Genomic DNA, 54,695 nt, shown 5'->3' with positions numbered 1-54,695 from the left:
CGCGCTCGTGGTCGCCGCCGTTGGCGGCGAGCTCGCCCGCCAGCACGTACGCTCCCACGACCGCCAGGCTGGTGCTGCCGCCGACGGCGGGCCCCGGGCAGTAGGCGGCGTCGCCGACGAGCGTGACCCTGCCGCGCGACCAGGTGTCCATGCGCAGCTGCGAGATCTCGTCGAAGTAGAAGACCTCCGCCCGCGCGGCCGCATCGACCAGCTTCGGCACATTCCCGCCCATCCCGGCGAACGCCTCGCGCAGCAGCTCCCGCTGGCGGTCCACGTCGCGGTAGTGGTAGTCGAGCGGCTCGTCGGTCGAGAACAGGAACAACGCGCGGGCGTCGGGCAGCGTGCGCGAGGAGTAGATCCCCGCCATCCGGCCCGGCCTGATCGTGGTGTCCATCTCGCCGTCGAGGCCCAGGTGGTCGGGCACGGAGGCGACGGCCAGATAGGCGCCGATCCACTCCTCCCGCACCTGGCCGAAGGTCAGGCGCCGGGTGTTGGAGTGCAGGCCGTCCGCGCCGACCACCAGGTCGAAACGACGGGCGGAGCCGCTGTCGAAGCGCACCTCGCCGTCGCCCGTGATCTCCGCGATGGAATCGCCGAAGACGTACTCGACGTCGTGGCGGGTGTGCTCGTAGAGGATCTCGCTGAGGTCGTCCCGCATGATCTCGACGTGCCTGTCCGAGACCGCGGCGAAGACCCGGCTCATTTCCACCCTGACCGGGCGGCGGCCTTCGCGACGGTAGACGAGGGAACTGGTCCCGGTCTCGGCCGCCTTCACCCGCTCGGCCAGGCCCATCCGGTCCATGATCTCCATCGCCGGGCTGAACAGGTCCACCCCGTGGCCCCCGGTCTTGCGCAGGCTGGGCGCCCGCTCGACCACGGTGACGTCGAACCCGTACCTGTTCAGCCAGTACGCCAGCAGCGGGCCGGAGACGCTGGCCCCTGAGATGAGTACACGCATGTTTTTACCTAACGGTAGGTAAGTTCGCTTACTTAACGGAAGGTAAGCCATAATCGAGAGCATGGCAAGAGCCGGTGACACCAAGACCCGCATCCAGGAGACGGCGCTCAGGCTGTTCCTGACCAAGGGGATCCAGAGAACGAGCCTGCAGGACATCGCCGACCAGCTCGGCATCACCAAGCCTGCGCTCTACTACCACTTCGCCTCGCGCGAGGTCCTCGTGCGCAGCATCGTGCAACCACTGATCGACGACGCCGAGGACCGGATCGCCGCGATGGAGTCAGCCGGGAACCGGGGCGCGCGCGAGATCCTGGCGGACTACTTCGACTTCCACCACCGGCACCGCCACGCCTACCTGCTCCTGGTGAAGGAACTGGCCGCGCTCGCCGAGTTCGGTACCGTCGACAGGGTCTTCGCCTGGCGCCAGCGGGTCGCCGCCCTCCTTCTCGGCGCCGAACCGCCGCCGGAGCAGGTCATCCGCTCGACGGTCGCACTCGGCGGGCTCGCCGACTGCGCGCTCGTCCACGGCGACGTCCCCGCCGCCGACCTGCGCCGCGTCGGAGTCGACGCGGCCATGGACGCCCTCGGCTACACCGCCACGTAGAGGTCGGCGCCGTCGCCGTGGTGAACCTCCAGGTCGGTCGTGAACGCGCGCTGCGGCGTGCCGCCGGACTCGGTGTGCTTCCACACCCGCTGCCACGCCTCAAGGAGCGCCTGCGGCATCTGACCGCGCGCCTCGACGCGCAGCGAGCGGGCCGCCGGGACCCGGACCGCCACCATGCCCTCCGGCAGTCTTGGCACGGTCCTTACCGCGATGCCGATGATCTGCGTGTAGGCCCCGTGGTGGTCGCTCTCGTAGTCGGTCAGCACCGCGTACAGGTTCTCGTCGGCCCGGCCCGGCACGTGCGCGAACGCCCCCGGGGCCCCCGCCCGCTGCCACAGCGTCCCCAGGCGGGCGCGCGACGGGTCCGTCTCGTCGGCGTTCGTGGTCCGTACGGCATAGCCGACCACCAGCAGCTCACCGCGCTCGGCGAGGTCCAATGCTCCTCCTACCCCCATAAGCATCCAGGCAGATCATATGGCCGGTCTTGACCGGCAACCGCATAGGATGAACGAACGTGAAGTTCCTCAACGGCCTTACGCCGGTCCACGACCTGACCTACAGCGACGTGTTCATGGTCCCGTCGCGCTCCGCGGTCGGATCCCGGCTCGCCGTCGATCTCTCGACCGGCGACGGCACCGGCACCACCATCCCCCTCGTCGTCGCCAACATGACGGCGGTCGCGGGCCGCCGCATGGCAGAGACCGTGGCCAGGCGCGGCGGCATCGCCGCGATCCCGCAGGACATCCCCATCGACGTCGTCGCCGACGTCGTCGAGTGGGTGAAGAAGCGCGACCTCGTCCACGACACCCCGCTCACGCTCACGCCGCACGACACCGTCGGCGAGGCCCTCACGCTGCTGCCCAAGCGCGCGCACGGCGCCGTCATCGTCGTCGACTGGGAGAACCGGCCCATCGGCGTCGTCACCGAGGCCGACTGCCAGGGCGTCGACATGTACACCCAGCTCGACCAGGTCATGTCGGCCGAACTGCTCACCCTGCCCGCCGGGCTCGACCCGCGCGCCGCCTTCGACCGCCTCCACGAGGGCCGCCACCGGCTGGCCCCCATCGTGGACGGCGACGGCCGCCTCGTCGGCATCCTCACCCGCACCGGCGCACTGCGCGCCACCCTCTACCAGCCCGCGCTCGACGGCTCAGGACGGCTCAGGATCGCCGCCGCCGTCGGCGTCAACGGCGACGTCGCCGCGAAGGCCAAGGAACTCCTCGAAGCCGGGGCGGACGTCCTCGTCGTCGACACCGCCCACGGGCACCAGGACAAGATGATCTCCGCGCTGCGGGCCGTACGGGCGCTCGACCCCGGCGTGCCCGTCGCGGCGGGCAACGTCGTGACCGCCGAGGGCGTGCGCGACCTCGTCGCTGCCGGAGCCGACATCGTCAAGGTCGGCGTCGGGCCCGGCGCCATGTGCACCACCCGCATGATGACCGGCGTCGGACGCCCCCAGTTCTCCGCCGTCCTCGAATGCTCCCTCGAAGCCCGCTCGCTCGGCAGGCACGTCTGGGCGGACGGCGGCGTCCGCCACCCGCGCGACGTGGCCCTCGCCCTGGCCGCCGGGGCGTCCAACGTGATGATCGGCTCCTGGTTCGCCGGGACGTACGAGTCTCCCGGCGACACCCGCACCGCCGCCGACGGACGCAAGTACAAGGAGAACTTCGGCATGGCCTCCGCGCGGGCCGTACGGTTGCGCACCGCCGAGGACAGCCCCTTCGACCGGGCCCGCAAGGCGCTGTTCGAGGAGGGGATCTCCACCTCCCGCATGTACCTCGACCCGCAGCGGCCCAGTGTCGAGGACCAGATCGACGCCATCGTCGCCGGGCTCAGGTCGGCCTGCACCTACGCCGGGGCCACCACGCTCGATGAGTTCTACGAGCGGGCGGTCGTCGGCGTGCAGTCGTCGTCCGGCTACACCGAGGGCATGCCGCTCCATCAAAGCTGGTGACCGCCGATATCCTCGACAGGTTCAACCACTGTCAACCATCAGGAGCGCATTCGTGGCACTCGAGAAGCCGGAGATCGACTTCCCTGGGGGCAACCCGCCCGCCGAGCTTGAGATCGTCGACCTCGTCGTGGGCACCGGCGACGAGGCCAAGCCCGGACACGAGGTCACCGTCCACTACGTCGGCGTCTCCTTCTCCACGGGCGAGGAGTTCGACGCGTCGTGGAATCGGGGCGACACCTTCTCCTTCCCGCTGGGCGGGGGACGCGTGATCGCGGGCTGGGACCAGGGCGTGGCCGGGATGAAGGTCGGCGGACGCCGCAAGCTCGTCATCCCGCCGCACCTCGGCTACGGCAACCGGGGTGCCGGGCCGCGCATCAAGCCCGGCGAGACCCTCATCTTCGTCGTCGACCTGATCGGGGTCCGCTGACGTCGGGACGGGCTCAGGAGCTCCGCCTCCGAGAGCCCGTCCACCCTGCTCATGACCGGCGTTCGCTCGTACGGCGTCGGCGCACGGGCCTCGTGGGCACGCACCACTGAACCCGGCTCCCGCGCGCGCTCGGCGTCCCCCCTGCCGCGATCCGAAGGGCTTCGCGTCCGTGCGTCATAGCCGCGTGCAGACCCACGGTCCTCATGAACGGCACTGCGGGGCATCGCGTCCATACGACGTAGGTGCCCGCTGACCCGGCCGACCAGGCCCGTGCACGCTGTACTGCCGTACCCCTCAGGCGACGCCGGACCGGCTCGACGAGATTTCCACTTCCTCTCAACCCGCTCGGATCGGCGATCGGCCCCAGGTTGGCTAGCATGCCGGTCATGCGAGTTGTGCGGGACTTCTTCGGCGGCGCGGGTTTCTTCTTCCAGGGACTGGGGTGGGCCGCGCGCAACGGACGCTGGTGGGCGTTCGGTCTCATACCCGCGCTGATCGCCTTCGTCGTCTACGCGGCCGCGCTGGTCTTCCTCGGCACCAACGCCATGGACCTCGCCGAGTGGATGACCCCGTTCGCCGACACCTGGAGCTGGCGCGACGCGTTCCGGGTGATGATCGGCGTCGTCCTGTTCGCGGGCGGCCTGGCCCTCGCCGTGGTCACCTTCGCCGCCGTAACCCTCACGATCGGCGAGCCCTTCTACGAGAAGCTCTCCGCCGCCGCCGACCCCCTCGACGACGAGGACGAGCAGCCCTGGTGGCGGACCCTCCCCCGGTCGATCAAGGACAGCCTGGTCACGCTCGGCTGGGTCGTCCTGTTCAGCCTGCCGCTGTTCTTCCTCGGCTTCATCCCGGTGTTCGGCCAGACGGTGGTCCCGGTGCTCGGCGCGGCGGTGTCCGGGTTCTTCCTCGCGGTGGAGCTGACCACGCTGTCGCTGGAACGCCGGGGACTTCGGCGTAAGGAGCGCTTCGCCCTCCTCCGGGCGAACAAGCCGGCCACGCTGGGCTTCGGTGTCGTGGCATTCCTGCTGTTCCTGCTGCCGTTCATCGCGGTGATCGCCATGCCCGTCGCGGTGGCGGGGGCCGCGCTGCTGGTCCGCGACCGGCTGGCGCCGGTCGCCGCGTCCGCCGACTGAGACTGTCGTACCGTACGGGCGCGCGGTGTCTTGAGGTCGTACCCTGAACGATCACCCACGGCCGCCGGAGGGAGGCCGCCGGTGTGGCGGTGAACGTGCTCTACCTCGTCATCGCGGCCTTCATCGCGTGGGGCCGGTTCGGGCCTGGAGCCTTCACCTCATGAGTGTGAGCCCTCGGCCCCTCGACCCCTCGACCCCTCGACCCCTCGACCCCAGCATGAGCCCCTGGCGTCCTGCCGTGAGCCCCCAACCTCCCACCATGAGCCGCCAACCCCCCGGCGTCCTGCCGTGAGTCTCCGACCTGCACCCTCAACCTACGTGGCCGGCCCACCACCGAATCCTCGCCCGGACGTCCGGCCAGTCGTCCACAACCCACGAGACACCCACAGGACATCGTCCACAGACCCCGCCCTCCCTCCTCCGCACCCCGCCCATCCAGGGCACCCTCATGCCCATGAGCGTCAACACCTCCGCCGCCCGACTCACCCTCGCCTCCCCCGCCGACGTCCTGGCCGCAGTGCCCTACCTCGTCGGCTTCCACCCGTCGGCCAGCCTCATCGTGCTCGGCATCGTGCAGAACCAGGTGCAACTGGCCGCCCGCTGGAATCTCCCCCTCCCGTCCCAGGCCCTGCTCCCGCTGGAGCCCGCCCTCACCCGTGAGCGCATCGAAGAGGTCATCCTCATCGGGTACGGCGACGGCCCCCAGGTCACCCCCGCCATCGACCAGGCCGGGCAACTGGCGGCCCGACTCGGCGTCCAGGTCGGCGAAGCGCTGCGCTGCCACGGCGGACGCTACTGGTCCTACGTCTGCGACCTGGCCCAGTGCTGCCCGCCCGAGGGCACACCGTACGATCCGGCCACCAGCCGTGTGGCCGCCGAGGCCACCGTCCACGGCATGGTCGCGCTCCCCGACCGGGCCGCGCTCGAAGGCACCCTGTCCCCTCTGACGGGCCCGGTCCGCCTGTCCATGCGCAACGCGACCGCGACCGCCGTCGCCGCCGTCCGCTCCCGGTTCGCGAAGGCCGCCGACCCGGACCGCTTCGCCCGCGAGTTCGTCACCCAGGGTCTGGTACGCGTCCGCGCCGCGCTGGCCGTCCATGCCGCAGGGGGCCGCCTCGACGACGCGGAAGCCGCCAGGCTCGGCCTCGACCTGGCGGTGATCAGGGTCCGCGACGAGGCGTGGACCCTGATGGACGACTCCCACGCCGGCCTGTGGAGAGACCTCACCCGCCGCCTCGAGCCCCCGTTCGTCCCTGCCGTGGCCTCACTGCTGGCGATGTCGAGCTGGCGCACCGGAGACAGCGTCCTGGCCGTCATCGCCCTCGAACGCGCCCTGGCCATCGACCCCTCCTACTCGATGGCCAACCTGCTCATGCACGCCCTGCAGAACCTCCTGGCCCCCACCCTCCTCGCTGACCGCCTCCCCACCCCGGCCGACCTCGAACGCACGATGGGCATCCCGCGCGCCTCGTGGCTCCTGCCTCTGTTCCCCCTGCTCGACGACCCGCCCGACATCCCCGCGCCGCGAACCCCCGCCCTTTGACCGCCCAGGGCCCGACCCGGGCACCCCACACCCGGCCCACACACGAACCAGCACCCCTGCGGCGACCTCAGGCGGTTGGGGGCGTTCACGAGTCGGCTCACCCTCCACCTCGCCAAGCCCGAGGGCACTCACGAGCCGACTCACCCTCCGCCTGGCCAAGGTCGCCGACCTGCCACCGGCCTGCCCGCGCCGGGTAAAGGGGTGGGGGCGGCCGGGACGGTCATCGAGGTGACCGGCCGCCGCACGATCCTCACGTGCCTGTCCGAGCCCGGTGAGCCGGCGCAGCGGGCCATCCGTCGTGCAGCGGGCTCGCCGACCTCCGAGACCGGTATGCCAACGCACACCCCCGGAGGTGCCGACGCACGGGGCTACGGGTGCCCACGCACGACACCCGGAGGTGCGAAACGCACGGAGTTGGGGGTGCCAGCACACGGCACCCGCAGGTGCGTACCAACACGGGGCGGAAGGTGCCCACGCACAACACCCGCACATGCCAACGCACGGAGCTGCGGGTGCCAGCGCACGACACCCGCAGGTGCGTGCCAACACGGGGCGGAGCTGCGGGTGCCAATGCAGGGTACTGGGGGTGCCGCCCCAGAGGACCCGGGGCGAGGTACGACACGACGGGCCGTGCCCAGGCGCGGGGTGAGGGCGCGGTGGATCAGGCCGCCGACGGTCGGTGCCCGCCGTCGACCGGCGCCGGCCGGTAGCCGGACGCTCGGCAGGAGCAACCAGCGGCCAGATGCAGGGCAGGAACGACCGGTAGCCGGACGCTCGGTAAGAACGACCAGCGGCCAGATCCCGGGCAGGAGCGGCCAGGGGCCGGATCCCGGGCAGGAGCGGCCAGGGGCCGGATCCCGGGCAGGAGCGGCCAGGGGCCGGATGCTCGGCAGGAGTGACCGGTAGCCAGATGCCGGGCAGGAACTACGGGTGGCCGGATGCTCGGTGGGAGCGATCCTCCTGGGGTGTCCGATGGATTCGACGGTTGACGGTCGAGTGGTTCGATGGAATCAGAGGCTGCCGCCCGGTTCCTGGCGGCGGCGTTCGTTGTAGGCGCGCATGCGCGGCGGATACCCGGTCAGTTGGACGTCGTACACGGGAAGCGCCAGATTCCGTGCGACCTTGTGGATGACCGCGGGCGAACCCACCCGCCGTCGGGTCCACTCGCCGTCGTCGGCCACGGCCACGGCCGTCGTGTCCGTCGCGAACGTCTCGGGCTCGACGTAGAACTCGACCCCGCGCCGGGATTTGGCGAAGTCGATGAGTGCTTCAATATCGGCGTCCGTGGCTTCCCGGTCGAATTTCGCGACCTTCGGGCCACGCAAACGCCGAAGCCCATAGCGGTCTCGCCATCTCATAACTCCTTTTTATATCCGCTCGGCCCCTGTTGCGTCGGACGTCTTCTCAGGGAGACATCGGGGTTTCTCCCGATGCCCATGTTCCGGCGGGAGGAGGCAGCATGGATGCAGACCGTACGAGATGAGGGAGAGGCATGACTGCGATGGCAGGGGCATCCACACCCCCGGGCAGGGCTGGGGAGATGCCCCAGTCCCATGTGCGTGTGAGCAATCAGGACCGTGAGCATGTCGTCGAGCACGTCAAAGCCGCCTACGCGGAGGGGCGTTTCGACAAGATCGAGTTCGACGATCGCCTGGATCGGGCGATGACCGCGCGCACGCACGCCGACCTCATGCCGATCATGACAGAGCTGTACGGTTCCCGCCCGGCCGCCAATCTTCACGGCATGGCCCCGCAGGGCGTTTCCCAGGCCCGGCTCGGCCCGACCGAGAGCGGCGAACGACTGGGCGCCTCCGCCGCCCACTTGCTGCCATTGATCGGCTTGCCGATCATCGGGCCGTTGATCCTGTTGGTCACCGGCGCGAAGACCTCGCCCTACATCCGGCGCCACGCGCTCGAATCCCTGAACTTCCAGTTGACCGTACTCGGCGCGACCGTCCTGCTGCCCATCACCATCGTGGGCCTCGTGCTGGTGCCGATCGTCCTGGTCGGTGCCTTCGTACTCGCGATCGCGGGCGGGCTCGCGGCGCTGACCGAACGCGACTTCCGATACCCGCTGACCGTCCGCCTCCTCAAGTAGCCGCGCAACCGAACCAGGTCACCGCTTCGAGATCTCACATGGAGCCCGACAGTCGTCACGGTGGCGCCTGGCAACCGTCACCGTGGAGCTCCAACCGTCACCGTGGAATCCGGCAGCCGGACGACAAGAAGCGAGGTGGGCGGTCTTCCACCCTCGTCCGGTCACCGCGTGAGCGTTGGCTCCGGCCGGGCGCAGACCGTGGCACCAGCGGTGGTCCGGCTCCGCACCGCCTGTACTCAGCCACGAGGCAGGCCACACCCCGGGGCTGGTCGATCAACAAGCGGGGACGCGTTCTGCGATGAGTAGGAGATGCGTTCTGCGATGCGTGGTCGTGGTGACCACTTGGGCGGTTACGGCGTGCAGGTCCGGTCGTGGCGTTTCGGGTCTGCGCCGAACCGGCCCGCTGTCCGCCTGACGCATGAGGGCCGTATCCCTCGGTGACCGATTGGATCGTTCCACGATTCAGGTGGCGAGGACCTCGTACTTGACGCTCATGACACCACGCCCGGTGTCGCCGATCGCGGCGAAGGCGGCGCGGGACAGGTCGAGGCATCGACCCCCCACGTACGGACCACGGTCGTTGATCCGTACGGTCACCGAGTCGCCGCTGGCGGGGTTCGTGACGCGGACGCGGCTCCCGAGCGGGAGGCTCTTGTGGGCGGCGGTCATCGCCGACGGGTTGAAACGCTCACCGCTGGCGGTCATCTGAGGATCACTGTAGAAGGAGGCGCCGCAGCGACCCGAGGAGAGCACCCGGGGCTTGGTCTTCTTCGGGGCCGAAGCGGCCACGGGCTCGGCGGCCTTGCTCGGCTTGTTCCCCGGAGTGGCGGCGGAACCCTCGGGAGCGGCGGCCTCACCGGTGCTACCGCCAGAACGGGCTTCGTCAGAACCGTTTTCGCCGGTACCGCCTCCTGAATCGGAGCCGGTGGGCTCAGCGCCCGAAACGTCCGAAGCGCTGGGGACGCCCGAAGCCCCGGGAACACCCGAACCCCCCGGAGTACCCGAAGTACTGGGAACGCCCGAAGCGCCGGGAACACCTGGAGTGCCGGGAACACCCGGGGCAGCGCCAGAAGCTTGGGGGCCGTCGGCGGACGAAGGGGCGCCGCCGGAGGAAAGGTCACCGGCGGGGGGGTGCCCCGCCAGCAGGCACCCCGGCGGAGGCCGGGTTCGACGGGTGGCCGGGCGGCAGGTTCATGGCGGTGGCGTTCTGGGAGTCGGTCATAGCCGCCAGCCCCACTGTAGAGGCGGCGGCGATGGCGGCGACTCCGGCCGCGACCGCGATCCACCGGCGTTTGCCCGAGGCTGCGTCACGGGCACGGGGAGACGGGGAGGAGTGCTGACCCAAGGGAGACCACGGTCCTAGATCGGGGACATGACGCGGGAAAGGCCAGGTAGAAGGGGGTACGCCGATCCCGCCACGGGAGCGCGGGCAGGTCGCCCTCGCACTGCCGCGAACACACGTGACAAAGCCCAAGTAAAGGCAACTTAAACCACAATTTGGTGATATATCCCACTCACGCCACACTCACCCCAAAAGCCACCAAAACCCGACAAGGCACACGAAGTCTCCCCCGAGTCGATGGGGTACCCGAGCCGACGAGAGCCACCCGAGCCCATGAGGCAGCCCAAGCCGATGGGTCGGTCGCCCGAGTCGCTGGGGCACCCGACCCCATGAGGCAGCCCGCGTCGCTGGGTCGGTCATCCGCCCCATGAGGCGCCCCGAGCCGATGGGGCGGTCACCCGAGTCGATGGGTCACCCGAGTCGCTCGCGGATCGACCGCACCTCCCACGAATCCCACTCGGCGGGCCAGCTCGCGACCAACCGCTCGACAACCTCGCGATGCGCCTCCGACCGACTCAGCGCGTAAGCGGCAGTGACCTGGACGTCCGCCTCGGGGCAAGCCGCCACCCGCACCAGCGCGCCCTCACCATCGGGCACCTCCCCCAGCACGCACACCGCGCCGACCCGGATCTCGATCGGGGCGCCACCGTCGCACGCGAGGTCCGCCAACGCCTCGACCAGCGTCGGATCCAGTTCCCCTGCCTCCTCAAGCAGTGAACTCACCGTGTCGACCGCCGCCTGCCGCACACGACCGCCCACCGCCGTACGCAGGATGTGAACAAGCCCCGCCACCTCGGCCGCCCCGGACACCCTCAGGGCGTCCAGCGCGCTGAGATGGTTGGCCCCGGGACCACCGTCCGGACCCAGCGAGGCCGCGGTCGGCGGCTGCGGGAGCACCTCGCGGACCCGGTCGAGGACCAGCGCCCTCCCCTGCGCGTCGAGGCGGCGCAGGTGCCCGCCTGCGTGCGCCCAGTGGTCCATGGCGATCCCCACGGCTGCCGGGTCGTCACTGCCGAGCAGGGTCCGGAACGCGCGCGCCAGCGCCGCGTCCGAGGCGGGCCGCCGGAGTTCGCGGTGGGCCAGGTGCAGGTCGGGGTCGGCGAGCCGGTGTCCGTTCCAGTGGGTGCTGTGCGGGCCCCCGAGCACCATCTCGGCGAGATCTCCGTCCCCGGGACTGGCGGGTGCCCGGTTCCCCCAGCCTTCGGCGATCTCGACGAGCAGGTCCCGATGCCGGTCCAGCCCTCCTGCGCCGACCAGGTGGTAGACCGCGCACCCCTGCGCCGCCCTGTTGTCGCCGCGCACCAGCCGCAGCAGTATCTCGTCGGCCTCCGGCCCGAGCTTCTCGGCCAGCACGCGGACCGCGCGATCCCGCACCCCCGTCCAGCGGGGGTCCGGGTCGAACAGCAGGTCGCGAAGGGCAGCGACGACCTCAGGCGCCTTGGCCGCACCCAGCACGCCGTACGCCATCCAGACGGCTTCGCCGCGAATCGAGTCCGTCGCGGCGCTACGGATGAGGTGGGCGACCAGACCGGCGTCGCCGGGTCCGGCGTGCCGGACGCCGATCGTGTCCAGGGCGCTCAGGTGGTCGGCGCCCACGCCGTACTCCGGGTTCAGAGCGGCAGGGGACGGCGGCCGCCGCAGCACCGCACGGGCGCGGCCCAGCACCTCGGGCAGATGCCGCTCGGCGGCCGACTCGTCGAGCAGCGTCCATCGGAGGCCCTCGGACGCCCGGTAGTGGTCGAGGGCGATACCCACGGCGACGGTGTCGCCGCTGCGCAGCAGCGTGAGGAACGCCTGGAGACAGCCCTCGTCGTCGGCGGGGAACATCAGTTCCTCGTGCGCGCGCCGTAACCGGGGATCATCCAGCCGGGCCGACGTCCAGTACACGCTGTGGAAGCCCGCGAGCCTCTCGCGGACCTCGCGCGCGTAGAATCCCGCGTCCTCCGGCCAGGACGCGGCCAGGCGCGCGACCCGTTCCCGGTGGACCCGGATGCGGCGGGGTGTCGCCAGCGCGAACGCCGCCACGACCTGGAGGCGGAGCTCGTCCGACTCGCTCGCGCGGACGAGCAGGTCGTCGGCTGTGTCGGAGTCGCAGAGAGCCACCAGGGCGAACTCCCGCTCTCCGATGTCGAGGGTGCTGTCGAGGACGACGGCGAACAGCGCCGCCTCCAGCCTGGGGCTCGGCCCTTCCGTGTCCATCAGGACGGACGAGGCGGCGAAGCAGGCGTCTTGCCGCAGGTCGTCGTTCCCGAGGGCGGCGGCGATGAGGTCCGCGTCCTCGGCCTCGGCGAGGCTCAGCATGGCGTTCAAGGCGCTCTGATGGGTGGCGCCGGTGTCCTCCGCGCGAAGCAGGCCGCGCGCGACCTCGCGCACGGTGTCGGCGTAAGGCTCGTACGGATTGTCCGCGCCGTGCCGGGTGAACGCGTGCCATTCCTGGTAGAGGTCCAGTGCCGCGCAGACGGCGTCGAGGTCGTCGGCGTCGAGCAGGGTCTGGAAGGCCCACCGGAAGGCGTCGCCATCGGACGGCTCCCGCAACTCGGCGCGAGCACGGTTGCACTCCTCCGTGGAGATCATCGACTCAAGGTGCCAGAGCGGCCATCCGCACCGCACCGGGATTTCACCTCAAAGGCGCACGGGCTCAGAGCATGAGGGAGCGGACGGTCTCCACGGTGTCGGCCTCGTCGGCGCGCTTGTCCGGGCGGTAGCGGAGGACGCGGGCGAAGCGCAGCGCCATGCCTCCGGGGTAGCGGGGCGAGCGCTGCACGCCGTCGAAGGCGATCTCCACGACGAGTTCCGGCCGCACGACGACGGTCCAGCCGTCGGTGGGGCCGTCGGCGAGTTCGAGGAAGCGTTCGGTCTGCCAGGCGAGCAGTTGGTCGGTCAGGCCCTTGAAGGTCTTGCCGAGCATCACGAACCCGCCGGTGTCCGGGTCGCGGGCGCCGAGGTGCAGGTTGGAGAGCTTGCCCTCGCGACGGCCGTGCCCCCATTCGGCGGCCAGGACGACCAGGTCGAGGGTGTGGCGCGGCTTGACCTTGATCCAGCCCGCGCCCCGGCGGCCCGCGGCGTACGGGGAGGGGAGGGCTTTGACGACCAGGCCCTCGTGCCCTGAGCGCACGACGTCGGTGAAGAACTCCTGCGCCTTGCCCGCGTCGTCGGTGACCAGGCGCGGGGTGAGCAGGGCGGGCGGGACGGCGCGCGCGAGGATCTCGTGCCGCTGCTCGTACGGCAGGTCGAGCAGGTCGCGGCCGTCGAGGCGCAGGACGTCGAAGAAGAAGACGCTGAGCGGCGTCGTCTCGCGGAGGGCGGCCACGTCGAGCTTGCTGGCGACGCGGGCGCCGGTGATCTGGAACGGCTGGGGGCGGCCGTCGTCGTGCAGCGCGATCACCTCGCCGTCGAGGACGAGGTCGAGGTGCGGGAGCCCGAGGACGGCTTCCGCCAGTTCGGGCACCTGGGCGGTGATGTCGTCGAGGGTGCGGGTGAAGACGCGGACGTCGTCGCCGGAGCGGTGCGCCTGGACGCGGACGCCGTCGAGTTTCCACTCCAGGGCGGCGGGCGCGCCCACCTTCTGCAGGGCGGTGGCGACGTCCGGCGCGCTGCCGGCCAGCATGGGCGCGACGGGACGGCCGACCTCCAGCCGGAAGGCGCGCAGCGCCTCGACGCCGCCCGCGAGCGCCGCCGCGCCGACGGCGGGCAGCCAGCCGCGCAGCGTCAGCGCCCGCCGTACGTCGGCGGGCGGGGCGCCGGAGGACTTGGCGACGGCCTCGATCATCACACCGTCGAGGGCGCCCTGCCGGAGTTCACCGGCCAGCAGCCGGGTGAGGAAGGACTGCTCCTGGCTGGTCAGGGCGGCGAACAGGGCGGTGACGAGGTCCTTGCGGACGGCCTGGGAGCCGGGGCCGGAGACGGCCTTGATCCGGGTGAGGCGCGCGTCGACGTCGGTGAGCGTGGCGGTGGCGGCGAGTTTGGGCGGCGGCGGTTCCTGGAGGGTGCGCCAGCCGACGCCGACCTGCCGCTGCGGCAGTTCGCCGGACAGGTAGGCGATGGCGATCTCGGCCTCGTCCGGCCCGACCCGGCCGAGTAGTTCGGCCAGGTGGCCCACCTTGCCGAGGCGTGCGGAGGTGCGCGTCACCGCCTCGGACACCCGGACCACGTCGATCAGTAGCACATGTCCATGGTGCCCCACGGACCGCGCGGCTGCCGCGAGGGGTCCCGGGTCACTTCCAGTGGTCGGTGATGGAGTGGCCGAGCTCCTCGAACAGGGTGCGGACCAGCGGCAGCGAGATGCCGAGCACGTTGCCGTGGTCGCCGTCGATGCCCTCGACGAACCAGCCGCCCCTGCCGTCGATGGTGAAGGCGCCCGCGACGTTGAGCGGCTCGCCGGAGGCGACGTAGGCGGCGATCTCGGCCTCGCTCGGGCGGCCGAACCTGACGACGGTGGTGGCGGTCTCGGCGGCTTCCCTGCCGGTGGCGACGTCGATGACGCAGTGGCCGGTCACCAGGCGGCCGGTGCGGCCGCGCATGACCTTCCAGCGGTCTGCGGCCTCTTCCGGGGTGCCCGGCTTGCCGTACGGCCTGCCGTCGAGTTCCAGGATGGAGTCGCAGCCGATGACCAGGCCCTCGTCGAGGTCGGCCGCGACGGCGCGGGCCTTGGCGCGGGCGAGCACGAGGCTGAGGGCGGCGGGGGTGTAGGCGGTGTAGGAGTCCTCGTCGACGCCGCTCACGATCACCTTGGGATCCAGCCCGGCGGTGCGCAACAGGGCCAGGCGGGCGGGTGAGGCGGAGGCGAGGACGATCATGGGCTAAGCCTACCGGCACGCTCCCGCGCCCTTCCTGCGGGGAAGGCTCACCAGTCGGGGCTGGAGGCGCGCCGCCGGTGCCCTCGGGGCGCGGACTCGGCGCCGAAGATGCCGCCGAGCAGTTCGCCCAGCATGTCACCGAGCCCGCCGTCCCGGATCGCGGACTGCTCTCGGTCGAGGTCGTCGGCGACGGCTCCGGCGTCCATGCCGCGCCGGGCGGCGCGGTCGGCGAGCAGCGACATGATCATGGGGGCGATGAGCGGCAGCAGCTTCGCGACGGTGCCCCGGTCGACGCCGGCGAAGCGGGCCAGGCCGGTGGCGGCCCGCTCGGTGCCCTGGGAGCCGAGGACGTGGCCGAGGATGCACTCGCCGTCCCTGGACAGGGTCGCGACGTCGCCGGTGAACGGGTCTGCGTCGACGTGCCGGTCGAGGGCGCCGTGCAGGGCATGGGCGCCGTCGGGGGTTTCGGCGTTGCGGGCCAGACCGCCGGTGATGGCGCCCGCCGCGGCCTCGACGACGCTGCGCGCGGTGGCGGTGTCGGTGCCGAGCAGCCCGGCGACCTGCTGGAGGCCGGACTCGCCGAGCTGGGCGAGTAGCTCATCGTTGAGTGACACGGCAGGTCCCCCCGGATCGGTGCTGTCCGACCGGACCTACCCGTCCTTCTGTCGAGGTACTTCCTGTTTAGTCCAAACAGAGCCCCTTGTACGGCAAGGCCCGGCCACCCGCGCCCCGCCGTACCGGAAGGCCCTCTGTCGAGCGCCGGCACTCCCGGCCGACGGCCGGGCCGCCGTGACGACTACGCGCTGCCCTCGCCCGGTGCGCGCCCTTCCTCGCCGGCCCTCGGGGTGGGCAGCGGGGCGGGCCCGATGGGTGCCTTGCCGTTGCTCTCGACGGCCCGGTGCACCCCGGCGGCCGCGTACGCCCCGGCCTCGTCGAGCGTCTCGTGCTCCAGGAGCGCCTGGACGATGGCGTCGAGCTTGTCGCGGTTGGCCGACAGTATGCGGACGGCGACCTCGTAGCACTCGTCGACGATGCGCCGCGCCTCCTCGTCCACGGTGGCGAGGGTCGCGGGCGAAGCCTGCGGCCGCTGGCCGTCGTTGGGCAGGATGGTGAGCGGCCCGACCTTCTCCGACATGCCCCAGCGGCCCACCATGCCCCGAGCGATCATGGTGACCTGCTCCAGGTCGTTCTCGGCGCCGGTGGTGATGAGGTCGTAGACGACCTGCTCGGCGGCCATCCCGCCGAGGGCGCCGACGATGCGGCCGCGAAGGTACTTCTCGTCGTAGGCGTAGCGGTCGGTGTCGGGGGTGGACAGGGTGACACCGAGGGCCCGCCCGCGCGGGATGATCGAGACCTTGCGCACCGGGTCGGCGCCGGGCTGGAGCATGCCGAGCAGCGCGTGGCCGGCCTCGTGGTAGGCGGTGCGGACCCGCTCGTCCTCGGGCATCACGATGCTGCGGGCGGCGCCGAGCTGGAGCTTCTCCAGGGCGTCGGCGAAGTCGGCGCTGTGGACCTTGTCCTTGCCGCGCTTGGCGGCCAGCAGGGCCGCCTCGTTGACCAGGTTGGCGAGGTCGGCGCCGGTCATGCCGGGTGTGGTCTTGGCCAGCCGGTCGAGGCTGACCTCGGTGGAAAGCGGGACGCCGCGCGTGTGCACCTGGAGGATCGCCGTCCGGCCGGAGGCGTCCGGCAGGCCGACCTGCACGGTGCGGTCGAAGCGGCCGGGACGCAGCAGCGCGGGGTCGAGGACCTCGGGCCGGTTGGTGGCGCCGATGACGATGACGCCCTCGGCGCCGGAGAAGCCGTCCATCTCGGTGAGGATCTGGTTGAGCGTCTGCTCGCGCTCGTCGTGGCCGCCGATGCCGGAGGCGCCGCCCCTGGCCCGGCCGATGGCGTCGATCTCGTCGATGAAGACGATCGAGGGGGCCACCTTGCGGGCCTCCTCGAACAGGTCGCGCACGCGGGAGGCGCCCACGCCGACGATCATCTCGATGAACTCGGAGGCGCTGGCGGAGAAGAACGGCACGTCGGCCTCGCCCGCGACCGCACGGGCCAGCAGGGTCTTGCCGGTGCCGGGCGGCCCGGCCAGCAGGACGCCCTTGGGCAGCTTGGCGCCCAGGCGCCGGTACTTGGCCGGGTCCTTGAGATAGTCGACGACCTCGACGAGTTCGTTCTCGACCTCGTCGATGCCCGCGACATCGTCGAAAGTGACGCGGACCTTGGAGCTCTCGACCGGCTTGGCCGCCTTGGACTTGCCGAGCCCGCCGAGGCCGCCGCCGCCCATGAGGCTGGCGCCGCGCCGCATGATCCAGATCCAGAGGCCGGCGAGCAGGAGGACGGGCAGCAGCGACAGCAGCAGGTTGACGAACAGGCCGCGCCCGCCGACGGGGGTGGCCTTGATCACGACGCCCGCCGAGGACAGTTGCTGGGAGAGCTGGTCGGTGTTGGCGAAGACCGGGATCTCGGTCTCGAACTTCGTGTACTGCTTGCTGTCGTCGGGGTCGGTGGCGGCGGCCTTGAGGTCGCCCTGCACCGAGGTGCCCTCGGCGTAGATGTCCTTGACGTTGCCGCCGGTGACCTGCTTGATGAACTCGGTGTAGGAGATCGTCTCCACCGGTTCCTCGTCGAAGAACGACGACACGAGGAAGAATCCGGCGTAGACCACCAGCAGGGTGACGACGAACCGCCACCAGTTGATCTTCGGGCGCCCGCCGCCGGACGTGCCCGGCAGCCCTTCGGCCCGCCACGGCTTCTTGCTGTTCTTGTCCGGCTCCTGAGGAGGCCCCGAGCGTTCCACGGCGTCACTCCCCGAAATCGCCGCAATCATGATCTCTACCCTAGAACACGTATCCCGGAGATCACGCGCTTGACGTCGCGCCACTGACGTCGGTGCGTGTCCGGCACCGAGACGAACGCCAGGGCGGGCCGGTCCATTCCCTTGCGGTCCACGACGACCACGGCGGCGACCGACTGGCGCTTGCCGTACACGACCCGGTACATGAGCGCCCAGCCGCCCTTGACGCGCTGCGAGGCCAGCCAGCGGACCTTGGCGCCCTCGGGGTGGTGGTTGAGCGACCAGCGGGCGGCCAGCAGGGCGGTGTCGCGCGCGGAGCGCTGCTCCTCGATCGGCAGGGGGCAGGTGACGAGCAGGCCGCGCTGCGCCCGGCCGCGCGGCTTGGGCAGCACCTGCTTGCTGGTGAACGGCGCCGCGCCGAACGTCTTCCACGGCTTGCCGAGCCTCGGTACGGCGACGCCCGCGCGCTTGTCGCGGTGCACGCGCTTGGCCGGGGCGGGCAGCGAGGTGCGTTTGACCTTGCGGGTGAGCTTGGGCAGGCGGCGGTCGGCGGCCAGCGCCTCCATCGCCGTGTAGCCGGGAGCGATGGTGGGGGTGGCAGTGGGCGACGGCGTGGCCGGAACCGCCGCGGGAACCGTCGCGGCGGGCGAGGCTGAGGGAGCAGGTTCGGACGAGGTGGCGGGCACGGCCGATGGCGCGGCGACCGGCCGGGCCGCGACCTCGTCCGGCCCCGACGGGTACACAAGGAAGATCCCGGCGGCCACCGCCGCCACGGCGAGGGCCACCACGATTCCCCGGTACACGTCCCGCATCCGCAGGTCGCCGATGCGGGAGCGCTTGGGCGGGGAAGCAGTTCGCGCCGTCGGCGCCGTTCTCACGCGGGACCCTCTGGTCCCTTCTTCCCCATCGAGCACGACGGGAGCGTACGACATATCCCGCCATCGCGTGCAAGAAGCTGTCGAAGTGACATCATGACGTAGTGCATCAGGTGGAACTCCGTTTCCGTCCCGACTCCCGGGAGACGCTCACCCACACGAACCTGTCGGCCGTACGGCACGACGGCACCGGCCTGTGGCTGGCCGGTGACGAGACCGCCACCGTCGAGCACCTCGCCTGGAACGGCGAGCGCTACGACGCTCAGCGCACCTTCCATCTCGCCGACCACGTCGAGTTGCCCGCCGGCCCGCACGACGAGGCGGACATCGAAGGGCTGGCGCGTGCCGACGGGCACCTGTGGCTGGTCGGCTCGCACAGCCTCAAACGGCGCAAGGCCAAGTCCCGCGACCCGGTGAAGGCGGCCCGGCGGCTGGCCACCGTACTGCGGGAGGAGAACCGGTTCGTACTGGTCCGGCTGCCGCTGGACCCGGTGACCGGCGATCCGGGGCGCGGCGAGATCCTCAGCGGCGCCGACAACCTCGCCGCCCATCTGGCGGGCGACGAGCACCTGGCGCCGTTCCTGGCACTGCCGGGCAAGGACAACGGGCTGGACGTCGAGGGCATCGCCGTCACCGGGCGGCGGGTGTTCCTCGGCCTGCGCGGGCCGGTGCTGCGCGGCTGGGCGGTGGTGCTGGAGATCGCGCCGGAGTCGGCGGGCGGGGGCAGGATGCGGCTGGGGCGGCCGTACCGCAAGCACTTCCTGGACCTTCACGGGCTCGGGGTGCGCGACCTGTGCCCGTACGGCGAGGACCTGCTGCTGCTCACCGGGCCCAGCATGGACCTCGACGGCCCGGTCCGCGTGGTGCGGTGGCGGCAGGAGCGGCACGAGGGCGTGGTGCACGCCGACGACCTGGAGGTCGTGGCCGAACTGCCGTACGGGGTCGGGTGCGATCATCCCGAGGGGCTGGCCGTGCTGGACGGCGACAAGCTGATGGTCGTCTACGACAGCCCGGCGCCGAACCGGCTCACGCCGGAGGGCGGGGTGTACGCCGACGTCATCCCGATCTAGAACGATCGAGAACGCGCTACAGCCAGGGCGCCTCCGCGACGAACGTGACCGAGCCGGCCGCGATCTCGGTGAAACCGGCGTCGCGCACCACCGGCAGCGGACGGCTCTCCAGGTCGGCGAACCGTTCCTTGTCCGCCGTGCGGACCGACAGCGGCAGGCCCGCCTCGTACCAGGCCGCGCGCTCCGCCGGACGGCTGGCCCACCAGGCGAGCTGGGCGGCGTGGCCGGCCTGCGCCATCGCCTTGCCCGCCGTCATGGCCAGGCCGGGGTTCTCCCACAGGACCACCGGCAGCGGCGGGCCGGGCGGCCGGGTGTCGGCCAGGTCGGTGCCCGACACCTGGAGCCTGGACAGGTCCTTGGGCCAGCCGTCGAGCGGGACCGGCGGGTGCACGCGCACCTGCGCCGTCCCGTGCTCGATCGTCCGGCCCGGCAGGTCGAGCACCCGCCGCCACTCGGCGCCGCGCGCCCGCCTGACCACCTTGCGGATGCGCCCGCTGGCCTGCCAGGCGCCCAGTTCCCCCGCCCAGTCGCCGGGCTCGGCCAGCAGGCTCAGCACGGCCTTCGCGGCGGCCTCCAGGGCGTCGGCCCGCTCGGGCGGCGCGACCCGCTCCAGGCGCAGCACCAGGGGCAGGACCATGAGTTCAAGCTCGTCGTTCATCACCGACCAGGATGCCCGACGGCTCGCCGTCCCCGCGCCGCCGGGCCTCCTGGGACGGGATCACTCGAACAGGTCGGGCTGCTCGCGGACGATCTGGTCGTACAGCGGCTGGAAGTTGATCCAGCCGAGCAGGTCGCTGCCGACCTGTCCGTGGGTGAGGGCGGCGTTCTCCGGCGTGATCGGCACGACCGGTCCCGCCGCCTTGGCCACGAGTTGCACCTGCGCCGAACGCTCCATGGTGATGAACCACCAGGCGGCCGCGTCGACCGAGTCGCCGACCGTGAGCAGGCCGTGGTTGCGCAGCACCACGGCCTTGTTGGAGCCGAGGGCGGCGGCGATGCGCTTGCCCTCCTCGACGTCGGTCACGACGCCCGTGTAGTCGTCGAACAGGGAAACATCCTGGTAGAAGGCGCAGGCGTCCTGGGTGATCGGCTCGATGAGCTGACCCAGGGCCGACAGCGCCCTGCCGTACACGGAGTGGCTGTGCGCGGCGGAGACGACCTCGGGCCGGGCCTGGTGCACCTGCGAGTGGATGGCGAAGGCGGCCTGGTTGACCGGGTGGCGGCCCTCGACGACCTTCCCCTGGTGGTCGACCAGGATCAGGTCGCCGACCCTGACGTGCTTGAACGACATGCCGAACGGGTTGACCCAGAAGTGGTCGGTGAGTTCCGGGTCGCGGGCGGTGATGTGGCCCGCCACACCCTCCTCGAAACCGAACTTGCCGAAGATCCGCAGAGCCGCCGCCAGGCGCTCTTTGCGATGGCGGCGCTCCTCTTCGACGGTCTCGAACGACTGCGGCAGGCGGTAGACAAGGTTGTCGGCCATAGAACCGGTTCTAACACAGCGAACGGCTATCGGGGAGAGCGCTCGGCCAGTGCCCGGATCTCGGCGGCGACCTGGTCATGGCGCCGGTCGGCCGCCAGCCCGTCGGCCAGCGCCCGCAACTGCGCGGACGGCAGCGGCCCGCGCCCCGTCACGAGCGGCACCCGCAGCGTCCCCGTGAAGACGTCCTTCACCACCAGCAGGTGCACCCGCGTGTCGTAGTAGACCGCCTCGGTACGTGACAGATCGACCTTCCGTGACCGGAAGGCGACCCGCCACTCCAGCACGCTCCCCTCGATCCACGCCCCCGAGCCTCTGCGCAGCACCATCCAGCCCACCGCCACCAGCGCGATCGGCACCACCAGGAACAGCACGAGCTCCAGCGCCGTCTGCAGCGGATCCGTGTCGCCCGCGCCCGCTCCCGCGAACGCCGCGACGGCCGCCGTCACCGCGCCCGCCAGCACGAGCACGCTGGCGCAGCCGCACCCGGCGCGCACCCCGGCGCCGAGCGGAACATCAATCTTGATAGGGGAACTCACGCACACCAACCTAGTGAGAGGAAGCCTCCGTCCCTCGGAAGGGGCCACGCACAGATGACCTACCCGCTCCACACCGTCCCCTCCCCCCGGCGCACGCGGCGGTGACCGGCGTCGCGATCGTCGGCGCCGGCGTGATCAGCGCCGCCTACCTGCGCAACCTGTGCATGTTCCCCGAACTGCGGGTCGTCGCCGTGGACGACCTCGACACCGACCTCGCCGCCGCCGTCGCGGCGGACTTCGGCGTGCCGGTCTCGGGCGGCCTGCCGCGCGTGCTCGCCGTGCCTGAGGTGGAGCTGGTGGTCAACCTGACCGTGCCGTCCGCGCACGCCGAGGTCGGCCTGGCCGTCCTGCGGGCGGGCAAGCACGTGTACGGCGAGAAGCCGCTCGCGCTCGACGTCGACCAGGGCGAGAAGCTGCTGGCCGAGGCCGCCGGGCTGGGGCTGCGGGTCGGGGCGGCGCCCGACACCTTCCTCGGCGCCGGGCTCCAGTCGGCCGCGCGGGCGCTGCGCTCCGGCCTCATCGGCACGCCGGTCGCGGTGTCGGTCGCGATGCAGAGCATGGGGCCGGAGCGGTGGCACCCCAGCCCCGAATACCTGTACGGCCCCGGCGGCGGGCCGCTGTTCGACCTCGGGCCCTACTACCTGACCGCGCTCGTGGCGCTGCTGGGCCCGGCCGTACGGGTGGCGGGGAGCACCCGGATCGCCCACGCCTGGCGGGAGATCGGCTCCGGGCCGAAGGCCGGGCAGTCCTTCCCGGTACGGGTGGCCACCCACGTGCACGCGCTGATCGACTTCGCCTCCGGGGCGAACGTGTCCGCGACGTTCAGCTTCGACTCCCCCGTGGACCGGCGCCGCATCGAGATCACCGGCACCGAGGGCGTGCTGTCGCTGCCCGACCCGAACACCTACGGCGGGCCGCTGCTCATCCGCGCGCCGCACGCCGAGCGCTGGCGCGAGCTGCCCGTGTCCGGCACCACGATCGGGCGCGGGCTCGGCATCCTGGATCTGGCCAGGTCGATCCGTGCGGGCACGCCGCACCGGGCCTCCGGCACGCTGGCCCTGCACGTGCTGGAGATCATGACGGCGATCACGGCGTCGGCGGAGCAGGGTGAGTTCCGGCGGCTGCGGACCACCGTTTCGCGTCCTTCACCGGTTACGCCACACTGGCCGCATGCGTAGTTCCTTCTTCGGCAACCTGGACATCTCGCAGGTACCCGCCAACTTCGCCCTGCAGAACGCCAAGATGCTGCGGGTGCGCCTGCCTCAGGAGGTGCTCGCCCGGCAGGGGTCCATGGTCGCCTTCCAAGGTCAGATGAGTTTCGACCACGAAGGCTCCGGCGGCGTGGGCAAACTGCTCAAGAAGGTCGTCACCGGCGAGGGCGTCCCGCTCATGCGGGTGCGCGGCGAGGGCATGCTCTATCTCGCCCACAACGCCGACGACATCCACCTGTTCTACCTGGAGAACGAGGGCATCACGGTCAACGGCCGCAACCTGCTCGCCTTCGAGCCGCAGCTGGGCTGGGACATCGGGCGCGTCCAGGGTGCGGGTGTGGCGGCGGGCGGGCTGTTCAACACCACGGTCACCGGCACCGGCTGGGTGGCGGTGACGGCGCACGGCACCCCGGTCATGCTCGACGCCGGGCAGGCGCCCACCTTCGCCGACGGGCAGTCGGCGATCTGCTGGAGCGCCCACCTGGGGGTGGGGGTCAACCGCACGTTCAAGGCGGGCGCGCTCATCGGGCGCGGCAGCGGCGAGGCGATGCAGCTGGCCTTCCAGGGGCAGGGCTTCGTCCTCGTCCAGGCCAGCGAGGGCCCGCCGGTCCCGTCGGCCTCCTAGGCGGGCTTGACCTCGACGTCGCCGGACCCGGCGCGCACGCTGACCTTCCGCGCGGCCGCCGGGTCGTCGGTGATCCCGACCGTGACCTCGCCGGTGCCGGCAGTGGCTTTCACCGCGTAGGGGCCCTCGGGGAGGAACACGGACGCGCTGCCCGAGCCCGCTTTCACCTCGACGCTGTCGGGCGCCGAGGCGAAGCGCAGCCGGGATTCGCCGGAGCCGGTCTCGACGGTGACCTGCTTGCTGGACAGTTCGGTTCCCTCGACCGTGCCGGACCCGGCCTCGGCGCTGACCGGGCCGCTCAGGGCGCGCAGCCTGGAGTCGCCCGACCCCGCCTCAAGCCGGAGCCTGATCCCCTTCGGCACCTCGACGGTGTAGTCGACGCCGCAGTTGTCCAAGGACGCGGGGCACTCGTACGACAGGCTCAGGGTGTCGCCGCCGACCTCGCGCACGGTCTTCGGCTTCTCCCGGCTCCAGCGCAGCTTCTCAGTGATCTTGATCGAGGTGCCGCCGGTCTCGGTGATGTCGGCGTCGCCGCTGCCCGTCTTCAGGCTGAGGACGGCCACCTTGTCGGTGATCTCGTACGTCTTGCTCTCCGACTCCGCGGAGACGCCGAAGGCGCCGCAGCTCGTGAGCGACGCCACGCAGGCCAGCAGGCCGCCCGCCACAAGGATCTTCTTCATGCCGGAATCCTCGCCTGCGCGGGGCGGCGCGGGCATCCGGGCGAGCCCTGAACCGGCCTCGGGGATCGCCCGGAACCGTCCCTGTCGGGAGGCGCTGTCGGGAGGCGCTGCCGGGAGGCGCTCTCAGGGGCGCTCTCAGGGGCGGCCGACCCCCATGTAGGTGAAGCCGAGCGCGCGCATCGCGGCCGGGTCGAGAAGGTTGCGGCCGTCGAAGACGACCGGCCGCGCCATCACCTCGCGGGCCTCGGCCCACGGCACCTCCAGCAACTGCGGCCAGGCCGTCGCCACGATGGCGCCGTCGGCGCCGGACAGCGCCTCCAGCGGGCTGCCGCAGCGGATCGTCGAGGCCCACGGCTCGGCGCCGGCCGCAGGCTCGGCCAGCGGGTCCCAGGTGCGTACCTTCGCGCCCTCGGCCAGCAGCCGCGCCGCCAGCACCGTGCTCGGGGCCTCGCGCATGTCGTCCGTGCCCGGTTTGAAGGTCATGCCGAGCAGCGCCACCTGGGCGCCGTCGAGGCTGCCGAGCGCGTCCTTGAGCTTCTGGATCGCTCGCCGCTTCTGCAGGTTGTTGACCTCGATGACGGCGTTGAGGAGCTGCGGGTGGTGGCCGGTGTTGCTGGCGAGCTGCTTCAGCGCCTCGGAGTCCTTGGGGAAGCAGCTGCCGCCCCAGCCGATGCCCGCCTGAAGGAAGTGGGCGCCGATCCGGTGGTCGAGCCCGACCGCCTTGGCGACCACCTCGACGTCGGCGCCGGTCAGCTCGCACAGGACGGCGATCTCGTTGACGAAGGAGATGCGGGTCATCAGCATCGCGTTGCTGGCCAGCTTGGCCATCTCGGCCGAGGCCACGTCCATGGTCTCGATCGGGCCCTCGACACCCTCGTGCAGGTCGGCGACCAGTCGTACGGCCTGCGGGTCGGCGCCGCCGATCACCACCCGGTCGGGGTGGAGGAAGTCGTCGACGGCGCGGCCCTCGGCGGTGAACTCGGGGTTGGAGACGTACCCGACGTGCCGCAGGCCCGCCTCGTTGAGCACGTTCCTGACGCGCGCGCCGGTGCCGACGGGCACCGTGCTCTTGACGACGACGGCGAGCAGGTGCGGCGCGGACTTCAGCGACTCGACGACCGACCACACGCGCGACAGGTCGGCGTCGCCCGCGAGTGTCGGCGGGGTGTCCACGCAGACGTAGGCGACCTCGGCGTCCGCCAGCGCCCGGTCCGCGTCGGTCGTGAACGCCAGCCGTCCGGCGTTGCGCGCGATCAGTTCGCCGAGCCCCGGTTCGTAGATCGGCACCTCGCCGGCCCGCAGGAGGCGGACGCGTTCGGGCTGGATGTCGCGGACCGCGACGGTGTGGCCGAGTTCGGCCAGGCACGCGGCGGTCACGAGGCCGATGTAGCCCGCGCCGAAGACTGCGATGTTGCGCGGCGTCTGCGCCATATGAGGGGTTCCATTCTGCATACTCGCGGTTGACCTACGATATCCCCCTGCTCAGGCGCTCACCCTCCCGGCGGCAGGGTCGGCCGCCAGGGCACCGGGCTGGACAGCACCATCGAGCTGGACGGGGTGCCGTAGGCCGACAGCCGGTCGATGAGCTCCTCGAAGTCGGCCATGGTAGCGACCGCCACCCGCAGTACGCAGCAGGCCCCGCCGGTCACCCGGTGCACCTCCAGCACGTCGGCGGACCTCAGCGCCTCCGGGTTGCGCAGCACGCAGCCGGGTCCGTAACAGGACATCGTGACCAGCGCGACCACGCCTCTGCCCACCAGCCGGGGATCGACGTGTGCCCGGTAGCCGCCGATCACGCCGGACTCCTCCAGCTTGCGCACCCGTTCGGCGACGGCGGGCGGCGACAGGTGCACGCGCCGGGACAGTTCGCTGAACGACAGCCGGGCCTCCGTCTGGAGCTCTCGGAGGAGCAACCAGTCCATCTCGTCCACTTTCACCCCGGAAACTCGGCTCGCATAATTCCTGCCGATTGTAAGGTTTGCCAGGCATTAGACCGTTCGATCGGCATTCCGACCTTGATGTCCCTCGACAGATCATGGAGGCCATGGACCTCTTCGGAAACGACGCGCCGACGCTGGAGTTCGACCAGCCGGTGCCCTACGACACGTACGTGCATGCCAGCACCCTGCACAGCCTGCAGCAGACGCTGAGCGACGACCCCGGCGAGATGTCCTTTCTCATGATCAGCCAGATCATGGAGCTGTACTTCGGGCTCGTCCACTACGAGCTGCGCCAGGCGCAGCGGGCCGTGGACGCCGACGACGTCCAGGGCGCGCTCGGGCCGTTGCGGCGGACCGAACTGCACCTCGACGGGCTCAACACCGCCTGGAACGGGCTGCGGTGGATGACGCCGTCGGACTTCAACCGCTTCCGCGAGCAGCTCGGCGATGGCTCGGGCTTCCAGTCGGCGATGTACCGGCACCTGGAGTTCGCGCTGGGACTGAAGTCCGACTCGGTGATCCGGCCGTTCCGGCGTCAGCCGGAGGTGCACGCGGCGCTGGAGCGCGGCCTGCGCGAGCCGTCGCTGTGGGACAGCGTGACGGCGCTGCTGGCCCGGCGCGGGTTCGCGGGCGACGGGCTCGTGGAGGCGTGGGTGCGGGTGTACGCGGACGACGACGCCCTGCGGCGGCTCGGCGAGGCGCTCACCGAGGTGGCGCAGCGGTTCGGCGACTGGAGGTACCAGCACCTTCAGGCGGTGCGGCGGACGATGGGCGCCAAGGCGGGCACGGGCGGCTCGGCCGGGCTGGTGTGGCTCGAACGCAGCATGGCGAAGACCGTCTTCCCCGAGCTGTGGACCGCCCGCACGTTCATGTGAGCGGCACCCGCCACAACCGGCCGAGCGGGCGCAGGCCCAGCCGCTCGGCGACCCGCTGCGACGAGCGGTTGTCCGCCGAGGTGCTGTAGAACAGCAGGGGGCAGTCGGGGGCGAGTATCCGGGCCCAGGCGACGGTGGTCGCGGCGGCGTGGCCGCGCCCCCGGTGACCGGGCGCGGTCCAGGTCCCCGCCTCGGCTCCGGCGGCCGTCCTTCGCGGGGTGTGGCAGATGGAGACCACCTGCCCGTCTTCGACGACCATCGTCCAGGGCGCCCCGGCTCCGCCGTCCAGCAGTTCGGCCCACTCCTCGGCCGTCCAGTTCCCGGGCCGCAGCCCGCGTACCCGCTCGGCGTGCCGGTGGTCGAGGACCTCGACGGGGAACTCGTGGCGCAGGGGCGGGACCACCAGGTAGCTCGGGTCGCCGTCGCCGCCGGGACGCAGCCGCAGGGCGTCCGCCTCGGTGAAGCCGGGGTCGAGGCCCGCCCCGAGCACGGCGAAGGTGTGCCCGTCCGAGGTCTGCGCCACCACCGCCTCGCCGTCCTCGGGGATGCCGAGGACATCCGACTCCAGCCGCAACAGTTCGCCGTCGCTCCGCATCCGCCCTATCTTAGGGAGCGATGAGTAAGGATATGTACTCAGTCGAAGAGGTCGCCGAGCGACTCGGACTGCACGTGCGCACGGTACGCGGCTACATCCGGGACGGGCGGCTCAAGGCCGTGCGCATCGGCAAGCAGTACCGGATCGCCCGTGCCGACCTGGAGGCCGTGACCGGCACCCCGGCGCCGGCGCGGACGGCTCTGGAGGTGACGAGCATCGTCGAGGCGACCGGTGTGGACCGGCAGCTGTTCGACCGGCTGAGCACGCTCCTGCTCACCTCGGTGAGCGACCCCGGCGACGCGGCCGCACCGCCGCTGCGCGTCCAGACCGTCTACGACGGGGAACGGGGCCAGGCGAAGATCGTGATCATCGGCGCGCCGGCGCAGACCGCCGGGCTGCTCGGGCTGATCGACGCACTGCTGACCGCCGAGCAGGTTCGCCACGGCTGAGCGGGCCGCCCGTCAGTCGACGATCCAGCCGTGCTTCTGCGAGAAGTCGAGCATGCTGTCGATCAGCCGGACGATCTGGGCGCCGGTGAGCTCGGGCAGGTCGCGCAGCAGCGTGTCGATGAGCTCCTGGCGGAACTCCTCCGGCGCGAGAACATCGCACATGCCGTCCTCGTCCTGGGCGAGCACGGTCATCGGCGCGGGCGGCCGGACGGTCTCCGGCACGCGCTCGGCCCCGGCTACCGGCGGCTTGGTCAGGCGCACGGCGTACGCCTTGAGGCCGCGGTCGCCTTCGAGCACCTCGAACTCCACGGTGGAGCCTGGCTCGTAGGCGGCCCGGTCGTCGAGAAGGTCGTTGACATGGACGAACACGTCCTGCCCGCCGTTGTCGGGAACGATGAAACCGTAGCCACGGACGTCATCGAAGCGAAGGATCTTACCTAGCACCGCCACAACCACCACTCCACGAAACGCACTGGCCGCCGGCCGTTGCCCTCGGCCCGCGCAGCTTCCAGCGTACGCAGCCTGCGGCGGCGACCGGCCCCGACACTCTGAACGGCCGGGTGGGACATCTGTGGGGGTGGAGCTATGGGGATTCGAACCCCAGACCTCCTCCATGCCATGGAGGCGCGCTACCAACTGCGCCATAGCCCCTCGCCGCCCTCGGCGACCACGCCAGTGTAGCCGACCCCGCAGCCTGTCCGACAACCGTGCACATCTGCGTAACGGCCTTGCTACCGTGCGTCAGATGACCACTGTTGAGGCCGTCCCGCTCACCCCCCGGTGCGCGCGGATCTACGCCGCCCGCGAGCACGCGCTTCTCGGCATCGGCGCGTCGGACGGATATTTCAGCCTGCCCGTCATCACCGGGCTGCTGCGCTGGGGACTGCGCCACTTCGCCCGCGTCGACGTGCTGGTGCCCGGCATGGAACTCGCCGGAACCCTCGCGGTCAGGGGCGACAGGAAGGCACTCAGACGCGCCCGCGCCGCGATCGACAACACCCGCGACCGGGTGGCGGCGGCGCTGGAGACGCTGGGCCGTCCCGAGGTGGGCGTCTTCAGCTGGACCGACCTCGTGGCCCGCTCCGCCTACAGCGGCCTGCGCCACGAGATCGACCGCCTGTACGTCGAGGACCCCGACTTCCGCGAACACTGCGCGGCCGCCCTCGAACCGGTCCTGCACCTGCCGCGCCCCGACCCCTCGCGGATCCGCGAGGCGGTGCCGTCCCTGCTGTCCGAGCTGCCGCTGATGCTGGACACCCCGTCGATCGTGGGCACGGGATCGTCGGTCTTCTGCTACCCGAGGATGCTGCCGGTGGCACGCCGGCTGTACGCCGGACTCCTCCCCATTCACCCGAGTCCGTCACAGGGCATGGTGACGACCAGGCTGACGGCCGCTTATGCGGGCGCGGCACATTGGCACCGAGGCGACGGCAACGGATCCTCATGCGCGTGAGGCGGGCTGTGCCTTCGGCAGCGGCCCTGGGGTGACGCGTACCCATTTCCCAGCGTGATCGGTTGTCGTGAACCGCCTACTTAGGGTAGGCATGTGTGCCGTGCGGGTCTACTTGGGTTTGGCGGCGAAACAGCGAGATGTCCGGCCGGAGGTTCTCGATCGGGTCCGCGCGGCCATCGAGACGGCCTTCCCCGTGCCACCGGAGGTGATCAGAGGGCAGGAGTGGCACGGCAGAGGCGTATCCCTGTTCGGCTGGTCCAACGAGCCCGACGACACACGTCTCCCCCGGCTGCTCCACGACGAGGGCCGGATCGTCGGGGTCAACGGGCACCTCGCCGACCCGGCGGACGTCTCCCGCCTGCCCGACCCCGACGTCGGCGGCTGCTTCTCGGCCTGGATCGCGGGCGACGGCCGCCTCACCGCCGCCACGGCGGTCAACCGGATCTGCCCGGTCTTCTACGCAGAGACCGACGACCTGCACCTCGTGGGCAGCCGCGCCCTGCTCGTGCACCTGGCCGCGCGTCCCGACGAGCGCATCAGGTACGACGTGCTCGCCCTGCAGACGATGGCCAGGCAGGGCTACTTCCTGTCGGACGAGACGCCGTACGAGGGGGTGCGGGCGCTGCGCCCCAGCTCCGTGGTGGAGATCAGGGACGGCAGGCGGACGATCACCGAGATCCCGATGCCGCAGGCGTCGGCACCGGCGACCAAGCGGGAGAAGCGGGCGGCGATCGACGAACTCGCCCAGGCCCTGCTGGCGACGGTGGCGCCGCTGCGGTCGGCGGGGGAACCGGTGAACCTGGCGCTGACCGGCGGGCGCGACACCCGCGTCCTGGGGGCGTTGCTGCACGCGGCGGGGGTGCCGTTCCGTGCGACCACCAACGGGCTGGACACCCACCCGGACGTGATCCTGGCCAGGCGGCTGGCGGCCAGGCTGAAGGTCGAGCACACGGTGATCGCGCCGCCGCAGACCGAGGAGAAGGACGCGGTGCTGGTGGAGCACCCGCTGTCGCGGGCGTGGGAGACACTGCGCACCTGCGAGGGCATGACCTCGGCCTACGAGTCGATCGTCGGCTACCTGCCGTACTCGGGCAAGGCCACCATGTCGGGGCAGGGCGGTGAGACGCTGCGCGCCGGAAGCCTCAACCTGCTGCAGTCCGACCTGACGGACAAGGCGCTGCTGCGACGCATCCGGGCCACCTTCATCAAGGACGAGGGGCTGTTCAGCGCCGCCGCCAACGAGCACGCGCGCGAGATCGCCCGGCCGTGGGAGGCGCACGGGAACCGGCTGGAGGCGCTCGACCACATCTACCTCTGGTATCGGGTGGGCCGGTGGCAGGCCGGCGCACGTGCCGGGTCGCTGCGCCGGGGCGACCCGGTACGGCCCTACCTCGACAACCGGGTGGCGCGGGTCGCGCTCGGCCTCGACCAGGCGTGGCGGCTGTCGGAAGAGGTCATCTACGCGCTGATCATGCGGTTCGCGCCGAAGCTGAAGGACGTGCCGATCGAGGGGAAGCCGTGGCGCTTCGCCGACGGGGCGGCCAGGCGGTGGCCGTGGGAGCACGTGCCGCCGCCGCACCTGCCGACCGTGAAGACCGGCGGCGGATGGAACTGGCGCACCAGCCCGGGTGAGGCGCTCACCGACGTACTGCGGCAGCAGGTGCTCGGCAGCCTCGACGCGCTGGAGCCGATCGTCGACCCCGACGCGGTGCGCGCGCTGTTCGCCGACCCGGTGGTCAAGAAGCCGGGCACCGCCTGGCACCTGTACACGGTCAGCACGATGCTGACCGGCCTCTACCCGGGCAAGGAACCGGAGGGGCTGGGGCGGATCACGGTCTCCAGGCCGGATCCCGGCCGATGATCTCGGGCGCCCGCCCGGACTCCGGCTGATCGGCGCCTTGAGGATACGATCCGCGGGTGGGCAGATTCGTGCTCGTCACCGTCGTCGTGGCCGTGGTGCTGCTGGGGCTGCTGTGGGTGGTGCAGCGCAAGCTGATCTACCTGCCCGACCCGAGCCCGGTGCCCGCTGCCGCCTCCGTGCTGCCCGGGGGTCGCGACGTCGGCTTCACGACCTCCGACGGACTACGGCTCGGCGCCTGGTACGTTCCCGGCCGCCGCGCCGTCACCGTACTGGTCACCGGCGGCAACGCGGGCAACCGGCTCGATCGGGCGCCGCTCGCGGCGGCGCTGGCCCGGGAGGGCTTCGCCGTACTGCTGATGGACTACCGGGGCTACGGCGGCAACCCGGGCAGTCCCTCGGAGGAGGGGTTGCTGCGCGACGCCCGTGCGGCGCGCGACTTCCTCGACGGCGAGGTCCTGTACTTCGGCGAGAGCCTCGGCGCCGCCGTCGCCACCGCGCTGGCCGCCGAACGGCCGCCCGCCGGGCTGCTGCTGCGCTCGCCGTTCACCGAACTCGCCGACGCCGGCCGGCACGCCTATCCGTTCCTTCCGGTGCGGCTGCTGCTGCGCGACCGCTTCCCCGTGCGCGACCGCCTCGCCACGCTGCGCGTGCCGATCACCATCGTGTACGGCACCGCAGACACGATCATCCCGCCCGCGATGTCGCGTGCGGCGGCGCCGCCCGGCGCGAGGCTCGTGGAGGTGGCGGGCGCCGGGCACAACGACCGGGTGATGCTCGACGGCCCCCAGCTCATCGCCGCCGTGAACGCGCTGGCCGACCGCCGGTAGCTCAGGTGCCCACCAGCCGTTCCACCACCGGGGCGAACCGCTCGGCGAACGGCGCCCCCACCGTGACGTAGGAGATGCCGAGCCGGTCGCGGCGCCCGGCGAGCGTGTCGGCGATCGCGGCCGGCTCACCGGGGACGACGCCGTATCCGCCGCGTGCCACGATCTCGCGGGGATCCCGGCCGAGCGAGCGCACCAGCCAGTCCGGCGCGTCGTCGCCGACGACGAACAGGTTGCTGTTGACCTCCAGCTTCGGGAAGCGGTCGCCCGCGATCTCGTACAGTTCGTCCAGCGTGGCCGCGAGTTCGGCCTCCGTGGCGTGCGGGGGCAGGGCGAGCGCGACCGTGTCCGCCTGCTCCGCCGCCAGCCGCAGCATCCGCGTGCCCGAGGCGGCGATGAGGATCGGCGTGTTCTTGACCGCCTTGGCGATCTCGGCGACCAGGCCGACGCGGCGCGCCGCGGTGCCGAAGGGCACGCCGAGCGCGGCGGCCTCCTGCTCGGCGCCCGGCCGTCCCGCCCCCAGCCCCAGCTCGAAGCGGCCGCCCGACAGCGTCTGCACGGTCTCCGTCTCCCACGCCACCATCGCGGGGGTGCGGTTGGGCGCCGCGACGACGTACGTCCCGACGCGCAGCGTGCTCGTCGCGGCGGCGGCCGCGGCAGCGGCGGCGAACGGTGAGAGCGTCTGCAGCGTGTCCGGGATCAGCAGCGTCGCGTATCCCAGTTCCTCGACCCGCCTGGCCAGCCCCGGCCAGCCGCCGGGACCGGGCGCGGAGCCCGCGACGACACCGAATCTGAACGCGTGATTGTGCATGCCCACACCCTGCCGCGCGACCGGCCGCAGGTCATCGTCCGCTGGGGCGGTGGTGGGCTACCGCCGCCGAAGCACGGTGACGTGAGCGTGTACTACCCGGGTGGTATGAACCTCTGTTACCTTCGCCAACCGTGCTGTACCTCTACCAAGGGCTGGGCCTGATCACCCTCGGCCTGTGGATCTACTGCCTTTTCGATGTGATCACCTGTTCGGAGGAGTCGGTGCGCAGCCTGCCGAAGGCGCTGTGGGTGCTGGCCGTCCTGTTCTTCCCGCTGGTGGGCTCGGTGTTCTGGCTGGTCGCCGGACGCCCTCGGGCGGCTCCTCCGCCGCCCGCCCGGCCCCGGGGGCGGGCGGTGAGCCCGGACGACGACGAGGAGTTCCTGCGCCGCCTGCGCGAGCGGGTGGACGAGCAGCGCAGGAACGCCCCTGACAAGCCGGAGGAGTGACCGGCCTCAGGCGTGGCTGAGCGCCTCCAGCCGGTCGACGACCTCCGGCAGCGGCGCGGTGGTGTCGATCTCCAGGGTGGAGGTGGCGCGCAGCAGGGGTTCGACGGCGGCCAGGTCGGCGAGGATGGCGGCGCGCTCCTCCGGACGTTTGCCGAAGGGGTTGTCGGCGCGGGCGACGACCCGGGCCAGCATGAGCTCGGCGGGTGCGCTCAGCAGTACCACGTGGTCGAACCTGGGGTAGAACAGGCCCTGATTGCTCTTGCACCCGCTCACGTACAGGGCGCCGCCGTCGTGGCCGTCGAGTAGTTCCGACATCCGGTCCTCGCGCCACACCCAGTCGCGCTCGCCGTCCGGGTGCCGCACCCAGTGGCTCCAGTGGTCGTCGTCGGTGTCGACCGTACGGTGCCCCCGCGTGGCCAGTTCCCGCGCCACCGACGACTTGCCCGTACCCGACATCCCCGTCACCAGAACCCTGACCCGTGCCATCGGCCCATCATCCCAAAAGGCGGGCGGTCACCCGATGGCGCGGAAAACGCCCCAGATTTCCAAGAAGTGGAAGACGGTCTACGAGTGCTTTCTCAAGAGGTGGAGCTATGGGGATTCGAACCCCAGACCTCCTCCATGCCATGGAGGCGCGCTACCAACTGCGCCATAGCCCCTTGCGCACAACCGCTCCACAAGCATATCCGAACTCCGCACCACCCATGTCACACCCAGCACCCCGTGATACGTCTATATGTCGTGTTCGAGGACTACCGCCCCCTGCTCACCGGTGTCGCCTACAGGGTGCTCGGCAGCATGGCCGACGCCGAGGACGTCGTCCAGGAAGCCTGGCTGCGCTGGTCGGACGTCGATCAGCGCGAGGTCGCCGACCCCAGGGCGTACCTCACGAGAGTGACGACGAGGCTGGCGGTGGACCGGCTGCGGTGGGCGCGGTCGCGGCGGGAGGCGTACGTCGGCCCCTGGCTGCCCGAACCCGTCAGTACGGTCCCCGACGTCGCCGATCAGGCGGTCCTCTCCGACTCGGTCGAGTTGGCCATGCTGGTGGTCCTTGAGACGCTGTCCCCGCTGGAGCGGGCGGTGTTCGTGCTGCGGGAGGCGTTCGGCCTGCCGTTCGCCGAGATCGCCGAGGTCATCGGGCGGGCCGAGCCCGCCACCAGGCAGCTCGCGCGGCGGGCCAGGGACCACGTCCAGGAGCGGCGGCCGAGGTTCGAGACGGACGCCGGCGAGCGGCGGCGGATCACCGAGCGGTTCCTCGCGGCGGCGGGCGGCGGCGACCTCGCGGACCTGATCGCGCTGCTGTCGGCCGACGTGAGCCTGGTCGCCGACGGCGGCGGGAAGGTGCGGGCGCCGCTGCGGGTGCTGCACCGGCCGGAGAAGGTGGCGAGGTTCCTCGCCTCGATCGCCACGGCGGAGGGGGTGCGGAAGTTCACGGCCTCGGCCGGGGTGCCCACCGAGGTGGCCGAGGTACGGATCGCCGACGTCAACGGGGGCCCGGCCGTGGTGGTCGCCCACGGGGAACGCGTGCTCGCGGCCCTGTCGCTGGTCATCGTGGCTGGCCGGATCCAGACCGTCTACCTCATAGCAAATCCTGAAAAATTGGGCCAGTTGGTGGCGTAGGCCGGGCCTCAGCCGCCACCCGCCGCCGAACGGATGCCGTCGAGCAGCGTGGACAACACCATCCCGGGCGCGTCGTTGGGCGCCAGCCTGCCGAGTTCGATCGACTCCCAGGCCGCGTAGACGGCGCCGTTCAAGGAGGAGACGATCCACCAGGCCGCCAGGTCGGCGCGGAGCACACCGGCCCGCTGACCGCGTTTCACCAGGTCGATCACGAGGTCGTCCAGCGAGTCGAAGCGGGTGTGCAGCGACAGTTCGGCGTCCAGGGATCGCTCCCGGTGGATGAACTCCAGCTGCGGCCCGAGCGGTATCAGCGCGGCCAGCAGCCGCCGCAGCGCCCCCTCGGCCTCCTCCCCCGGCGCCTCCAGCCCCACCTCGGCATAGGCCCGTTCGACCCGATCGACCGCCTCGGAGGCGACCGCGACGAGCAGCTCCTGCCTGGTGGGGTAGAGCCGGTGCAGGGTGGTCCTGCTCACGCCCGCCGCCGCCGCCACCTCGGCCAGCGCCGCGGCGGGGTTGGCGAGCAGCGTCTGCGTGGCGATCTCCACGAGCGTTCCCGACGATCCGCGCATGACCCGACAGCTTAGCAACAGCGCTCCGTTTGAAACATCATTGTTCCAAACGGAGCACGTATGTAACAATCCCGGCATGACGCACCGCCTCGCCCGCCGCACGTTGCTCGCCGGCGCGCTCCTCGCCGCAGGCTGCGCGCCCGCACACGCCGAGCGCCTGATCACGGGCGGCCGGGTGTACACCCTGGACCCTCGCCGCCCGTGGGCCGAGGCGGTGGCGATCTCGGGCGAGCGGATCCGGGCCGTCGGCTCCCGCGCCGAGCTGGACCCGCTCGTCGGCCCGCGCACCGAGATCATCGATGCCGAGGGCGGGCTGGTGCTGCCCGGCTTCCACGACGTGCACTGCCACCCCGTCGAGGGCCAGGCGGACGACGGCTGCCCACTCGACTTCGACGCCGACGCCGGGCGGCTGGTCCAGCAGGTACGCGCCTGCGCGGACAGCGGCTGGGTCACCGGTTCCGGCTTCGACGTGACCCGGCTGCACCCCTCGCCTCGGCCACCCCGCCTGCTGCTGGACGCCGCCGTACCCGATCGGCCCGCACTGCTGTTCGACCAGAACGGCCACGCGGCCTGGCTCAACAGCCGGGCGCTGGCCGCCCTCGGCATCGACAGGCACACCCCCGAGGTCACCGGCGGCCTCATCCTGCGCGACGCCGACGGCGAACCGAACGGCCTGCTGCTGGACAACGCGATGCTGGTCCACTCCGGCCGGCCGTCGGACGAGTGGCCGGCGCTGCTGGACAGCCAGCGCAAGCTGGCCGAGGCGGGCATCACGTCGGTCGCCGACGCGCGTGTCACCTGGCGGGGCCGAGGTCACCAGCTCGGCCTGTGGCGGCGGGCCGAGCGCGAGGGCAGGCTCACCGCGCGCACCACGCTCGGGCTGTGGGCCTACCCGGAGCTGGCTGACGACCGCCAGCTCCCTGCCCTGGCGAAGGCGTTCCGGCCGGACCCGGGCGGCCTGCTCAGCGTCAGCGAGGTCAAGATCTGCGCCGACGGCGTCACCGCCAACCTCACGGCCGCCCTGCTGGAGCCGTACCTGGTCGGCACCCCGGTACCTGGCGACAGAGGGCTGAACTACTTCGACGCCGACCGGCTGGCCGACTACGTGAGCAGGCTGGAGCGCGTGGGTTTCACCGTCCACATCCACGCGATCGGCGACCGGGGCGTGCGCGAGGCCCTCGACGCCGTCGAGACCGCCCGCGAGCGCAACGGCGACCTCGGCGCCCGCCACCGGATCACCCACGTCGAGTACCCCCACCCCGACGACCTGCCGCGCTTCGCCCGGCTCGGCGTCGTGGCCGACTTCCAGACCTCCGCGCCCGGCATCGACGACCCCGCCTACCGCCGAGGCGACGAACCGGTGCTCGGCCCCGAGCGCACCGGGCGGCTGCAGCCCATCCGCGCCCTGATGGAAAGCGCCGCCACCGTGACGCTGAGCAGCGACTTCAACGTCGGCGCGCTGTCGCCGCTGCCGAACATCGCCGCCTCGCTGCGCATCGGCCCGCAGTCCGTGCCGAGCCTCGCACGGGCGATCCGCGCCTACACGCTCGACGCCGCGTACGCCCTGCGCCAGGAGCGGCTGACCGGCTCGGTCGAGGCGGGCAAGCTGGCCGATCTCGTCGTGCTCGACCGTGACCTGTTCGCCCGCCCGGTCGAGGAGGTCGGGCACGCCGCTGTGCGGCACACGCTGCTCGGCGGGCGCACCGTCCACCGCTGAGCGGTCAGGACCCCACGGTGGTGCGCATGGTCAGGGACTGCTCCCCCGCCTCCAGCGCGACCGTCACCGCGCCCAGCCGGGAGGTGCGCTCGACGTGCGTCCCACCGCACGGGATCGACGCCTCCCCTTCGGGGAGCCCGCAGCGCCAGGTACGGCGGGCCGTCAGGCCGGGCCCCGGCACGTCCACCCAGATCGGCGCGTCCGCCTCCACCCAGGTCTTCAGCAGCCCGTTGACCCGCGTCGCGATCTCGTCGACCGGCAGGTCCTCGGCGGCGAAGCCCTTCTTGCGCAGCGACTTGCCGAGCCGGTAGACGTCCACGCTCGCGCGCTCTCCGATGCGCGAGGAGGTGATGGCGCTCTGGTCGAAGTCGGGGTGCCCGAGCGCGTCGAGCCCGACCTCCTTGCGCCACCGGTCGGCCAGCGCCGCGTTGAGGGCGAGGGCGGCCAGGTGGCAGGCGGAGTGACCGGCCGACAGCGCCTCGCGGTAGGCGGCGTCCACGACCAGCTCGACCTGCTCGCCGACGGGCAGCGGCCGGTCGGTGACGTGCACGACCAGCCACTGCCAGGCGTCGTCGCCGCGCCGTACCGGGATGTCCTCGCCCACGCGCACCTCGCCGCCGGAGGCCGCGCCGGTCACGCAGTCGGCGACCGGCAGGCCCCCGATGGTCCCCCGGTCGGCGGGCTGGTCGGGCCAGGTGTGGTCGAGCGGGTGGAAGGGGGTCTGTGCCACTACGAGGCCGTGCCGGCCCCCGACCGGCACGACCCCGAGGATCTCGGAGTGGCCGGACACCCGGCCGCTGGGAAAGGTGACGAGGGTGGAGTTCACGCCGCCATCCTCTCGTCCTCCAGATAGCGGTCACGTCCGGCGTACAGGCCGGTGACGAGCTGGACGACGATGACGGCGAGCATCAGCGCGTACGGCAGCGCCCACCCGCCGGTCGCCTGGTAGAGGACGCCGACGACCAGCGGCCCGGCGCCCGCGATGAGATAGCCGGCGCTCTGCCCGAAGGCCGACAGCGCGGCGGTGGCCTCCGGCGTACGGGTGCGCAGGGCGAGCATCATGAGGGCGAGCGGGAACGAGCCCATGCCGATCGCGACGAACACCACCCACACGACCGCCGTGGAGGACGGCGCGAGCCACAACCCGAGGAAGCCGATCGCGTACGCCGCGACGAGCCCGGACACGACGGGCCGCTGGTCGCGGAAGCGGCCGGCGACGACGGGGATGAGCATGGAGATGGGGATGCTGAGCGCGGTGAACACCCCGAGGATCAGCCCGGCCTGCCCGGTCGTGTAGCCGCCGTCGGTGAGGATCTTGGCGAGCCAGCCGAACATGATGTAGGCGATCATCGACTGGCTGCCGAAGTAGAGGGCCACCATCCAGGCGAGCTTGCTGCGCAGCAGCTTGCGGGGGCTCGTGTCGCCCTGGCCCGAGACGCGCTCCGGCTCGCTGCGCAGCAGCGCCAGCCAGGGCAGGGCGGCGACGGCGGCCAGCGCGGCCCACACGCCGAGCGCGATGTGCCAGTCGCCTCCGGCGGCCCGCTCGATCGGTACGGTCGCCGCCGCCGCGAGCATCGTCCCTGCGGCCAGGCTGGTGGTGTAGACGGTGGTCATGAGCCCGGTCCTGGCCGGGAAGTGCCGCTTGATCAGGGCGGGGATGAGCACGTTGCCGACGGCGCCGCCGGACAGCGCGACCGCGCTGGCGATCAGGAAGACGGGCGCGGAGTCGACCAGGGACCGGGCGAGCAGCCCGGCGCCGAGGGTGACCAGCGCGACCAGGAGCAGGCGGTGCTCGCCGATCCGCTTGGCCATGGCGGGGGTGATGGCGCCGACGGTCGCGAAGGCGAGCACGGGCAGCGTGGTCAGCAGGCCGGTGCCGACGCTGGTCATCCCGAGTCCGGCGGCGACCTGGTCGAGAAGGGGCCCGACGCTGGTGACGGCGGTGCGGAGGTTGAGCGCCGCGAGGACGATTCCCAGAACGAGCAGCCACGCGAGGGGGGCGGTCTTTCCTCGGGTCTCTTGGGCGACCACGCTCATGCCGGGAATACCACCAATCATGGGATGAGTGAACAGAGGGGCAAACAGGAGTGAAACAGCCGTTTATTCCTGTTTCGCCGCCCTGGACGCCCGAAGTGGGATTCCTCACCCCGGGAGGCGCTCAGCGGCGCCGCAGCAGCCAGTAGAGGCCGACGAGCGGAAGCACGAGCGGGATGAACAGATAGCCCTTGCCGTACACCGACCAGACCGTGTCGTGGGGGAAGGCCGCGGGGGCGAGCAGGCTCACGGTGCCGATGACCAGCACGCCCGCGAGCTCGATACCCAGCGACACCAGCGCGAGCCCCCGCATCCCGCGCCACAGCGCGACGGTGAGCAGCCCGTACACGACGGCGGCGAAGGCCGACAGCGTGTACGCCAGCGGCGCCTCGGCGAAGCGCCCGGCGATCTGCACGACCGCCCGCGACCCGGCGGCCACGGCGAACAGTCCGTAGAGGGCGATCAGCAACCGGCCGGGACCGGTGCCGATGGGCGCGCTCACTGGCCCTGCCAGATCTGCAGCAGCCGCCCGGTCATGACCGCGACGGCGAACCCGGCCACGACCAGGGTCGCCGTCCCCCACCGGCTGCGCTCGGCGAGCGCGAGCAGGACGCCGGCGGGCGGGATGAGCGCCTGGCCGACGAGGTAGCCGAAGAGCGTGCCCTTGGACACGTGCGCGCCCTCTCCACCCGCGACGGCGACGATCGCGAACCCGAGCAGGACGAGGACGGCGAGTTCCAGCAGGCCGAAGCCGACGAGCAGGACCATGCCCATGGCCCGGCCACGGAAGGCGCCGATCAGGCTGACCAGCGCGAGCAGCGAGGCGAGGGAGATCACGACGGTCGCGACGATGGTGTTCATCGCGCAAAAGGCTACCGCCGCCCGGCCTCGGTCCCTCGCGCGCTCACCACCGCCACCCAGCCCCGCCCCTCGCGCGTTCACCACCACCGCCACACGCGACCCGGAAGTGAGATCCGCCTTGCCGGAGGCGACCGGTTCCGTACCCGCCGGACTCCTTGCCACCGCCCCCCACCCTCCCCAGAATTCACTCTGTGCACATGCACGACTACCGAGAGGAAGCGATCATGGGGAAGACACGCTTCACGGCGGGCGGCGTCGCGCGAACGGCCATCGCCGCGGCCATGCTCCTGGCCGCTTGGACAGCCGGCAGCCTGCCCGCCGAGGCCGAGACGGCCGCCCGGCAGGCCCCGGCCGCCACAGGCACGTACCGGATCGTCAACGCCGCCTCGCACACCGTCGCCAGGGCCTACCGGCCGGGCGAGACCGTGTTCGTCGCGAGCACCCTGGAGAACCCCGGCCCGTTCGCGCTATGGGAGATCACCCGCGCCGAGCCGGGCTTCACCATCAAGAACGTCGGCCTGGGTGACTTCGCCCGTGCGAACGCCACCCGCGAGGGCGAGCCGGTCGTCACCGGCCGGGCGGCGGAGACGTGGGCCATCCACCCGGCCGGCGACGGCACGTTCGTCATCAAGGCGCCCAACCACGACCTGCTCTGGAACGTCGAACGTCCGGTGGTCCCGCGTGGTGAGGTCAAGCTGCGCGGTGCCGACGGATCCGAGACCCAGCGGTGGCGGATCATCCCCGTCGCGGAGTGAGACCCGCAGGCACCCCGCGTACGGACGCGGGGTGCCTGCGCGTAGTCGGGAAAGGCATCCCGACCTCGCTCAAGAACGCCGTCCGAGCCGGGGTGCCCGTTCGTGCGCGGGAAAGGCGCGCGCATAGGATCGGAGCGTGGAACGCATCCTCGTCAGCGCGTGCCTGATGGGCCGCAAGGTGCGCTTCGACGGCCGCGCCAAGACCAGTTCCGACGCGATCCTGGCCCGCTGGCGCGAAGAGGGCCGTCTGGTGGTCTTCTGCCCCGAGGTCGAGGGCGGCCTGCCCATCCCGCGCCCGGCCGCCGAGATCGAGGGCGGCGCCGGTGGCGCGGCCGTGCTGTCCGGGGCCGCGCGCGTGCTCGCGGCCGACGGCTCCGACGTGACGGCCGAGTTCCTCGCGGGCGCGCAGGCGGCGCTCGCCCGCGCCCGGTCCTTCGGCGTACGGCTGGCCGTGCTGAAGGAGGGCAGCCCGTCGTGCGGGTCGCTGGCGATCCACGACGGCACCTTCCAGGGCCGCCGCACCCCGGGCGACGGCGTCACGGCGGCGCTGTTCGAGCTCAACGGCATCAGGGTCTTCTCCGAAGATCGCCTGGCCGAGGCAGAAGAGTACCTCCGACAGTGATCGATCGTCAGAACTCCCAGGTGTCGGTGCGCCGCTCGTGCGAGATGCAGAACACCGACGAGCCGTGCGCGCCCTGGACGAGATCGACCCTGATCCACCCGTCGGTGCCGTTGACCTTGGCCGTGTACCCGCTCTTGGGAGTGGCCGATTCCAGCCTGCACCCTTTGGCACCGATCGTGAAGGCGACCTCGCCGCCCTTCACGGTGAGCACCTCGACGTCGGCGGTGGGGGCCGGGCCGGGCGTCTTCTTGGCGGCACGGCGCGGCACCGGGCTGGCCTGGGTCATCGTCGCCTCGTTGCGGTCGGCGACGGTCCTGGCTGCGGCGGGGGCGGTGGCGGCGGGCCGTACCGCGACGTCGTCGACGAACTCCTGACGCAGCACGTCCCGCACCCCGAGCCACGAGACGGAGACCGCCACGGCCGTCGCCCCCAGCCAGAGCGCAACGTATCTTAGGGTTCGCCGCATGGGTTGAATTATGTACGGTTATGCGGCATGGCGACGGTACTCGTAGTCGAAGATGATGAGTTCGTCAGATCGGCGATGATTCGCGAGCTCGACCGCCGGCAGCATGCCGTCCGCAGCGCGGGCTGTGCCCTCGACGCGCTGCGGGAGATCGCGCAGCGCCCGCCCGACGCCGTCGTCCTCGACCTCGGCCTGCCCGATCTGGACGGTTCCGAGGCGCTGCGGATGATCCGGGGGATCTCGGACGTGCCCGTCATCGTGGCCACGGCGCGCGACGACGAGGCGGAGATCGTCCGGCTGCTGGAGGCTGGCGCCGACGACTACCTGGTCAAGCCGTTCTCCGGCGACCACCTCGGCGCCCGGCTGGACGCGGTGCTGCGGCGGGCGCGCTCGGCGCCCGTACCGCAACTGCTGTTCGTCGGCGGGCTGGTCGTGGACGTGAGCAGGCGCGAGGCCGGGCTGGACGGCAGCCCGCTGTCGCTGACCAGGCGCGAGTTCGACCTGCTCGCCTACCTGGCGGCGCGTGCCGACCGCGTGGTCACCCGCAAGGAGCTGCTGAGCGAGGTCTGGCGGCAGGCGTACGGCGACGACCAGACCATCGACGTGCACCTGTCGTGGTTACGCCGAAAACTCGGTGAGAGCGCCTCCAGCCCCCGGTACCTGCACACCGTGCGCGGTGTCGGTGTCATGTTGTCCGCTCCGCGATGAGAAGGACGCTGGCGGTCCTCATGGTGGCCGTCACCTCGATGGTGGCGCTGTCGTTCCTGGTGCCGCTCGCGCTGGTCGTCAAGGAGACGGCGCAGAGCAGGGCGCTGGCCGAGGCGGAACGGCAGGCTTCGTCGCTGGTGCCGGTGCTCGCGCTGAGCACGAAGGAGGCCGATCTGGCGCTCGCGGCGGCCCGGACGGCGGCCGCCCGCCGGGGACTGCTGGCCGTGCACGTGAGCGGGACGGCGGTCTCCGGCACCAGCCGGGCACCGGAGGCGGAGATCGCCAAGGCCGCCGCGCAGACCAGGGCGAGCACCATCGAGCTGCCCTCGGGGTATGTGCTGCTGCGGCCCGTCGCGCTGGACGCGACGAGGAGCGCGGTGGTCGAGGTGTTCGTCCCGGCGGCCGACCTGAACCGGGGCGTGTTCGCCTCGTGGGCGGTGCTGACGGTGCTGGCGCTGATGATGACGGCGGGCTCGGTGATGGTGGGCGACCGGCTGGGCGCCCGCGTGGTGCGCGCCGCGCGGCGGCTCGGCAGCGCGGCGACCGCGCTCGGCAAAGGCGATCTGGGCGAGCGCATCCACCCGGACGGTCCGCCCGAGCTGGTGGCGGCGGCCACGGCGTTCAACGCGATGGCCAACCGGGTCACGCAGTTGCTGGCGGCCGAGCGGGAGCTGGCGGCGGACCTGTCCCACCGGCTGCGGACGCCGCTGGCCGCGCTCAAGCTGAGCCTCGACCAGCTCGGGCCGCAGGCGGAGCAGAGCAGGCAGGCGCTGGCGCGGCTGGAGAACGAGGTGGACGCGATCATCGCGGCGGCGCGCAAGCCGTCGCGGGCGGCGACCTCGTGCGACGCGGCGGAGGTGCTGCGCGACCGGCTGACGTTCTGGTCGGCGCTGGCGGAGGACCAGCAGCGGCCGTGGGAGCTGGTCGGGGCGACGCTGCCGGTGCGGGTGACCGTACCGGCGAGTGAGCTGGGGGCGGCGGTGGACGCGCTGCTCGGCAACGTGTTCAGGCACACGCCGGAGGGGACCGCGTTCAGCGTCGCGCTGCACGAGGGCAAGGACTCGGTGGGCATCCTGATCGCGGACGGCGGGCCCGGCATCCACGACCCGGAGACGGCGCTGCAGCGGGGGGCCAGCGGCGCCGGTTCGACGGGACTCGGCCTGGACATCGCCCGCCGCCTGGCCGAGTCGACGGGCGGCTGGCTGCGAGTGGACACCTCGTCGCTGGGCGGCGCGCAGGTGCAGATCTGGCTGAGAAACCCGGCGCTGAAAAGGACCCTAAGTAGACCTTAACGACGGTTTAAGTACTATATTTCATGCTTTTTGATGGTCCATGGTGATTTCTATGCAGATCACCCGCACGTTGACTGTTGCCGCCTCCATGGCCGCCCCCGCCCTGCTCGCGCTGACCCTCCTCCCCAGCGCGGCGAGTGCGCACGGCACCATGAACAACCCGGCGAGCCGGACCATGTTCTGCTTCCAGGAGGGCCCGGAGAGCCCCAGGACCGACGTCTGCAAGGCCACCGTCCAGCTTGGCGGCACCCAGCCGCTCTACGACTGGAACGAGGTCAACATCGGCGATGTGAACGGCCGCCACCGCGAGCGCATCCCCGACGGGAAGCTGTGCAGCGCCGGACGCGACAAGTACCGGGGCTTCGACCAGGCCCGCGCGGACTGGCCCGCCACCCACATCAAGAGCGGCCCGTTCAGCTTCGACTTCAGGGCGACCGCGCCGCACCGCAGCACCTTCGAGCTGTACATCACCAAGCCCGGCTACAACCCGGCGCAGCCGCTCAAGTGGTCGGACCTGGAGGCCACGCCGTTCCACCGCGAGACCGACCCGGCCCTGTCGGGCGGGTCGTACCGGATGGACGCGCAGATCCCGGCCAGGACCGGCCGCCACCTGATCTATGTGGTCCAGCAGCGCAACGACAGCCCCGAGGCGTTCTACTCCTGCAGTGACGTGGTCTTCAGCTGACCTCGGGGTGCGTTCCGCCGAGGTTCCGGGACACACCCTCGTGAAGGACCACGGCGAAGCCACCCTCCCGCCCCCCGCCGACCCGCGCTGACGGCCTCCAAGGCGCCACGCGAAGAGGCGGGGCACCCCCCGCAACGGCGTCCCGTTGACCGCCTGGAAGGTCGACGGGGCGCCGTTGCCGTGTCTCAGCCCTCCCAGCGCATCATGTGGAAGCGGCGGGTGACGTGGTAGCCCGCCCGCGTGTAGAGGTTGCCCGCGGGGCTGCACTCCCCCGTCCACAGGAACCACGACGAGTGCAGGCCCTCGGCCCGCATCCGGGTCATGGCCAGGTGCAGGATGACCTTGCCGAGGCCGGTGCCCCGCTCGCGCTCGTCGACGCCGAAGGGCCCGAACCGCTCGGCGATGCCCCGGTAGGCGGCGTAGAGGGCGAACCCGGCCAGCCGTCCCTCCGGGCTGCGCGCGAGGACCATGCGCTCGGGGTCGCGGTGGGCCCTGATCGCCTCGCCCCAGTCGGGGTTGAACCGCTCGGCCGCGAACCTGATCAGCTCGGGCAGGTCGCCGACGGCCGGGCGCCCGAACACGTACCCGTCGCTCTCGCGCTTGGCCAGCAGGTCACGCACCTCCGGCGGCATCATGTAGCCGACGAGGGTGCGGTCCATGGCCACGGGCGTGTCCACCGGGCGGAAGCCGAGGTCGCGCAGCAGCCCGAACCCGTCGGGATAGAGCGCGGCGTCCACCCCCGGCCACACGTAGTGGGGGGTGTAGGAGCCGAAGTCGATCCGGGTGCGGCCGTGCCCGCGCAGGAAGTCGAGCGCCTCGGTGAGCAGCCGTCTGCCGAGGCCGCCGCCCCGGTGTTCGGGGGCCACGAAGAAGAACGGGATCCACCCGGTCTCCGGGTCGAGCCCGGTACCCGGCGCGAGCGGCATGAGCCGCCGTACGGCGTAGGCGCACCCGACGACCCGCCCGTCGGCGACGGCGACGCGCAGACCCTCGGGGTCGAAGTTGGGATCGAGCAGGACGCAGTCCCGCACCCACGCCATCGTGGTCGGGTCGCCGGGCAGGCTGGCGTTCCAGACCTCAAGCAGAAGTTCCTCGTCCCCGGAGGCGAACGCGCGCACTGTCACCGTCATACCCTGAGCCTTCCGACCCGAGCGGCACTGGTCAAGGGCCTAGGACAAGCTCTCACGGAGCCAGATGCGGCTGTCGAGGTCGGCACCGCGGATCACCTGGACCCGCCACGGCTCAAGGCGCAGCACGTGCAGCTTCGGGTCGGTGGGGCCGGTCCAGAAGTTGCCCAGGTTGTATCCGGCGCCCTTCGGGCTGCCCGTCCGGTACAGGTCCCAGACGTGTCTTCTGACGTCCGGGTCCTCGACCCACGCGGCGACGGTGTCGAGGCTCACCGCGTTCTGGCGCGGTGTCCAGTAGGAGAAGGTCGTGTGCGGGTTCCCTGCCAGGTGGGCGGCCTTGACCGGGGTCTTGTAGGTGGCCAGCCAGCCGAGCGGGTCGCCGTCCACGACCTCCCAGACGGGGATGAGGACCCTGGCGCGCGGCCTGCCCTTGCTGTCGACGGTGGTCATGGTGGCGTAGTTGATGTCGCCGACGTAGGCCTCGAAGGCCGGTCGGATGTCGGCGAAGCGCGTGGTGGTCGTCGTCATGGGAGACACAGTGCCTCCGCCCTCTTCGGATTTCCTCCAGGACGGCCACAGGCCGTCTAGCTGGATATATTGCTTGACAGTCATATGACTGATGACGACAATAGAGCCATGGACGTCTTCCAAGCGGTCGCCGACCCCGTCCGGCGTCGGCTGGTCGAGGCGCTCGCCCACGGCGAGCGCAGCGCGGGCGAACTCGCGGACCGCGCCCAGGAGCAGTTCGGGGTGCAGCAGTCGGGCACCTCCAAACACCTCAAGGTGCTCCGCGACAGCGGGCTGGTCACCAGCCGGGTGGACGGCGCAAGGCGCGTCTACCGGCTCCAGCCCGAACGGCTGGCCGAGATCGCCTCATGGGCCGACCGGCAGGCCAGATTCTGGAACGACAAGCTCGACGCCCTGGAGCGCGAGCTGGAGGAGGAAAGATGATCACAGGACAGCTGGGCAGCCTCACCCGCGGCGCCGTACACCTGGACCGGGTCCTCAAGGCCCCGCCCGCCCGGGTCTGGGCGATGTGGACCGAGCCCGAGCGGCTGGCCCGCTGGCTCGGCCCGGTCGAGAGCGGCGCCCCCGGGCCGGGCGCGACGTTCACGCTCGGCATGGAGCCCGGCGTGCGCGCCACCTGCACGGTCACCGCCTGGGAGCCGGAGCGGCTGCTGGAGCTCGACTGGCACTACCCCGGCGAGGGCGACTCCCGGCTGCGCATCACCCTGGAGCCCGCCGAGGGCGGCACCCGCCTGGTCCTCGACCACGACCGGCTCGACGACGCCGGTCCCGTCGAGTACGGCGCGGGCTGGCACACCTACCTCGACCTCCTGGCCGCAGACCTGGAGGAGCGGCAGGCGCCGCGGTTCGACGAGCGATTCCGGGAGCTGCGCGCCGCGTACGGGAGCCGCAGCGCGGGCCTGTCCGGCGGGCGCAACATCGCGATGAAGGTGCCCACCCACCAGTGGGAGTCGACCGTCGCGTTCTACCGCGACGTCGTCGGGCTGCCCGAGATCGAGGCCGGATACGACGGTGACATCCAGACGGCAACCTTCGAGTTCGGCGCCAACACGCTCTGGGTCGACCGGGTCGAGACCGCCAGCCAGGCCGAGATCTGGCTGGAGCTGACCGCCACCGACCTCCCGGCCGCCGGACGGCACCTGGCGGAGTCCGGCGTGCCCAGGCGGGACGAGGTCGAGCCGCTGCCGGCGGATTCGGGGGCCTTCTGGATCAGCAGCCCGGCCTCGATCATCCACCTGGTGGCGGCGCGCGACTGACACCCGGCGCGGGGCGGGCCGGTGCGGTCCACAGGCCCGCCCCGCACCGGATGCTTCCCGCCGGTGGGCCGCGTCGGCTGCTCACCGCTCACGGTCGGCGAGGCCGGCAGCCGGCGCCGATCCCGATCAATCTGCCGGTTTGCCACGAAATCCCGCCAACCGCGATTCCCCGTTCACCTGCCCGAGGCGAGCTTGAACGCCTGCCGGTACGCCCGGGGAGAAACCCCCCGGTGTTTGACGAAATGCTCGCGCAGCACGGCCACCGAGCCGTAACCGACGAGCCTGCTGATTTCCTCGAGTTTCAGATCCGTGGTCTCCAGCAGTTCCTCCGCGTGGCTCAGCCGTTGCGAGAGCAGCCAGGCATGCGGAGTGGTGCCGGTGACGGCCTTGAAATGGCGGGCGAAGGTGCGCGGGCTCATGTGCACCCGGGCGGCGAGGTCGTCGACCGACGTACGCCGGTCGAGGTTGGCTCGGGCCCACGCCATCGCCTCGTCGAGCTGCCGCTCGGTGGTGGTGGGCGGCACCGGGCCGCCGAGGTGCCGCGCCTGGTCGCCGTGCCGGTGGGGTGAGGCGGTCAGCTCGCGGGCGATGATGTCGGCGACGGCGGCGCCGTGCTCGCGCCGTACGAGGTGCAGGCCCATGTCGACGGCGGCCGGTTCGCCCACGCCGGTGATGATGTCGCCCTGGTCGACGTACAAGGCCTCGCGGTCGACCGTGACCGCCGGGTAGCGGGCGGCGAAGTCGTCGAGCAGCGACCGGTGGGTGGTCGCGCGCAGGCCGTCGAGCAGTCCTGCGGCGGCCAGCAGATACGTGGAGGTGCAGGCCGCGAGGATGATCGCGCCTCTGCCGTGGGCGGCGGTCAGCGCCTCGCGCAGCGCGGGCGTGATCGACAGCGGCACCTTGTCCGGCGGGAGCAGGATGACGACGTCCGCGCCCGCCATCGCTTCGAGCCCCGAGCCGACCCTGACCGGAAGGTCGAGATCCGTGTGGACCAGGCCGGGGCGTTCCGCGCAGATTGTCACGTCGAAAAGCGGAACCCCCTTTTCCGACCTGTCCGCGAATCCATTTCCGATGACGCCTAAACCGAAGGCTCTGATCCCCTGTGTGGCATATGCCGCAACTGAACGGAACGGTGTCACGGCGCCATTATTACAGAATTGGGTCCGCGCTTTACGGGAATTTCCGCGCCGCAGCCTGATCTTACGGTGCCTGGACGACACCTGATTCCGTGGCCGACTCGGCGGGTAAAAAGCAGAATTCACGGTAAATGCGGCAGATCCACCCGGTCTGCGCCTCACATCGGCACCGTCTTCCAGGGCCGAGATTCGCGTCCTATCGCTTCTTCCGGCAATCCCACCGGGACAACAGAAAAAGCCCCCCAAGCGCCAAACGCTTGAAGGGCAGAAAGAGAACGAGTGGAGCTATGGGGATTCGAACCCCAGACCTCCTCCATGCCATGGAGGCGCGCTACCAACTGCGCCATAGCCCCTGATCCGCCGCCCGAACCGCGCGGCGCTCCGGAAGCATATAACCATCCGCCTGATTCGCATAATCAGCCGAAGACGGGGCACCGCGCCCGCCCGTTCAGGTCACGCTGTCGTCGCTGTTGACGGGCTCGGGGAGGGTTCCGGCGTTGTGCTCAAGGAGCCGCCACCCTCTGCGCCCCTCCTCCAGCACGGACCAGCTGCAGTTGCCGAGCCCGCCCACAGCGGACCACAGCTCCTGGGGCAGCCCGAGCAACTCGCAGATGCCGAGCCGCAGCGCCGCCCCGTGGGAGACGACGACCAGCAGCCCGTCGTCGTCGAGCTTGGCCGCCCACCGGCGTACGGCGGTGGAGACGCGGGCCGCCACGTCGGCGACGGCCTCGCCTCCGGGCGGATCCCAGGCGACGAACTCCTGCGGCCAGCCCTCGGCGATCTCGGAGCGGGTGAGCCCCTCCCAGGCGCCGCCGCTGCGCTCGCGCAGGTCCTCGTCGACGGCCACGTCGAGGCCGACGATCCGGCCGAGCGCGCGCGCGGTGTCGTTGGCCCGCTTCAGGTCGGACGACACGATCAGCGTGGGACGCAGGGACGCGAGCAGAGAGGCCGACCGCGCCGCCTGGGCGAGGCCGGTCTCGTCGAGGGGGATGTCACTGTGCCCCTGGAAGCGGTGCTCGACGTTCCACAGGGTCTGCCCGTGGCGCAGACAGACGAGGCGTCTGCTCACGCGCGGGCTCGCTGGATGCCGGCCTGGGTGACGCTCTCGGGCAGCCCGATCGCCGGGCAGTCCTTCCAGAGGCGCTCAAGGGCGTAGAAGGTGCGGTCCTCTTCGTGCTGGACGTGCACGACGATGTCGATGTAGTCGAGCAGGACCCAGCGGCCCTCGCGCTCGCCCTCGCGGCGGACCGGCTTGACGTCGGCCTCGACGCGCAGGCGTTCCTCGATCTCGTCGACGATGGAACGGACCTGGCGGTCGTTGGTGGCGGAGCACAGCAGGAAGGCGTCGGTGATGACGAGTTGCTCGCTCACGTCATAGGCGAGGATGTCATCGGCCAGCTTGTCGGCCGCGGCCTCCGCGGCGATCTTGACGAGCTGGACGGCTCTGTCGGATGCGGTCACGATGCGGGTCAGTCCTCCTCTATGGGCTACCTACGAGACTACCCTTCCTCCGTATAGGCCCTCGACTGCAGAGTGAACATCTCGGCGTAGATACCCTTCCGCGCCATCAGCGACGCGTGGGTGCCCTCTTCGGCCACCTTGCCGTTCTCCAGCACGTAGATGCGGTCGGCCCACCGTACGCTGGCCAGCCGATGGGTGATCATCAGGACGGTCCGCTGGGCGGCGTGGCGCCTGATGGTCTCGAAGATTGCGTGCTCGGAGCGGGCGTCGAGGGCGGCGGTGGGCTCGTCGCAGACGAGCAGGGGCGCGTCGCGGTAGAGCCCTCTGGCCACGGCGATGCGCTGCCACTGACCGCCCGACAGGTCGGTGCCGCCCCGGTAGGAGGGGTCGAGCATGGTATCGAGACCGTGGGCGAGGCGGGTGACGACGTCCGAGGCGCCAGAGGCGGCCAGGGCCTCCTCCAGACTCCTGCCCGAGTCGTGGCGGCCGATGGCGATGTTCTGGCCGGCGGTGAAGGGCCAGTGGGTGAAGTCCTGGGCGATGACCGCGATCCGCTCCCGCAGCCGGGCCCGGTCGATGTCCTGGTGGGAGACGCCGCCCCAGGTCACGGTGCCCTGGCCGGGCAGGTACAGGCCGCTGATGATCTTCGCGAGGGTGGTCTTGCCCGAGCCGTTCCCGCCGACGAGCGCGACGACCTCGCCGGGTGAGACGCGCACGCTGACCCCCGACAACGCGGGCTCGTCGGCGGTGGGGTAGGCGAAGGTGACGTCCTCGACGACGATCCGGTCGGCGTCGGCGGGCGGGGCGCGGTGCCCCGTCGCCTCGGCACGGTCCCCCGCCTCGGCGCGGAAGCGGAGATAGTCCTCGTAGAACAACCCGGCCTCGTAGGCCTGGTTGACCCCGTGCAGCGCCTGCCCGGTCGCCGATCCGGCCCGCTGGATGGCCAGTACGGCGGTCGCCGCCACGGCCAGCTCGACCTGCCCGCTCCACAGCAGCAGCCCGAGCGCGGTGTACACGAGCCCGGTGGCGAGACCGCCGAACACGTCGCCCCAGATACCGGTGAGCTGCTGCTTCCTGACGGCCCTGAGCTCGTAGGCGGTGATCCACCGGTAGATGCGGCCGAACTCGGCGAGCAGGTGGGAGCGCATGGTGTAGGAGCGGATCTCGGCGGCGGCGGGCCGCTGGGTCATGAGGTTGTCCAGGACGTTCCTGCGCCGTCTGGCGGCGGCGACGCCGGTACTGGTGCGGTAGCCGACGCGGGCCGACCGGATGGAGGCCCAGGTGCTGGGGACGGCCGCGAGCAGGATCAGGGGCAGCAGCACGGGATGCAGAACCCCCAAAGCCCCAGAAATCGCTAAAAGACCGGTAAATCCGCTAATGGTGGCGTGAACGGCCCAGAGCAGCATCGTCGGCCCCCGCGAGGTCATCGAGACCCGCTGAACCTGGTCGTGGAAGTCCGGATCGTCGAAGGCGGCCAGCTCCACCCGGGTGGTCAGCGCGACCACCTCCTCGTCCACCGCCTGCGACAGCAGCGGATCCAGCCGCGCCCGCGCCCATGAGCCCACCTCGGAGAAGGCCGACCTCAGCACCATCGCACCGACCACGGCGCCGATGGCGGGCAGCGCCGCCACCAGTCGCTCGGCGGTCGGCACCGAGGAGAAGAGCCGGCTGAGCACGTCCGTGGTGGCCAGCAGGCCGAAGGCGGTGCAGAGCGCGGACAGCACCGTGCTGCCGAAGCTCACCATGGAGTCGAGGCGGCTGGTCCGCCAGCTCACCACCAGGCACTCGCGCACCAGCACGGGCAACCGCCCGATCATGGCGAGCAGGCCGGTGGCGGTCACTTCGGCGTCGTGTCTGAACCAGGGCTGTTCGTTCAGCTCGATCCCGTCGAGCACATCGTCGGCCACGCACACAACATCGGACCGACCCCGGTCCGGGGTTACCTCACCCGGTAAAGATCCCTCTTCCCGATGTACTGCACGATGCCGTCGGGCACGAGGTACCAGATGGGCTCGCCCTTGCCCACGCGCTGCCTGCACTCGGAGGAGGAGATCGCCAGCGCGGGGATCTCCAGCAGCGTGACCTTGCCCTCGGGCAGCCCCGGGTCGTGCAGCGTGTGCCCGGGCCGGGTGCAGCCGACGAAGTGCGCGAGCTCGAACAGTTCGTCGGCACTCTGCCAGCCCAGGATGGCCTCCAGCGCGTCCGCGCCGGTGATGAAGAACAGTTCGGCCTCGTGCCCGTAGACCTCGGCGATGTCGCGCAGCGTGTCGATCGTGTACGTCGGCCCCGGCCGGTCCACGTCGACCCGGGAGACGGAGAAGCGCGGGTTGGACGCGGTCGCGATGACCGTCATCAAATACCGGTCCTCCGGGGCGCTCACCTCGCGCGAGGACTTCTGGTACGGCCGCCCCGTCGGCACGAAAACCACCTCGTCCAGATCGAAGTGGTGGGCCACCTCACTGGCGGCGACCAGGTGCCCGTGGTGGATGGGGTCGAAGGTGCCGCCCATCACGCCCACCCGGCGCTTTCCCTGGACTTGGGGCGCGTTCATCATGAAATGGACCTTACGCGCCAAGGTTGGACAACCTCCCGGCACCCCCTTGCCAAGGAACCGCGCATCGGCCATCCGGCCGACGTAGCATGCCGGGCATGACGACCACCCCGGATCGCAACCGCATCCAGCTACCCGGCATCTCGTCTCGTGCCTATGAACACCCCGCAGACCGGTCCGCGCTGGTCGCTCTGCGCAAGTTGAGTGGGTTCGACACGGTTCTCAAGCAGATGTCCGGCCTGGTGAGTGAGCGCCGCCTGCGCCTGATGTACCTCGCCTCGGCCGTTCGCGTGAGCGAGACGCAGTTCCGCTCCCTCTACGACATGGGCCGCGACGCCGCCTACATCCTCGACCTGCACCGCATCCCCGAGATCTACGTGCAGCAGGATCCCACGGTCAACGCCAAGGCCATCGGCTTCGACGACCCGTTCATCGTCGTCACCACCGGCCTGCTCAACCTCATGAACGAGGAGGAGCAGCGCTTCGTCATCGGCCACGAGACCGCCCACGTGCTGTCCGGCCATGCCGTCTACCGCACCATGCTCGACATCCTCACCCGCCTCGCCACCCGCGTGGCGTGGATCCCGCTCGGCTACATCGGCCTGCGGGCGATCGTCGCCGGTCTGGAGGAGTGGTACCGCAAGTCCGAACTGTCCTCCGACCGGGGCGGCCTGCTCACCAGCCAGAACCCCGAGGCGGCCAAGCGCGCGCTGATGAAGCTGGCCGGCGGCGACTACACCAGCGAGATGAACATCGAGGCGTTCCTCGCCCAGTACCAGGAGTACGACACGGCGGGCGACCTGCGTGACGGCTTCCTCAAGGTGCTCAACCTGCTCGGCACCACCCACCCGTTCGCCGTGGTGCGCGTGGCCGAGCTGGACAAATGGCAGCGTAGCGGCGAGTACGACCGCATCGTGGCCGGCGACTACCCGCGCCGCGAGAACGACGCCGACGCCAAGGTCACCGACGAGGTCAAGGCGGCCGCCGAGTCCTACCGCCGGTCGTGGTCGGAGTCGCAGGACCCGTTCATCGGCGTCCTGCGCGACGTGGCCGAGGGCGCGGTCAACGCCGGAGAGCGCATCTTCAACCGCTTCTCCCGCCGCGACAACTGACTCCCGAAGACCCGAACACGAGGCGGACCGGCTGACGCTGTCCGCCTCGCGCCGTTCCCTGCCCTGACCGGGCGCTCACCACGGACGCGCCGCACGGCGCTCACCCCACCGGCGCTCACCCCACCGGCGCTCATCCCACCGGGCGCGCCTCACAGCAACAACGAGATCGCTCGTACGGCGGCCGCGCACAACGCGACGAAGCCGCCCAGCACCGCCAGCGCCCGCAGCCCCTCCCGGCGCAGTTGCGGCAGCCTGGCGCCCACCCGCTCGATCTCCCTGCCCACGATGGCGCCGCACAGCACCCCGAACACCACTCCTGCCGCCGTGACCGGGGCGGCCTGCTGCCACCAGTCCTGGCCGAACTCGCCGCCGCCCGTCAGCCACAACGCCCCTCCGGCGGCCACGGCGACCGGCGCGACCGGCCACACGAGGGCGGAGACCGTACCGCCGGCGAAGGCGAACGGGAACAGCAGGACCCGCAGCAGCACCCGGGTGCGCTTGGCCGAGCGGTTCTTGACCATCCAGTGGTTGATCCAGATCGTCCGGATCAGCACGACGAGCAGGGCCGTGATGCCGACGGTCAGCGAGGGGTAGACCACCGAGCCGACCACGCACGGCACGGCCAGCACCGCCAGCAGCAGCAACGCGGTGTTGCCCGCGGGCAGGGTGGTGGGTGTGGGGCCGCAGTCCGGGGACTGCCTGGAGACCCGCAGACGGGGGACCCTGGGGCCGTCGCCCCGGCCGCGCGCGGGCGAGGTCCCGGTTCCGGCCCGGACGGCCGGCTCGGCGGGTGCCCGGGTCCGCGCGGGCGTCGCGTC

Annotated in this window: 58 protein-coding genes, 3 tRNA genes and 1 pseudogene (1 of these 62 running past the window's edge); 25 read left to right on the top strand and 37 right to left on the bottom strand. The window is 71.5% G+C overall.

Translation table 11 applies throughout. The annotated features are described in order from the left end of the window. A protein-coding gene (locus tag ABD120_RS00310; protein WP_343947555.1) for an FAD-dependent monooxygenase crosses the window boundary here: on the bottom strand, nt 1-958 show its 5' portion. The gene continues 239 nt to the left of window position 1, outside the view; the window shows 958 of its 1,197 coding nt (coding positions 1-958); the start codon lies at nt 956-958; its stop codon lies off the left edge, out of view. A gap of 61 nt (nt 959-1,019) precedes the next feature. Between ABD120_RS00310 and ABD120_RS00305 the strand changes: the two genes are divergently transcribed. Beyond that, the gene (locus ABD120_RS00305) at nt 1,020-1,562 is read left to right on the top strand and encodes a TetR/AcrR family transcriptional regulator (protein WP_343947554.1); all 543 of its coding nucleotides are present in this window, start codon (nt 1,020-1,022) and stop codon (nt 1,560-1,562) included. Here ABD120_RS00305 and ABD120_RS00300 read toward each other — a convergent pair. Then, on the bottom strand, nt 1,547-2,023 hold the full coding sequence (locus tag ABD120_RS00300) for a GyrI-like domain-containing protein (protein WP_343947553.1): 477 nt from the start codon (nt 2,021-2,023) through the stop codon (nt 1,547-1,549). The two genes, ABD120_RS00305 and ABD120_RS00300, sit on opposite strands and share 16 nt — an antisense overlap. A gap of 53 nt (nt 2,024-2,076) precedes the next feature. Here ABD120_RS00300 and ABD120_RS00295 point away from each other — a divergent pair, with 53 nt between their 5' ends. From ABD120_RS00295 to ABD120_RS00280, 4 genes are all read left to right on the top strand, one after another. Then, nucleotides 2,077-3,516, top strand: a complete 1,440-nt coding sequence (locus ABD120_RS00295; protein WP_343947552.1) for a GuaB1 family IMP dehydrogenase-related protein — start codon at nt 2,077-2,079, stop codon at nt 3,514-3,516. 52 nt (nt 3,517-3,568) lie between these two features. Next, nucleotides 3,569-3,943 (top strand): FKBP-type peptidyl-prolyl cis-trans isomerase, encoded by a 375-nt coding sequence (locus ABD120_RS00290; protein WP_343947551.1) that lies wholly within the window; start codon nt 3,569-3,571, stop codon nt 3,941-3,943. Nucleotides 3,944-4,329: 386 nt separating this feature from the next. Continuing rightward, nucleotides 4,330-5,076, top strand: a complete 747-nt coding sequence (locus ABD120_RS00285; RefSeq protein WP_343947550.1) for an EI24 domain-containing protein — start codon at nt 4,330-4,332, stop codon at nt 5,074-5,076. 454 nt (nt 5,077-5,530) lie between these two features. Beyond that, nucleotides 5,531-6,619 (top strand): DUF4192 domain-containing protein, encoded by a 1,089-nt coding sequence (locus ABD120_RS00280; RefSeq protein ID WP_343947549.1) that lies wholly within the window; start codon nt 5,531-5,533, stop codon nt 6,617-6,619. A gap of 1,010 nt (nt 6,620-7,629) precedes the next feature. Here ABD120_RS00280 and ABD120_RS00275 read toward each other — a convergent pair. Continuing rightward, a complete protein-coding gene (locus tag ABD120_RS00275; protein WP_343947548.1) occupies nt 7,630-7,977 on the bottom strand; it encodes a hypothetical protein in 348 nt (115 codons plus the stop codon). 203 nt (nt 7,978-8,180) lie between these two features. Here ABD120_RS00275 and ABD120_RS00270 point away from each other — a divergent pair, with 203 nt between their 5' ends. Then, on the top strand, nt 8,181-8,717 hold the full coding sequence (locus tag ABD120_RS00270) for a DUF1707 and DUF4870 domain-containing protein (RefSeq protein ID WP_343947546.1): 537 nt from the start codon (nt 8,181-8,183) through the stop codon (nt 8,715-8,717). Nucleotides 8,718-9,179: 462 nt separating this feature from the next. Here ABD120_RS00270 and ABD120_RS00265 read toward each other — a convergent pair whose 3' ends face one another. From ABD120_RS00265 to ABD120_RS00235, 7 genes are all read right to left on the bottom strand, one after another. Next, nucleotides 9,180-9,422 (bottom strand): septal ring lytic transglycosylase RlpA family protein, encoded by a 243-nt coding sequence (locus ABD120_RS00265; protein WP_425563909.1) that lies wholly within the window; start codon nt 9,420-9,422, stop codon nt 9,180-9,182. Between the two features lie 1,048 nt (nt 9,423-10,470). Beyond that, a complete protein-coding gene (locus ABD120_RS00260; RefSeq protein ID WP_343947544.1) occupies nt 10,471-12,633 on the bottom strand; it encodes a hypothetical protein in 2,163 nt (720 codons plus the stop codon). A gap of 64 nt (nt 12,634-12,697) precedes the next feature. After that, nucleotides 12,698-14,224, bottom strand: a complete 1,527-nt coding sequence (locus ABD120_RS00255) for an ATP-dependent DNA ligase (protein WP_343947543.1) — start codon at nt 14,222-14,224, stop codon at nt 12,698-12,700. Nucleotides 14,225-14,273: 49 nt separating this feature from the next. Continuing rightward, nucleotides 14,274-14,855, bottom strand: coding sequence for a Maf family protein (locus ABD120_RS00250; RefSeq protein WP_343947542.1), 582 nt, complete (start codon nt 14,853-14,855; stop codon nt 14,274-14,276). A 47-nt stretch (nt 14,856-14,902) separates the two neighbouring features. Then, entirely contained in the window at nt 14,903-15,469 is a 567-nt protein-coding gene (locus ABD120_RS00245; RefSeq protein ID WP_343947541.1) for a DUF937 domain-containing protein, read from the bottom strand. A 182-nt stretch (nt 15,470-15,651) separates the two neighbouring features. Next, nucleotides 15,652-17,679 carry an ATP-dependent zinc metalloprotease FtsH gene (ftsH, locus tag ABD120_RS00240; protein ID WP_343947540.1) on the bottom strand — a complete coding sequence of 676 codons (2,028 nt, stop codon included), beginning with the start codon at nt 17,677-17,679 and terminating at the stop codon, nt 15,652-15,654. Nucleotides 17,680-17,684: 5 nt separating this feature from the next. Further along, on the bottom strand, nt 17,685-18,524 hold the full coding sequence (locus tag ABD120_RS00235) for a hypothetical protein (RefSeq protein WP_343947539.1): 840 nt from the start codon (nt 18,522-18,524) through the stop codon (nt 17,685-17,687). Nucleotides 18,525-18,634: 110 nt separating this feature from the next. Between ABD120_RS00235 and ABD120_RS00230 the strand changes: the two genes are divergently transcribed. Then, nucleotides 18,635-19,591 (top strand): DUF3616 domain-containing protein, encoded by a 957-nt coding sequence (locus ABD120_RS00230; protein ID WP_343947538.1) that lies wholly within the window; start codon nt 18,635-18,637, stop codon nt 19,589-19,591. Between the two features lie 16 nt (nt 19,592-19,607). Here ABD120_RS00230 and ABD120_RS00225 read toward each other — a convergent pair whose 3' ends face one another. The 3 genes from ABD120_RS00225 to ABD120_RS00215 are packed head-to-tail and all read right to left on the bottom strand — an operon-like array spanning nt 19,608 to nt 21,610. Beyond that, entirely contained in the window at nt 19,608-20,249 is a 642-nt protein-coding gene (locus ABD120_RS00225) for a peptidyl-tRNA hydrolase (RefSeq protein ID WP_343947536.1), read from the bottom strand. Nucleotides 20,250-20,309: 60 nt separating this feature from the next. Beyond that, nucleotides 20,310-21,074, bottom strand: coding sequence for a class II aldolase/adducin family protein (locus ABD120_RS00220; protein ID WP_343947535.1), 765 nt, complete (start codon nt 21,072-21,074; stop codon nt 20,310-20,312). A gap of 26 nt (nt 21,075-21,100) precedes the next feature. Continuing rightward, nucleotides 21,101-21,610, bottom strand: a complete 510-nt coding sequence (locus tag ABD120_RS00215) for a hypothetical protein (protein ID WP_343947533.1) — start codon at nt 21,608-21,610, stop codon at nt 21,101-21,103. Between the two features lie 101 nt (nt 21,611-21,711). Between ABD120_RS00215 and ABD120_RS00210 the strand changes: the two genes are divergently transcribed. Further along, the gene (locus ABD120_RS00210) at nt 21,712-22,788 is read left to right on the top strand and encodes a Gfo/Idh/MocA family protein (protein ID WP_343947531.1); all 1,077 of its coding nucleotides are present in this window, start codon (nt 21,712-21,714) and stop codon (nt 22,786-22,788) included. Continuing rightward, nucleotides 22,781-23,446 carry an AIM24 family protein gene (locus ABD120_RS00205; protein ID WP_343947529.1) on the top strand — a complete coding sequence of 222 codons (666 nt, stop codon included), beginning with the start codon at nt 22,781-22,783 and terminating at the stop codon, nt 23,444-23,446. Before ABD120_RS00210 ends, ABD120_RS00205 begins: the two co-directional genes overlap by 8 nt. Here the strand turns inward: ABD120_RS00205 and ABD120_RS00200 are convergent. The 3 genes from ABD120_RS00200 to ABD120_RS00190 form a co-directional block, all read right to left on the bottom strand. Continuing rightward, nucleotides 23,443-24,126, bottom strand: a complete 684-nt coding sequence (locus tag ABD120_RS00200) for a DUF4097 family beta strand repeat-containing protein (RefSeq protein WP_343947527.1) — start codon at nt 24,124-24,126, stop codon at nt 23,443-23,445. The two genes, ABD120_RS00205 and ABD120_RS00200, sit on opposite strands and share 4 nt — an antisense overlap. Before the next feature lie 135 nt (nt 24,127-24,261). Continuing rightward, nucleotides 24,262-25,557 (bottom strand): UDP-glucose dehydrogenase family protein, encoded by a 1,296-nt coding sequence (locus tag ABD120_RS00195; RefSeq protein WP_343947525.1) that lies wholly within the window; start codon nt 25,555-25,557, stop codon nt 24,262-24,264. Nucleotides 25,558-25,616: 59 nt separating this feature from the next. Next, nucleotides 25,617-26,048 (bottom strand): Lrp/AsnC family transcriptional regulator, encoded by a 432-nt coding sequence (locus ABD120_RS00190; RefSeq protein ID WP_343947524.1) that lies wholly within the window; start codon nt 26,046-26,048, stop codon nt 25,617-25,619. Nucleotides 26,049-26,170: 122 nt separating this feature from the next. Here ABD120_RS00190 and ABD120_RS00185 point away from each other — a divergent pair, with 122 nt between their 5' ends. After that, entirely contained in the window at nt 26,171-26,941 is a 771-nt protein-coding gene (locus ABD120_RS00185; protein WP_343947523.1) for a tryptophan 2,3-dioxygenase, read from the top strand. On the opposite strand, the gene ABD120_RS00180 is transcribed toward ABD120_RS00185, so the two are convergent. Continuing rightward, nucleotides 26,934-27,536: a GNAT family N-acetyltransferase gene (locus ABD120_RS00180; RefSeq protein ID WP_343947522.1), complete on the bottom strand. Its 603-nt coding sequence runs from the start codon at nt 27,534-27,536 to the stop codon at nt 26,934-26,936. The two genes, ABD120_RS00185 and ABD120_RS00180, sit on opposite strands and share 8 nt — an antisense overlap. A gap of 32 nt (nt 27,537-27,568) precedes the next feature. Between ABD120_RS00180 and ABD120_RS00175 the strand changes: the two genes are divergently transcribed. Then, nucleotides 27,569-27,985 carry a helix-turn-helix domain-containing protein gene (locus ABD120_RS00175; RefSeq protein WP_343947521.1) on the top strand — a complete coding sequence of 139 codons (417 nt, stop codon included), beginning with the start codon at nt 27,569-27,571 and terminating at the stop codon, nt 27,983-27,985. A 12-nt stretch (nt 27,986-27,997) separates the two neighbouring features. Here ABD120_RS00175 and ABD120_RS00170 read toward each other — a convergent pair whose 3' ends face one another. Both ABD120_RS00170 and ABD120_RS00165 read right to left on the bottom strand, forming a co-directional pair. Beyond that, nucleotides 27,998-28,435 (bottom strand): cold shock domain-containing protein, encoded by a 438-nt coding sequence (locus ABD120_RS00170; protein WP_343947520.1) that lies wholly within the window; start codon nt 28,433-28,435, stop codon nt 27,998-28,000. A 128-nt stretch (nt 28,436-28,563) separates the two neighbouring features. Then, a tRNA-Ala gene (locus tag ABD120_RS00165) sits at nt 28,564-28,636 on the bottom strand. Between the two features lie 94 nt (nt 28,637-28,730). Here ABD120_RS00165 and ABD120_RS00160 point away from each other — a divergent pair. The 3 genes from ABD120_RS00160 to ABD120_RS00150 all read left to right on the top strand — a co-directional run bounded on the left by ABD120_RS00160 (nt 28,731) and on the right by ABD120_RS00150 (nt 32,126). After that, nucleotides 28,731-29,438 (top strand): tRNA-dependent cyclodipeptide synthase, encoded by a 708-nt coding sequence (locus tag ABD120_RS00160; protein WP_343947518.1) that lies wholly within the window; start codon nt 28,731-28,733, stop codon nt 29,436-29,438. A gap of 91 nt (nt 29,439-29,529) precedes the next feature. Continuing rightward, nucleotides 29,530-31,299, top strand: coding sequence for an asparagine synthase-related protein (locus tag ABD120_RS00155; RefSeq protein WP_343947517.1), 1,770 nt, complete (start codon nt 29,530-29,532; stop codon nt 31,297-31,299). 56 nt (nt 31,300-31,355) lie between these two features. After that, the gene (locus ABD120_RS00150; protein WP_343947516.1) at nt 31,356-32,126 is read left to right on the top strand and encodes an alpha/beta hydrolase; all 771 of its coding nucleotides are present in this window, start codon (nt 31,356-31,358) and stop codon (nt 32,124-32,126) included. A gap of 1 nt (nt 32,127) precedes the next feature. Here ABD120_RS00150 and ABD120_RS00145 read toward each other — a convergent pair whose 3' ends face one another. Beyond that, nucleotides 32,128-32,934, bottom strand: coding sequence for an LLM class flavin-dependent oxidoreductase (locus ABD120_RS00145; RefSeq protein ID WP_343947515.1), 807 nt, complete (start codon nt 32,932-32,934; stop codon nt 32,128-32,130). A gap of 131 nt (nt 32,935-33,065) precedes the next feature. Here ABD120_RS00145 and ABD120_RS00140 point away from each other — a divergent pair, with 131 nt between their 5' ends. Continuing rightward, nucleotides 33,066-33,380 (top strand): PLD nuclease N-terminal domain-containing protein, encoded by a 315-nt coding sequence (locus tag ABD120_RS00140; protein ID WP_343947514.1) that lies wholly within the window; start codon nt 33,066-33,068, stop codon nt 33,378-33,380. 6 nt (nt 33,381-33,386) lie between these two features. On the opposite strand, the gene ABD120_RS00135 is transcribed toward ABD120_RS00140, so the two are convergent. Then, the gene (locus tag ABD120_RS00135; RefSeq protein WP_343947513.1) at nt 33,387-33,866 is read right to left on the bottom strand and encodes an AAA family ATPase; all 480 of its coding nucleotides are present in this window, start codon (nt 33,864-33,866) and stop codon (nt 33,387-33,389) included. 100 nt (nt 33,867-33,966) lie between these two features. Next, nucleotides 33,967-34,039, bottom strand: a tRNA-Ala gene (locus ABD120_RS00130). A gap of 64 nt (nt 34,040-34,103) precedes the next feature. Here ABD120_RS00130 and sigJ point away from each other — a divergent pair. Then, nucleotides 34,104-35,000, top strand: a complete 897-nt coding sequence (gene sigJ, locus ABD120_RS00125) for an RNA polymerase sigma factor SigJ (protein WP_343947512.1) — start codon at nt 34,104-34,106, stop codon at nt 34,998-35,000. Between the two features lie 8 nt (nt 35,001-35,008). On the opposite strand, the gene ABD120_RS00120 is transcribed toward sigJ, so the two are convergent. Further along, a complete protein-coding gene (locus tag ABD120_RS00120) occupies nt 35,009-35,569 on the bottom strand; it encodes a TetR/AcrR family transcriptional regulator (protein ID WP_343947511.1) in 561 nt (186 codons plus the stop codon). A gap of 76 nt (nt 35,570-35,645) precedes the next feature. On the opposite strand from ABD120_RS00120, the gene ABD120_RS00115 reads away from it, so the two are divergent. After that, the gene (locus tag ABD120_RS00115) at nt 35,646-37,286 is read left to right on the top strand and encodes an amidohydrolase (protein ID WP_343947510.1); all 1,641 of its coding nucleotides are present in this window, start codon (nt 35,646-35,648) and stop codon (nt 37,284-37,286) included. A gap of 4 nt (nt 37,287-37,290) precedes the next feature. Here the strand turns inward: ABD120_RS00115 and ABD120_RS00110 are convergent, their stop codons facing one another. From ABD120_RS00110 to ABD120_RS00095, 4 genes are all read right to left on the bottom strand, one after another. Beyond that, on the bottom strand, nt 37,291-38,112 hold the full coding sequence (locus ABD120_RS00110) for an alanyl-tRNA editing protein (RefSeq protein WP_343947509.1): 822 nt from the start codon (nt 38,110-38,112) through the stop codon (nt 37,291-37,293). Next, nucleotides 38,109-39,323: a CynX/NimT family MFS transporter gene (locus tag ABD120_RS00105; RefSeq protein WP_343947507.1), complete on the bottom strand. Its 1,215-nt coding sequence runs from the start codon at nt 39,321-39,323 to the stop codon at nt 38,109-38,111. Before ABD120_RS00105 ends, ABD120_RS00110 begins: the two co-directional genes overlap by 4 nt. Nucleotides 39,324-39,444: 121 nt before the next feature. Continuing rightward, nucleotides 39,445-39,822: a hypothetical protein gene (locus ABD120_RS00100; protein ID WP_343947506.1), complete on the bottom strand. Its 378-nt coding sequence runs from the start codon at nt 39,820-39,822 to the stop codon at nt 39,445-39,447. Continuing rightward, on the bottom strand, nt 39,819-40,181 hold the full coding sequence (locus ABD120_RS00095) for a hypothetical protein (RefSeq protein WP_343947505.1): 363 nt from the start codon (nt 40,179-40,181) through the stop codon (nt 39,819-39,821). Before ABD120_RS00095 ends, ABD120_RS00100 begins: the two co-directional genes overlap by 4 nt. Before the next feature lie 224 nt (nt 40,182-40,405). Here ABD120_RS00095 and ABD120_RS00090 point away from each other — a divergent pair, with 224 nt between their 5' ends. Beyond that, a complete protein-coding gene (locus tag ABD120_RS00090) occupies nt 40,406-40,936 on the top strand; it encodes an RICIN domain-containing protein (protein WP_343947504.1) in 531 nt (176 codons plus the stop codon). Between the two features lie 136 nt (nt 40,937-41,072). Continuing rightward, a complete protein-coding gene (locus tag ABD120_RS00085) occupies nt 41,073-41,558 on the top strand; it encodes a 2-thiouracil desulfurase family protein (protein WP_343947503.1) in 486 nt (161 codons plus the stop codon). A gap of 7 nt (nt 41,559-41,565) precedes the next feature. On the opposite strand, the gene ABD120_RS00080 is transcribed toward ABD120_RS00085, so the two are convergent. After that, a complete protein-coding gene (locus ABD120_RS00080; RefSeq protein WP_343947502.1) occupies nt 41,566-42,024 on the bottom strand; it encodes a hypothetical protein in 459 nt (152 codons plus the stop codon). A 27-nt stretch (nt 42,025-42,051) separates the two neighbouring features. Here ABD120_RS00080 and ABD120_RS00075 point away from each other — a divergent pair, with 27 nt between their 5' ends. The 3 genes from ABD120_RS00075 to ABD120_RS00065 are packed head-to-tail and all read left to right on the top strand — an operon-like array spanning nt 42,052 to nt 44,706. Continuing rightward, on the top strand, nt 42,052-42,729 hold the full coding sequence (locus ABD120_RS00075) for a response regulator transcription factor (RefSeq protein WP_343947501.1): 678 nt from the start codon (nt 42,052-42,054) through the stop codon (nt 42,727-42,729). Next, on the top strand, nt 42,726-44,021 hold the full coding sequence (locus tag ABD120_RS00070; RefSeq protein WP_343947499.1) for a sensor histidine kinase: 1,296 nt from the start codon (nt 42,726-42,728) through the stop codon (nt 44,019-44,021). The genes ABD120_RS00075 and ABD120_RS00070 overlap by 4 nt, the downstream gene beginning before the upstream one ends. Before the next feature lie 52 nt (nt 44,022-44,073). Continuing rightward, on the top strand, nt 44,074-44,706 hold the full coding sequence (locus ABD120_RS00065; RefSeq protein ID WP_343947497.1) for a lytic polysaccharide monooxygenase auxiliary activity family 9 protein: 633 nt from the start codon (nt 44,074-44,076) through the stop codon (nt 44,704-44,706). Between the two features lie 185 nt (nt 44,707-44,891). Here ABD120_RS00065 and ABD120_RS00060 read toward each other — a convergent pair whose 3' ends face one another. Both ABD120_RS00060 and ABD120_RS00055 read right to left on the bottom strand, forming a co-directional pair. After that, complete coding sequence (locus tag ABD120_RS00060; RefSeq protein ID WP_343947496.1) at nt 44,892-45,836, bottom strand: GNAT family N-acetyltransferase; 945 nt, start codon at nt 45,834-45,836, stop codon at nt 44,892-44,894. Between the two features lie 39 nt (nt 45,837-45,875). Then, complete coding sequence (locus tag ABD120_RS00055; RefSeq protein ID WP_343947495.1) at nt 45,876-46,361, bottom strand: pyridoxamine 5'-phosphate oxidase family protein; 486 nt, start codon at nt 46,359-46,361, stop codon at nt 45,876-45,878. Between the two features lie 108 nt (nt 46,362-46,469). Here ABD120_RS00055 and ABD120_RS00050 point away from each other — a divergent pair, with 108 nt between their 5' ends. Both ABD120_RS00050 and ABD120_RS00045 read left to right on the top strand, forming a co-directional pair. Then, nucleotides 46,470-46,784 carry an ArsR/SmtB family transcription factor gene (locus ABD120_RS00050; RefSeq protein WP_343947494.1) on the top strand — a complete coding sequence of 105 codons (315 nt, stop codon included), beginning with the start codon at nt 46,470-46,472 and terminating at the stop codon, nt 46,782-46,784. Continuing rightward, nucleotides 46,781-47,617 (top strand): SRPBCC family protein, encoded by an 837-nt coding sequence (locus tag ABD120_RS00045; RefSeq protein WP_343947493.1) that lies wholly within the window; start codon nt 46,781-46,783, stop codon nt 47,615-47,617. The genes ABD120_RS00050 and ABD120_RS00045 overlap by 4 nt, the downstream gene beginning before the upstream one ends. A 173-nt stretch (nt 47,618-47,790) precedes the next feature. Here ABD120_RS00045 and ABD120_RS00040 read toward each other — a convergent pair whose 3' ends face one another. The 6 genes from ABD120_RS00040 to nadD form a co-directional block, all read right to left on the bottom strand. After that, complete coding sequence (locus ABD120_RS00040; protein ID WP_343947492.1) at nt 47,791-48,639, bottom strand: GlxA family transcriptional regulator; 849 nt, start codon at nt 48,637-48,639, stop codon at nt 47,791-47,793. A 394-nt stretch (nt 48,640-49,033) separates the two neighbouring features. Further along, nucleotides 49,034-49,106, bottom strand: a tRNA-Ala gene (locus ABD120_RS00035). 95 nt (nt 49,107-49,201) lie between these two features. After that, nucleotides 49,202-49,822, bottom strand: a complete 621-nt coding sequence (locus tag ABD120_RS00030; RefSeq protein ID WP_343947491.1) for a histidine phosphatase family protein — start codon at nt 49,820-49,822, stop codon at nt 49,202-49,204. Next, nucleotides 49,819-50,214: a ribosome silencing factor gene (rsfS, locus tag ABD120_RS00025; protein WP_343947490.1), complete on the bottom strand. Its 396-nt coding sequence runs from the start codon at nt 50,212-50,214 to the stop codon at nt 49,819-49,821. Before rsfS ends, ABD120_RS00030 begins: the two co-directional genes overlap by 4 nt. 38 nt (nt 50,215-50,252) lie before the next feature. Beyond that, on the bottom strand, nt 50,253-52,121 hold the full coding sequence (locus ABD120_RS00020) for an ABC transporter ATP-binding protein (protein ID WP_343947489.1): 1,869 nt from the start codon (nt 52,119-52,121) through the stop codon (nt 50,253-50,255). A gap of 32 nt (nt 52,122-52,153) precedes the next feature. Next, entirely contained in the window at nt 52,154-52,768 is a 615-nt protein-coding gene (gene nadD, locus ABD120_RS00015; protein WP_343947488.1) for a nicotinate-nucleotide adenylyltransferase, read from the bottom strand. 86 nt (nt 52,769-52,854) lie between these two features. On the opposite strand from nadD, the gene ABD120_RS00010 reads away from it, so the two are divergent. Further along, nucleotides 52,855-53,877 carry a M48 family metallopeptidase gene (locus tag ABD120_RS00010; protein WP_343947487.1) on the top strand — a complete coding sequence of 341 codons (1,023 nt, stop codon included), beginning with the start codon at nt 52,855-52,857 and terminating at the stop codon, nt 53,875-53,877. 149 nt (nt 53,878-54,026) lie between these two features. Here the strand turns inward: ABD120_RS00010 and ABD120_RS00005 are convergent. Next, nucleotides 54,027-54,695: pseudogene (locus ABD120_RS00005) on the bottom strand (serine/threonine protein kinase); the annotation flags it as partial.

It is taken from the genome of Nonomuraea longicatena, from assembly GCF_039525605.1.
In the GTDB taxonomy this organism is placed as follows: Bacteria; Actinomycetota; Actinomycetes; order Streptosporangiales; family Streptosporangiaceae; genus Nonomuraea; species Nonomuraea longicatena.
This window is presented reverse-complemented; position numbering and strand designations above follow the sequence as displayed.

Excerpts from the sequence above, each read along its gene's own strand:
- ABD120_RS00045 (WP_343947493.1), top strand. The coding sequence starts at position 46,781 with ATGATCACAGGACAGCTGGGCAGCCTCACCCGCGGCGCCGTACACCTG.
- ABD120_RS00070 (WP_343947499.1), top strand. The coding sequence starts at position 42,726 with ATGAGAAGGACGCTGGCGGTCCTCATGGTGGCCGTCACCTCGATGGTG.
- ABD120_RS00135 (WP_343947513.1), bottom strand. The coding sequence starts at position 33,866 with ATGGCACGGGTCAGGGTTCTGGTGACGGGGATGTCGGGTACGGGCAAG.
- ABD120_RS00305 (WP_343947554.1), top strand. The coding sequence starts at position 1,020 with ATGGCAAGAGCCGGTGACACCAAGACCCGCATCCAGGAGACGGCGCTC.
- ABD120_RS00180 (WP_343947522.1), bottom strand. The coding sequence starts at position 27,536 with ATGCGGAGCGACGGCGAACTGTTGCGGCTGGAGTCGGATGTCCTCGGC.
- ABD120_RS00055 (WP_343947495.1), bottom strand. The coding sequence starts at position 46,361 with ATGACGACGACCACCACGCGCTTCGCCGACATCCGACCGGCCTTCGAG.
- ABD120_RS00010 (WP_343947487.1), top strand. The coding sequence starts at position 52,855 with ATGCCGGGCATGACGACCACCCCGGATCGCAACCGCATCCAGCTACCC.
- ABD120_RS00185 (WP_343947523.1), top strand. The coding sequence starts at position 26,171 with ATGGACCTCTTCGGAAACGACGCGCCGACGCTGGAGTTCGACCAGCCG.
- ABD120_RS00190 (WP_343947524.1), bottom strand. The coding sequence starts at position 26,048 with ATGGACTGGTTGCTCCTCCGAGAGCTCCAGACGGAGGCCCGGCTGTCG.
- ABD120_RS00060 (WP_343947496.1), bottom strand. The coding sequence starts at position 45,836 with ATGACGGTGACAGTGCGCGCGTTCGCCTCCGGGGACGAGGAACTTCTG.
- ABD120_RS00200 (WP_343947527.1), bottom strand. The coding sequence starts at position 24,126 with ATGAAGAAGATCCTTGTGGCGGGCGGCCTGCTGGCCTGCGTGGCGTCG.
- ABD120_RS00175 (WP_343947521.1), top strand. The coding sequence starts at position 27,569 with ATGTACTCAGTCGAAGAGGTCGCCGAGCGACTCGGACTGCACGTGCGC.
- nadD (WP_343947488.1), bottom strand. The coding sequence starts at position 52,768 with ATGATGAACGCGCCCCAAGTCCAGGGAAAGCGCCGGGTGGGCGTGATG.
- ABD120_RS00280 (WP_343947549.1), top strand. The coding sequence starts at position 5,531 with ATGAGCGTCAACACCTCCGCCGCCCGACTCACCCTCGCCTCCCCCGCC.
- ftsH (WP_343947540.1), bottom strand. The coding sequence starts at position 17,679 with ATGATTGCGGCGATTTCGGGGAGTGACGCCGTGGAACGCTCGGGGCCT.
- ABD120_RS00285 (WP_343947550.1), top strand. The coding sequence starts at position 4,330 with ATGCGAGTTGTGCGGGACTTCTTCGGCGGCGCGGGTTTCTTCTTCCAG.
- ABD120_RS00090 (WP_343947504.1), top strand. The coding sequence starts at position 40,406 with ATGGGGAAGACACGCTTCACGGCGGGCGGCGTCGCGCGAACGGCCATC.
- ABD120_RS00195 (WP_343947525.1), bottom strand. The coding sequence starts at position 25,557 with ATGGCGCAGACGCCGCGCAACATCGCAGTCTTCGGCGCGGGCTACATC.
- ABD120_RS00205 (WP_343947529.1), top strand. The coding sequence starts at position 22,781 with ATGCGTAGTTCCTTCTTCGGCAACCTGGACATCTCGCAGGTACCCGCC.
- ABD120_RS00225 (WP_343947536.1), bottom strand. The coding sequence starts at position 20,249 with ATGAACGACGAGCTTGAACTCATGGTCCTGCCCCTGGTGCTGCGCCTG.
- ABD120_RS00155 (WP_343947517.1), top strand. The coding sequence starts at position 29,530 with ATGTGTGCCGTGCGGGTCTACTTGGGTTTGGCGGCGAAACAGCGAGAT.
- ABD120_RS00220 (WP_343947535.1), bottom strand. The coding sequence starts at position 21,074 with ATGGCCGACAACCTTGTCTACCGCCTGCCGCAGTCGTTCGAGACCGTC.
- ABD120_RS00300 (WP_343947553.1), bottom strand. The coding sequence starts at position 2,023 with ATGCTTATGGGGGTAGGAGGAGCATTGGACCTCGCCGAGCGCGGTGAG.
- ABD120_RS00105 (WP_343947507.1), bottom strand. The coding sequence starts at position 39,323 with ATGAGCGTGGTCGCCCAAGAGACCCGAGGAAAGACCGCCCCCCTCGCG.
- ABD120_RS00120 (WP_343947511.1), bottom strand. The coding sequence starts at position 35,569 with ATGCGCGGATCGTCGGGAACGCTCGTGGAGATCGCCACGCAGACGCTG.
- ABD120_RS00080 (WP_343947502.1), bottom strand. The coding sequence starts at position 42,024 with ATGCGGCGAACCCTAAGATACGTTGCGCTCTGGCTGGGGGCGACGGCC.
- ABD120_RS00260 (WP_343947544.1), bottom strand. The coding sequence starts at position 12,633 with ATGATCTCCACGGAGGAGTGCAACCGTGCTCGCGCCGAGTTGCGGGAG.
- ABD120_RS00095 (WP_343947505.1), bottom strand. The coding sequence starts at position 40,181 with ATGAACACCATCGTCGCGACCGTCGTGATCTCCCTCGCCTCGCTGCTC.
- ABD120_RS00075 (WP_343947501.1), top strand. The coding sequence starts at position 42,052 with ATGGCGACGGTACTCGTAGTCGAAGATGATGAGTTCGTCAGATCGGCG.
- ABD120_RS00115 (WP_343947510.1), top strand. The coding sequence starts at position 35,646 with ATGACGCACCGCCTCGCCCGCCGCACGTTGCTCGCCGGCGCGCTCCTC.
- ABD120_RS00050 (WP_343947494.1), top strand. The coding sequence starts at position 46,470 with ATGGACGTCTTCCAAGCGGTCGCCGACCCCGTCCGGCGTCGGCTGGTC.
- ABD120_RS00275 (WP_343947548.1), bottom strand. The coding sequence starts at position 7,977 with ATGAGATGGCGAGACCGCTATGGGCTTCGGCGTTTGCGTGGCCCGAAG.
- ABD120_RS00250 (WP_343947542.1), bottom strand. The coding sequence starts at position 14,855 with ATGATCGTCCTCGCCTCCGCCTCACCCGCCCGCCTGGCCCTGTTGCGC.
- ABD120_RS00160 (WP_343947518.1), top strand. The coding sequence starts at position 28,731 with ATGACCACTGTTGAGGCCGTCCCGCTCACCCCCCGGTGCGCGCGGATC.
- ABD120_RS00065 (WP_343947497.1), top strand. The coding sequence starts at position 44,074 with ATGCAGATCACCCGCACGTTGACTGTTGCCGCCTCCATGGCCGCCCCC.
- ABD120_RS00265 (WP_425563909.1), bottom strand. The coding sequence starts at position 9,422 with ATGACCGCCAGCGGTGAGCGTTTCAACCCGTCGGCGATGACCGCCGCC.
- ABD120_RS00145 (WP_343947515.1), bottom strand. The coding sequence starts at position 32,934 with ATGCACAATCACGCGTTCAGATTCGGTGTCGTCGCGGGCTCCGCGCCC.